Here is a 55,641-nt window from a genome sequence, read left to right on the forward strand (position 1 = left end):
GTGGTCGGGCTCGTGCCAGCGCCGCTGCACCGCCGAGACCATGGCGTGCACCAGCTCCCAGTCCTGATCCGGCAGCGCGATCCGCGTCCGGGGAACACAGATCACACGGATTCGGTTCGTATCCGCAGAAACGCCCTGATAAAGTAAAACGGAAACGATTTCCATTAAGCTTTCCGGGAGCCCGCGTGAGAACCAGATCTGCCACCACCTTCGCAACCGTCGCGGTGGGTCTGGCGACCGCGCTGAGCCTCACGGCCTGCGGCACCGGCTCCGACGACGCGTCGGGTAAGCCGTCGGTGGTCGCCTCGACCAATGTCTGGGGCAATATCGCGGCTACCGTCGCCGGGCCCGACGCCGAAGTCGAATCGATCATCACCGACCCCGCCGCCGACCCGCACTCGCATGAGACCTCGGCCATCGAATCGGCCGCGATCACCGACGCCGATCTGGTGGTCTACAACGGCGGCGGCTACGACGAATTCATCGAGAAGGCCATCGAGGGCACCGGCAAGCGCACCGTCGACGCCTTCGCCTCGCGCGCCGAGGACATCCGCGACGACGAGAACGAGCACGTCTGGTACGACATCGACACCGTCGCGGTGGTCGCCGACCAGATCGCGAATGCCCTCGGGGAGATCGACCCCGACCATGCCTCCGGATACACCGACCGCGCGGCAGCCTTCAAGGACAGCCTCAACGGCGTGCGTTCCTACACCACGCCGGCGCGCACGTCGGACCCCGGCGCCCCGATCGTGCAGACCGAACCGCTCGCGCACTACCTGCTGCTCGACGCCGGCGCCAAGGACGTGACACCACACGAGTACCAGGAAGCGATCGAGCAGGAAACCGATCCGGCCCCGGCCGCCGTCGCCGCCACTCGCGATCTGATCACCGGCAAGCAGGTGCGCGCCATGGTCTACAACGTGCAGACCGAGGACAACACCAGCAAGGAACTACGCGCCCAGGCCGAGGCGGCCGGTATCCCGGTGATCGAGGTGACCGAAACGCTGCCCGCCGGGGTCGACTACGTCACCTGGCAGACCGACAACGCCCGCGCCATCGCCTCGGCACTGGACTGATATGCGCGCCGAACGTCGGGTCGAGCGGGCCGAGCTGGTGGACACCGGCGAACCGGAAGTGGCCGGTTCGCCGGTCGAGACCGCGGTACCGGGCGGGACCACGGCGCCGGTCGACCGGTCCGCGCCCGTGGCCGCACCGCCGGAACGCACCGCCCCGGCCACGCCGGCGATCAAGCTCGATTCGGCACGGCTGTCGTTCGGCGATCGGACACTGTGGCAGGGGCTCGATCTGGAGGTGGCGCCCGGCGAATTCATCGCGATCCTCGGGCCGAACGGATCGGGTAAGACCTCGCTGCTGAAAGTGCTGCTCGGACAACTCGGCTTGAGCTCCGGCAGCGCCGAGATCGCCGGGGTTCCCGCGCGGGCAGGGCATCCGGATATCGGCTACATCCCGCAGCAGAAGACCATCGATGCCGGGGTGCAGTTGCGTGGCACCGATCTGGTCGGGCTCGGGGTGGACGGGCATCGGTGGGGGTTGGGCTGGCGCACGCGCCGCGAACGTAAGCGCAAGGTCGCCGCGGCCGTGGCCGATGTGGGCGCGCAGGCGTTCGCGGACGCGCCGTTGGAGAGCATGTCCGGCGGCGAGCAGCAGCGGCTGCGAGTGGCGCAGGCCCTGGTCGGCGATCCGCGCGTATTGCTGTGCGACGAACCGCTGCTGAGCCTGGACCTGGCGAACCAGCGGCTGGTGTCGGAGCTGATCGACCGGCGCCGCCGCACCCACGACACCGCCGTGCTGTTCGTGACCCACGAGATCAACCCGATCCTGCCGCTGGTGGACCGGGTGCTCTACCTGGTGGACGGCAAGTTCCGGATCGGCACCCCGGACGAGGTGATGACCTCCGAGGTGCTGTCCGAGCTGTATCAGACCGAGGTGGATGTGCTGCGGGTGCGCGGCAGGCTGGTGGTCGTCGGTACCGGCGACACCATGGACGCGCTCGGCGCCGCGGGCGCGCACTGCCACGGCGATCCCGGCACGCCGCACCCGGCCCCGCGCGATAGTGAGGCGCGTGCGTGAACGACAAGCTCGCCGACGTGCTGGCGAAGATGTTCGACTTCTCCACCACCGCGCATCTGCTGTCCTACGACTTCGTGCAGCAGGCGGTGATCGCCGCCGCGCTGCTCGGACTGCTGGCCGGGGTGATCGGGCCGTTGATCATCAGCAGGCAGATGTCGTTCGCCGTGCACGGCACCAGCGAGCTGTCGCTGACCGGTGCGGCGGCGGCGCTGCTGGCCGGTATCGGTGTCGGGCTCGGCGCCATCGCCGGGTCAGTGGTGGCGGCCGTGCTGTTCGGGGTATTGGGAACGAAAGCGCGCGAACGTGATTCGGTGATCGCGGTGGTGCTCTCGTTCGGCCTCGGGCTCTCGGTGCTGTTCCTCTGGCTGGGCCCCGACCGTGCCGGTTCGAAGTTCTCGCTGCTGACCGGGCAGGTGGTCAGTGTCGGCAACAGCGGGCTCGGGCTGCTCGCGTTCTGCACCGTCGGCGTGCTCGCTGTCCTGGCGTTCGTCTACCGGCCCTTGCTGTTCGCCAGCTCCGACCCCGAAGTCGCGGTGGCGCGCGGAGTGCCGGTGCGTGCGCTGTCGATCGTGTTCGCGGTGCTACTCGGCATCACGGCGGCCTTCGGCGTCCAGATCGTCGGGGCGCTGCTGGTTCTGGCCCTGCTGATCACTCCAGCGGCCGCCGCCGCGCAACTCACCGCGAGTCCGGCTCGCGCCACCCTGCTGACGGTGGTGTTCGCCGAAATCGCGGCCGTCGGCGGCATCCTGCTCTCGCTGGCGCCCGGCGTCCCGGTGTCCACCTTCGTGACGGGACTGTCGTTCCTGATCTACCTGGTGGCCCGACTGGTGGGCACCCGGCGACGCCGAGCCGCCAGGGCGGCCTGAGGGCTCGTCAGCGCCGGTGGTCGCCCGGCGATCCGTACGACTCGTGGAACACATTGCGTTCCCGAGCCCGACGGCCAGGATGGCGCCGCTCCTCCGCCGGATAACCGATGGACATCAGCAGGGCGATGGCCAGATCGTCACGGTCGTCGATGCCGATCACCTTCTTCACCGCGGCCTCGTCCCAGCCGTTCATCGGTGACGTGGCGAATCCCATCTCCGTCGCCGCGAGCATCACATAGCTGGCCGCGATCATCGCGTCCTTGATCGCGTACTCGCGCAGCAGGCCACGCTCCTCGAGGTCGGCCTGGAAGGCTTGCGATGCCGCGGAGAACATCGTGACGAACTCGTCGTTCCACGCTCCATTGCGGCGAGCCTGCTCATAGACGTCGCTGTGGTCCTCGCGCCAGGACAGCGGCTCGGCGACGAAGACCAGCATGAGCGGGGCCTCCTGTGGCTGTGGTTGACCACCGGTGGCCCAGGTCAGGCCGGCCCGGCCTTCGGCACTGGTGACGGCGACGATGGACCGGTCCTGGAGATTCCAGCTGGTGGGTGCCTCGATCGCGAGAGCGAGGAGTGCGTCGAGCGCGGCCGCGGGGACTGCCTCGGGACGGTAGTGGCGAACGGTACGGCGGGTGCGGATGGCTTCGGCAACAGACATGGTGTGCATGCCACTCACTATTGGAGAGTGACTCGCCATTGGGAAGAGGGCACTAATTGGTGCGTTACTCTCCTTTCATGGAGACCATTGTGGAGTCCTCCGGGCTGCCGGCCGACGTCTTCTCGGCGAAATGCCCCACCCGCCAGGTGCTGGATCACATCGCAGGCAAGTGGACGATCCTCGTCGTGGACGCCCTCCTCGAGGGCACCATGCGCTACACCGACCTGAGCCGACGCATCGAGGGCGTCTCCCAGAAGATGCTCACCCAGACCCTGCGCAGCCTCGAAGGCGACGGTTTCATCACGCGCACCGTCCACCCCACCATCCCGCCCCGAGTCGAGTACGACCTCACGCCGCTCGGGCGCAGCCTGGCCGAACCCATCACGGCGCTGCGTCGATGGACGGAGAACCACATCAACGAGATCGAGCAGGCACGCAGCCGAGCGCAGGACCGAGCGGTATCGGTACTCGAACCGGCGCCTCCATCGTCTGCCGAGTGATCGGCACCCGCCGCCGGAGCTGCCGCTTCCGCGCCCGCCACCGAAGCTGCCCAGGGCGCGTTCGGCGATCTGAGCGGCGCTCGTCGGCCGGGCGCCGGTCTGTGCGCGGAACGTGGGCCGGCCGGTGTCAATCGCTGCCGGCCCGGGAGCCCGGGGGCCGCCGCGTCATGCGTGATCGAGCTGCCGGGTGCGCCGGGCAGAATTCGGCCTGCCCGGATCGCGTCAACCCAATTGCGCGGCGGCTTCATCGCGCGACATCTCGGCGCCTCGCCGGTAGGCCTGGTGGAAGGCGCTCTCGCCGAGTTCGGCGATCAAGCCGGCGATGAGGGTGGCCAGGAGGGGCTCGCCCGCGTCGAATGCGCCTCGGATGGATTCGCTCATGCCGAGCGCGGTGGCGGCGGATTCGGGCGCGTTCTCGGCGGCGCGCAAGTGCGCGAGTAGTTCGGCGGCCTCGGCTGCGGCGGCGGTGGTTCCCCAAGCCAGGCAGGCCGACAGGGCCTGCGACCAGAAGCCCCGGGCGCCGGCCGCGTCGCCGGCCACGAGCCGGTTGGCCATGCGGGCTCGGGCCACAAGGCCTGCCGCGACGGCTGTGGGGAGCTGGAGGCGATCGGTCAGGGGCGCCAGGCGATCCACAGCGGCGTCGGCGGCGGCCGGATCACCGCAGCGGCGATGCCATTCCGCGACGCTGAACAGGATTTCGGCCGCGGCGCGGCGGTCGCCCAGCTCATCGGCCTGCCTGCGGGCCACCTCGAGATCGCGCCAGGCGCCGGGTAGATCGCCGGAGCGCATGCGTTCGGTGATGAGGGCGGCCCGGCAGTGGAAGAGGTCGGCGGCATTCAGTTCCGCGCTCAGCGCCACACCGCGTTCGAAGGCGGAGATGGCCTCGGCGCTGCGTCCGCGCAGGGAATGCTCCTGGCCGATGGCGAGCAGGGCCATGCCCAGGCCCCAGCGGTCACCGACCGATGCGAATTCCGCCAGCGCCGCCGCGCGTGACTCGGCAGCGGTGAGCCCGTCGCGCACGTGGCCATGAACATCGCCGGCCTGGACCGTACGCCGGTCCGGATGAAGTTCTGCCCGGGCCGAATGGGCATTCGCGCGCACCCATGGATCCGGCGCGGACGAAGCCCGCGCCAGCAGCCGGTCACCGAGGGCCGGGTCGCCCGCCGCGTACGCCAACCGCGGCGCGAGCAGCAGCACCGCGGGATGGAACTCGAGTGCTCCGGCCGCTTCGGCTTTCGCGATCAGGTCCAGGACCGGCAGGTCGCGGTGGACCGGGGTGCCCGCGAACAGCCGGATCAGCGCGAATGCGGCAGCGGTGCGCTCGGGCAGTTCCGGTTCTCGCTGCCGCAGCCTTTCCAGATGGGAATCGAAATGGGTGCTCATCCCGCGAATTCCCCAGTACCAGAACATCACTGCGACGAAATCGGCCGCCCGCTCGGCATCGGCGCCGTCGAGAGCGTTGCGTAGCGCCGCGAGCAGGTTGTCGTGCTCGGCGTCGAAGCGGGCGATGGCTTCGAGCTGACCGCGGGAGCGGAGCACGGGTTCGTGCGTTGCGGCCAGTTCGAGGTGGTACGCGACGAACGCGTCGGCGATATCGTCGCCGGAGCGGTCGAACTGCTCGATCGCGTACGCGCGGATCGTCTCCAGCATGCGATAGCGCGGATCGCTGTCATCGGACAGCTGCACCATCGACTTCTCCACGAGCGCACGCACGGTGCCGAAGATCTTCGCAGCAGGCAACCGCGCGTCGGCGCATACCGCCTCCAACGCCGCCAGCGTGGCACCGCCGGGGAACACGGCCAGCCTGCGGGCCAGGATTCGCTCGGGTTCGCTCAGCAATTCCCAGCTCCACTCCACCAGCGCGAGTAGGGTGCGCTGATGCGGCAGCGCGGTCCGGCTGCCCGCTTCGAGCACGCGGAACCGGTCGTCGAGACGATGCGCGAGCTGCTGGATATTCATCGAGCGCAAGGTGGCGGCCGCCAGCTCCAGGGCCAGCGGGAGCCCGTCGAGGCGGCGACAGATCTCGGCGACCGCACCGGCGGTGGTCGCATCCAGGGCGAATTCGCTGCGCACCGCGACAGCGCGATCGACGAACAGCCGCACCGACGGCACCGCAGCCAGCGCGGCGGGATCCAGCACGTCCACCGCGTCTCCCGGCACACCCAGCGGCCCGAGATAGAGCAGCGATTCACCGGTGAGGGCGAGTGCTTCGCGGCTGGTGGCGACGATCCGCAGATCCGGCAGGGCGGCCAGCAGCCGGTCGACGAGCTCGGCGACGGCGTCGAGCACGTGTTCGCAATTGTCCAGCACCACAATCGCTTCGCCCACGTCGAGCGATGCGATCACCCGCGCCGTCGGCGTGGACGGGCCGCCCTCGGGCGGGCGCACCTCATGGGGTCCGAGCGCGCCGAGCAGCGCCTCGATCACCTGATCGGCGTCGGCGGCACCGGCCAGCGACACGAACCACACCCGACCGCGTTCGCCCGCGCGGTGTCGCGCCACTCCCTCGACCGCCAGCCGGGTCTTGCCCGCACCGCCCGGCCCGACCAGCGTGATCAGCCGGGCATCGGCCAGGCGCAGCGCGAGCCGTTCCAGGTCTCGGTCCCGGCCGACAAAGCTGGTGAGCCGCAACGGCATCCGGCTCGCCGCGCGCCCCGATCCGGTGACAGGCCTGGGTAATTCACCGCGCAGCAGCGCCAGATGGGTCTGCTGCAATTCGGCCGAAGGATCGACACCCAATTCCGCGGCGAGCGATTCCCGAGTCCGCTCGTAGACCGCCAGCGCGTCGGATTGCCGCCCACTCGCGGCCAAGGCGCGGATCCGCAAGGCGGCCAGCCGTTCACTCAATGGCCTTCGCGCACCGGCGGATTCGAGATCGGCGAGAATCTCGCCTACCCTGCCTGCCCGCAACTGCGCGTCGAAGTGTTCCTCCTCGGCGGCGGCGCGCAGCTCGTGCAGCCTGCTCGCGGCGAGCTCGGCGAACGGTGCGGCGGACAGGTCGGCCAGGGCCGGACCGCGCCACAGTGCGAGCGCGGCGGCCAGCGTGTCGGCGGCGGCCTCGGGTTTGCCCGTCGCCAGTTCGCGCCTGCCCCGGCCGAGCGATTCCTCGAAGCGGAACGCATCGACGTCCTCGGCCCGCACGCGCAACCGGTATCCACCCGCCGCCAACTCGACCACCCCCGGATCCGGCATGGCCCTGCGCAACCGGGAGACCAACGCCTGCAACGCACCCGCCGCATCGACCGGCGGCTCGGCGCCCCACAGTCCGTCGATCAGGCCATCGACGGACACCGTGCGCCCACCCTCCAGCGCCAACCGCGCCAACAGCATGCGCAACCGCAGACCACCAATAGCGATCGGCTCCCCGTCATCGGTGTGTGCGGTGAGGGGGCCGAGTACTGCGATACGCACGCGCTCAGCATTCCAGACGCCGGCGCGGGCCTTCAGCGCATCGCGCGTCGGCTCCGGCCGAATGCGGCGTGGATATCGCTGGAACGAAGGCCCGCGCAGTATGCGGGCAACCCTTCGACGCCGATCAGCCCGGCCCGCACAGCGGACCGGGCTCTCCGGCGACCCTCTACGAGACGCGGCCGAACAACCGTCCCGCGAGGTCGACACCGATCACCGCACCGTCGGCGTCCCTGCTGAAATACCCGCGCTGACCCTCGAACGCCCCCGCCGTCACGATGTACTCGTCGCCGGGCAGCAGGCCGAACGGGAACGGCTCATGGTCGGCAGGCATCTCCTCCTCCGACGCCGCGCGCAATTCCGGCTTGATCAGCACCTCGAGGGTCAGGCCGGCGCCGTCGGTGGTGATGTCGAAGGTCATCGCCTCGCTCTCGTAATGGCCCACGACCTCGGCGGCGCGCTCGCCGTCATAGGGCAGCGGCTCCGGATCGCGGTCGATGATGCCGAGGTAGTGCTCGAGCGCCCAGCGCATGATCGCGCGATTGCACGGGATGCCGTCGGGGTTCGCATTGCTCATCACGACCAGCGCGAAATTGCGTTCCGGGACCAGCAAGAGTTCGGAGAACTGCCCGAACCCGGAACCGCCGTGCCCGGCGGTCTGCACACCGTCGACCTCGCGCAGGAACCAGCAGATCCCCATGGCGTCACCGAGCGAGGTGCCGCGCAGGGTGACGGTCGGTCGGCGCATCGAGCGCAACACCTGCTCGGGCACGATCACGGTGCCGTCCGCGGCCCGGCCGTCGCCGAGGTGGAAGCGCGCCCATCGCAACAGGTCGACCGCCGGGGCCGCCAACCCGCCGCCCGGGTTGTTGGCCCGGCCGGGCTTCCACCGCGAGACGACGGCGAGCGCGCCGTCGGCGTCGAATTCGTGGCCGACGGCGAATCGGCGCAGCATCGCCTCACCGGTGCTGAGCACACTGTTCGTCATACCGAGTGGAGCAAGCACCAGTTCGGTGACGGCCTGTTCGTAGCTCTGGCCGGTGACCTGCTCGATCACCCGGCCGAGCATGTTGTACCCACCCTGGCTGTACGAGGACCGCTCCCCCGGCTCCCCGATCAGCGGCAGCTCGGCCATGGCGGCGGTGAATACGGCCAGCGCGTCGTCGCCCTCACCCGGCTCGATCAGATGATTCCAATCCAGGCCCGCGGTGTGGTTGAGCACCTGGGCCACGGTGATGCGGGCCGCGGCCGAATCCTCGGCGACGGTGAGTTCCGGCAGGTAGCGGCGCAGCGGCGCGTCGAGTTCGACCTTGCCGTCGGCGACCAGGCGCATGAGCGTGGTCGCGGTCAGGGTCTTGCTCACCGAACCCAGTTGGAACAGGGTGTGCTCGTCGACCGGCAGCGGGTTGTCGAGGCTGGTGACGCCGTACGCGGCGAAGATCTCGGTGCCGTTGACCCATACCCCGGCGCTCACACCGGGCATGCCGAACTGCTCCGCGATGGTGGCGACGGCTGTGGAGAACGCGTGGTCGGACATTGTCGATCCCTTTCGTTGGCTGCGGCTCGCGGCTCGAGGTCTGGTGCCTCGCCCGCTGTGCCGATGACGTTGCCCGCCGCCGCTGACAGCGCACCGACAGAACGCCGACAGCCACTGACAGCCCGGTCCATCCCCCATTTGATGGCGCCCGCCTTCAGTCTGGGTGCCGCCGTTTCGTATGCTCATCGCATCTGCCGCCGACCGAATGGTGACCACTGATGATCGACTTCAGCATTCCCGCCGACCTCGCCGCCGAACGCGATCGGATCCGCCGGTTCGTCATCGACAAGATCGTGCCGTTCGAGCGGGATCCACGGCTCACCGCGCACGGCCCGACCGATGAGCTGCGGCAGGAACTGGTCGAATTGGCCCGCGCGGAGAAGCTGCTGACCATCCAGGCTCCCGAGGCACTCGGCGGGCGCGGGCTCACTCACGTCGAGCAGGCGGTGCTCTACGAGGCGGCGGGCTGGTCCACCCTCGGCCCCATCGCGATGAACTGCGCCGCCCCCGACGAGGGCAATATGTTCCTGCTGTCCAAGATCGCGAACCCGGAGCAGACCGAGCGCTACCTGATGCCGGTGATCAACGGCCAGCAGCGTTCGGTGTTCGCCATGACCGAACCCGGCGGCGCGGGCTCGGACCCGAACCAGCTGGCCACCACCGCCACCTTCGACGGCGAGAACTTCACCATCAACGGCCGCAAATGGCTGATCACCGGTGCGAACGGCGCCAAGACCTGGATCATCATGGCCCGCCTCGCGGAGAACCCGCACCTGCCCGCCGGGCCGACGCTGTTCCTCACCGACGGCGATCAGCCGGGCATCGTCATCGAACGCACCATGAACACCATGGACCGCAACTACGTCGCCGGGCACGGCGTGGTGCGCTTCGACCAGCTGACCCTGCCCAAGGACGCGCTGCTCGGTGAGGCCGGACAGGCGTTGCGCTACGCCCAGCTGCGGCTGGCCCCGGCCCGCCTCACCCACTGCATGCGCTGGCTGGGGGCGGCCGAGCGGGCGCACAGCATCGCGGTCGACCACGCCAAGACCAGGACCGCGTTCGGCAAGACCATCGGCGAACACCAGGGCGTGTCGTTCATGCTGGCCGACAACGAGATCGCGCTGCACCAGTGCCGGTTGACGATCTGGCATGCCTGCTGGCTGATGGATCAGGGCGAGAAGGCACGGCATGAGAGCTCGGTGGCCAAGGCCTTCGTCTCCGAGGAACTGTTCAAGGTCACCGATCGCTGTGTGCAGGTGCTCGGCGGCATCGGCATCAGCGACGAGACCGTGGTGGAGATGATCTTCCGCGATATGCGCGCGTTCCGGCTCTACGACGGCCCGACCGAGGTGCACAAGTACGCCATCGGCCGCAAGATCCTGCGCCCCTGAGCACCCCGGCCGAGCGCCCACCGGGCGGGGCGCGGTCGTCTACGATCCAAGACATGAGTTCGGAACTGCTCGTCGATGTCTCCGCGGGCATCGCCGTCCTCACCCTGAATCGCCCCGCCCAGCAGAACGCCTTCACCCCGGCGATGATCGCCGAACTCAGCGCGGCCTTGCAGCGCTGCGATATCGAGGACGCCATCCGCGTCGTCGTCATCACCGGCACGCCACCCGCGTTCTGCGCGGGCGCCGATCTGTCCGACCGGGTCGGCGAGGTGACCGGCACCATCGACCCGCCGCCGTTCCGGGTGCGCAAACCGGTGATCGCCGCCGTCAACGGGCACGCCGTCGGCATCGGGCTGGCGCTGGCGCTGCAATGCGATCTGCGCTACCTGGCCGACGACGCGGTGTACGGGCTGAGCCAGGTGCGTCGCGGCGTCCTCGCCGACGGTTACGCGCACTGGACGTTGCCGCGGCTGGCCGGCCTGGCCAATGCCGCCGACATCCTGCTCACCGGCCGCACCTTCGACGGCGCGGAGGCCAAGGCGATGGGCCTGGCCAATGCCTGCCTGCCGGGCGGTGAGGTGCTGCCGACGGCGTTGGCGGTGGCGCACGATATCGCCAATGGTTCGGCCCCGCTGACGGCCGCGCTGTCCAAGCGGCTGCTGTGGGAGAGCATGGATATGGCGCCATCGGTGGTCGGGCGACTGGAGTCCGAGCTGAATCAGCACGTCGCCAAGAGCATCGACGGTGGCGAGGCGATGACGGCGTTCCGGGAGCGGCGCCAACCGGAGTGGTCCGGTTCGATCTCCGAGGAATGGCCCGCGTGGGATAACCCCGACGAACCGGAACGGCCGAGCCTGCGCTGACCGGATCGGGCGGTGGGCCAGGGCCCGCCGCGCGCCGCTCGGGTCGATGATCTTGCCCGCGCCTCGCTCCGGCCGCGGCTAGGCGTTGCCGCCGAGCAGGATGAGCAGGAACAGCAGCGCCCAGATGATCATCATGATGGTGCCGATGACGCCGAGGATGTAGCCGACCATCACCTGCGCGCGGCCGCTCAGCGCGCCGTGGGAATCGTTGATCTGGTCGAGCGCCTGTTTGCCCAGCGCCCAGGCCACCGGCCCGAGGACCCCACAGCACATCAAACTCACGGCGCCGAGCACCAGCACCATGGTCGCCCGCGGGTGCTCGATCGTCTGACCGATGGGCTGATTGGGTATCACCACGAGCCGAATTGTACGGGGGTAAGGCGCCTTTGCGCGTTCTTTACCGGGTGTCGCGGCCGCGCGGCGTTTCGTGCACGCGCCCGGACGAGCGTGTCCGCCCGGGCACGGTCGGTCTCAGACCCGGCGCTGACGGGCCACTTCGGCGAGCACCACACCCGCTGCGACGGAGGCGTTGAGCGACTCCACCGGACCCGCCATCGGGATGCTCAGAATCGCGTCACAGCTCTCGCGAACCAGTCGCGACAGGCCCTTGCCTTCGGAACCGACCACGATCACCGTCGGCGCGGTGCCGTCGAACTCGTCGAGGGTGGTGTCGCCGCCGGCGTCCAGGCCGACGATCTGATAGCCCTTGGCGGCGAAATCCTTCAGCGTGCGAGTCAGATTGGTGGCCCGGGCGACGGGCAGCCGGGCCGCGGCACCGGCGCTGGTACGCCAGGCCACCGCGGTGACGCTGGCACTGCGCCGCTGCGGGATCACCACACCCTGACCGCCGAAGGCGGCGACCGAGCGGATCACCGCGCCGAGATTGCGCGGATCGGAGATATTGTCCAGCGCCACGATCAGCGCGGGCTGCCCCGAATCGCGGACCCGTTCGGCCAGATCGTCGGGGTGGGCGTAGCGGTAGGGCGGCACCTGCAGGGCCAGGCCCTGGTGCAATCCATTGGCGCTGAGCCGATCCAGATCGGTGCGCGGAACTTCCAGAATGGAAATGCCGGTGTCGGCGGCGATCCGGACGCTCTCGGTCAGCCGCTCATCGTTCTCGGTGCCGACCGCCACATACAGCGCGGTCGCGGGTACCCCGGCGCGCAGGCATTCGACGACCGGGTTGCGCCCGAGCACCATTTCCGGCCCGTCATCGCTCTTGCGACCGGCCGTGCGGGTCTGGCGGCCACCCGAAGCCGCTTGCGCCGCTTTGGCTTTCGCCGCGGCGCGCTTGGCCGCCGGATGGTACTTGCGCGCCTCGGCGGGCGGGGTCGCGCCCCGGCCCTCGAGCCCGCGCCTGCGCTTGCCGCCGGATCCGACAACCTGGCCCTTCTTGGTTCCGCCCTTGCGGACAGCGCCTCGGCGCTGCGAATTGCCTGCCATCAGTCGGCCTTTCCTGGCTGTGGGGTGACCAGCGACCATTCCGGGCCGTTGGGGGTATCGGTGACTTCGACACCCGCGGCGTGCAACCGGTCGCGCACCGCATCGGCGGTCGCCCAGTCCTTGTCGGCACGCGCCTGCTGACGCCGTTCGAGTTCGGCGGTCACCAGCACATCGAGCGCGGCGGTCGCGGCGGAGGAATCACCGGGGGTGTACCACTGCGGATCCAGCGGATCGACCCCGAGAATGGCCAGCATGCCGCGCACCTGGCTCGCATGCTCACGCGCCGTCTCCAGCACACCGGCGTCGAGCGCCTTATTGCCTTCGTGCACCACGTGGTGGATCTCGGCCAGCGCCTTCGGCACCGCGAGATCCTCGTCGAGCGCTGCGGCGAAGGCGTCGGTCCATTTGCCGACCGGCACGTCACCGCCGCGTTCGACCACCCGCTGCACGAAAGCCTCGATGCGCTGGTAGGTCTGGGCGGCGTCGTGCAGGGCCTTCTCGGAGTACTCCAGCATCGACCGGTAGTGCGCACCACCGAGGTAGAACCGCAGCTCCACGGCCCTGACCTGCTTGAGCACATTCGGCACCGAGAGCGTATTGCCCAGCGACTTGGCCATCTTCTCGCCGCCGAGGGTGACCCAGCCGTTGTGCAGCCAGTACTGGGCGAAACCGTCACCGGCCGCCTTGGACTGGGCGATCTCGTTCTCGTGATGCGGGAAGACCAGATCCATTCCGCCGCAATGGATATCGAACGAAGAACCGAGATAGAACTCGGCCATCGCCGAGCATTCCAGATGCCAGCCGGGACGGCCGGGCCCCCACGGCGACGGCCAGGTGGGCTCGCCCGGCTTGGCGGCCTTCCACAGGGTGAAATCGCGCGGATCGCGCTTGCCCTCGCCCGCGCTTTCGCCCTGGTGCACGTCATCGAGGCGGTGCCCGGACAGCGCGCCGTACTCGGGGAAGCTGACCACATCGAAGTAGACGTTGCCCGCCGAGGCATAGGCGTGCCCGCGGTCGATCAGCCGCTGCATGAGCTCGACCATCTGGGTGATGTGGCCGGTGGCGCGGGGCTCCGCCGAGGGCGGCAGCACACCGAGCTGCCGATACGCCTCGTCGAAGGCGCGTTCGTGGGTCGCGGCCCACTCCCACCACGGACGGCCCGCGGCGGCGGCCTTGTTCAGGATCTTGTCGTCGATATCGGTGACATTGCGGATGAACGCGACATCGTGGCCGTTGGCGGTGAGCCAGCGACGCAGCACGTCGAAGGCGACGCCGCTGCGCACATGTCCGATGTGGGGTTCGCCCTGCACGGTGGCGCCACACAGGTACACCGAGGCATGGCCGGGGACCAGTGGCGTGAAATCACGCATGGTCCGCGTCTCGGTGTCGAATAGGCGCAGAGTCACGGCAGTCGATCCTAGCTGGTATATGGGGTTGCGCTGCGGGCGGAGTATCGAAGTTCCGACAGGTCCCGGCCGGTACGGCGGGCGGTCGGCGAGGCTGGACTAACGACAGTGCAGCAGTGCGGTCGCCATGGCGGCGACGCCTTCACCGCGTCCGGTGAGCCCGAGACCGTCGGTGGTGGTGCCCGATACCGAGACCGGGGCGCCCAGCAGATCGCCGAGCACCTGCTGCGCTTCGGCCCGGCGCGGACCGATCTTTGGGCGATTGCCGATCACCTGGACCGCCGCGTTGACCACGTCGTATCCGGCCTCGTCGAGGAGTCGGCGCACTTCTTTCAGCATGGCGGCGCCGGAGACGCCCGCCCATTCCGGGCGGCCGGTGCCGAAGACGGCGCCGACATCGCCGAGCCCCGCGGCCGAGAGCAGGGCGTCGCAGAGGGCGTGCGCGGCGACGTCACCGTCGGAGTGGCCGGCGCAGCCATCATCGCCGTCGAAGAGCAGCCCGGCCATCCAGCACGGGCGGCCGGGTTCGATGGGATGGACATCGCTGCCGATGCCGACGCGCATGGTCATCGGACCCCCGCCGTGGGTAGTTCGGCGCCGGCAAGTACGGCCTCGGCCAGGCGCAGGTCGAGCGGGGTGGTGATCTTGAAAGCGAGCGGATCGCCCGGCACCGTGCGGACCGGATGGCCGAGCCGTTCGACCAGCCCGGCGTCATCGGTGGCGGCGACGTCGGCGGCGTAGGCGGCGCGCAGCAAATCGGCCGCGAATCCCTGCGGGGTCTGGATGGCGCGAAGGCCCGATCGGTCGGGCGTCCCGGTCACGATGCCGTGCTCGTCCACCGATTTGACCGTGTCGACGACCGGTAGCGCCGGCACCACGGCCGTATGCCCGGCGCGCAGCTCAGCGGCCACCCTGGCGATCAGCTCGGGCGGGGTGAGCGCGCGGGCGGCGTCGTGAACGAGGTAGTAGGCGGCCTGCGGAGCGGCGGCGATTCCGGCGCGGACCGAATCGGTGCGTTCGGCCCCGCCGACGACGACGCGGACCGGCGCGGAGGACGGCAGGAGGGCAACTGCGGTCTGCACCAGTTCGGCCGGAACCATGACAATTATCTCGTCCACGGCATTCGAGGCGAGCAGCCCATCGACGGCGGATCTGAGCATAGGTGTACCGCCGACCGCGACGAACGCCTTGGGTGTCGATTCACCCAAGCGCACGCCACGGCCGGCGGCAGGCACCAACGCGACCACGCGGCCGCGGCCGTCAGAGCTGTTCACGGTCAGGAAGCCGCTGCGAGAACCTCGTCGAGCAGCGTCTCGGCCTTGCCGTCGTCGGTTCCCTCGGCGAGCGCGAGCTCACCGACGAGGATCTGCCGGGCCTTCGCCAGCATCCGCTTCTCGCCCGCGGACAAACCGCGGTCCTGCTCCCGACGCCACAGATCGCGGACGACCTCGGCCACCTTGTTCACATCGCCGGAGGCGAGTTTCTCCAGGTTGGCCTTGTAGCGGCGGGACCAGTTGGTCGGCTCTTCCGTATGTGGCGCACGTAGCACCTGGAAAACCCGATCGAGACCTTCCTGCCCGACGACGTCGCGGACGCCGACGTATTCCGCATTCTCTGCGGGAACCCGAACAGTCAGGTCACCCTGGGCGACCTTCAGGACCAGATACTCTTTCTGCTCACCCTTGATGGTGCGAGTCTCGATAGCTTCGATCAGCGCCGCTCCGTGGTGGGGGTAAACGACGGTGTCTCCGACCTTAAAAATCATGTGTCCCGTGCCCCTTTCGATGTTCACAGTTTAACATGCGGCTCGATAACGGCGCGATCAACTGTGCAGGTCAGGGCCACAACGGGCCGACCTCGGGGCTTGACAGAATCTGCGCGATGTGCATTGCGTTGCGCCAGAACGAGTTACCTCCTGGCACTTCCAGCGCCGGGAAACCCAGCGGGACAGTAGCACTGCGCACAGCCGCGCGCACAACCGCGAATCGTGATCACCCCGAGACAACGCTTCCGCGCGTCGCCCGTGGCGCCCCGCGGGCGGGCGCGCCGCGACGGGCGAGCTTCCGCTTTCAGGCGGAACTCGCGCACGCGCGCTGCCGGGCGCACCACCGCACGCACCTACGCGCGGCCCGGCGCACCCGCCTCCGCGCCCAGGCGATCCGGACCCGACACATACTCCCCGCGCGCCCGGTACTCCCGGCCAACTACTACAGTCCCTAGTTGGAGTGAGCCCGCTCGACATGGAGGACAACCCGTGACTGCCCTGAAAGCTGTGACCGCCCCGGCGGCAGGTACGACCCCGCGGCGTCGCATGGCGATGGTTGCCGCCCTCGCGGCCGGCGCGGCGCTCGCCCTGACCGGCTGCAGCGCCGGCCAGATCTCGCAGACCGCCGACCAGGTGGCCGCGATCAACGGCAACCATGCCGACGTCGGCAAGATCTCGCTGCGCAACGTGCACATCGTCTACCCGCCCAGCGGCGAGCACACCAATGCCACGGGCGGCAAGGCCGTGCTGGCGCTGTCGTTCGTCAACACCAGCGAGACCACCGCCGACGAGCTCACCAAGATCAGCACCGATCTGGGCGAAGTGAAGATCACCGCCCCCGGTGGCGGTTCGACGCTGAAGCTGAAGCCGCAGCAGACCGTCGTGGCCGCGGGCGCCGACGCCACCGCCGCCGCGGGTGAGCACGGTTCCTCCGACGAGCACGGCAGCTCCGGCGAGCAGCACGGCACCGAGACCACCACCGCCGCGCCGACCACCACCACCGCTGCTCCGGCCGCCGCCGAGGGCGAGGACCCCGAGGCCGATCCGGCGCGCATCGAGATCACCGGTCTGACCAAGGACATCACCCCCGGTCTCACCTACACCGTGACCTTCGACTTCAAGGAGAACGGCACCGTGCAGATGCAGGTGCCGGTCGACGCGGGCACCGTGGCCGAGCGCCACGAGTCCGACCTGTCGCGCGCCAGCGAAGGCGGCGCCAAGGGCGGGCACTGAGCCCCGATCCACAGCGCAACGGCCGTCGCATCCTCGGATGCGGCGGCCGTTCGCCGTTGCGGGGCGGCGGTGTCGGTGCGGATGCGTAGGGTGCGCGTGTGGCGAAGAGTAAGCAGGTGTTCCAGTGCTCCGCGTGCGGGCACGAGGTCGCCAAATGGGTGGGCAAGTGCCCCGACTGCGGCGCCTGGGGCACCGTGGAGGAGATCGCTCCCTCGGTGGCGGCGCCCGCCGGGCGGCGGGCCATGCTGCCGAGTACGGCCGCCTCGCCGATCTCGCAGGTCGATTCCCAGCTCACCGCGGCTCGGTCGACCGGTGTGGCGGAGCTGGACCGGGTGCTCGGCGGTGGCGTCGTCGCCGGGTCGGTGGTGCTGCTGTCGGGCGAGCCGGGGGTCGGTAAGTCGACGCTGTTGCTCGAGGTGGCGCATCGGTGGGCCGCCGCTCGGGACGAGCGCGCCCTGTACGTGACCGCCGAGGAGTCGGCGGGGCAGGTGCGGTTGCGGGCCGACCGCACCGGGGCGGTGCACGAGCGGGTGTATCTGGCGGCGGAATCGGATCTGTCGATCGTGCTCGGACATGTCGAGCAGGTGCGCCCGACGCTGCTGGTTGTCGACTCGGTGCAGACCATGCTCGCGCCGGACACCGATGGCGTGATCGGCGGCGTCACCCAGGTGCGCGCGGTGACGGCGGCGCTCACCTCGCTGGCGAAATCCAGTGGAATCGCCGTGCTACTGGTCGGGCACGTCACCAAGGACGGCGCAGTCGCCGGCCCGCGCACCCTCGAACACCTGGTGGATGTGGTGTTGCAGTTCGAGGGCGACAAGAACTCCACCCTGCGAATGGTGCGCGGCATCAAGAACCGCTTCGGCAGCGCCGACGAGGTTGGCTGTTTCGAACTGCACGACGATGGCATCACCGGGGTGGCCGACCCGTCGGGGCTGTTCCTGCACCACCGCACCGATTCGGTGCCGGGTACCGCGGTCACGGTCGCGCTCGACGGTAAGCGCCCGCTGGTGGGCGAGGTCCAGGGCCTGACCGTGGACACCCAGGTGCCCGCGCCGCGGCGCGCGGTGAGCGGACTGGACTACAACCGGGTCGCGATGATTCTGGCGGTCTTGCAGAGCCGTTGCGGGTTCTATGTCGGCAAGCAGGACATCTATGCCGCGACCGTCGGCGGTATGCGATTGGTCGAACCCGCCGCCGATCTGGCGGTGGCGCTGGCCATCGCCAGTTCCGCGCGCGATACCGCCATCGAACCCGGCTGGGTGATCCTCGGCGAGGTGGGCCTGGCCGGCGAGGTGCGCCGGGTCACCGCGACAGCCCGGCGCCTCGCCGAAGCCGAGCGGCTCGGATTCACCACCGCGATCGTGCCGCCGGGAACCGATGCGAAATCGACGCCGATGAAGTTGATCGAGGCGACGTCATTGCGCGGCGCGATCCGGATGGCCGGCCTCGGCAAGGGCAAAGGCTGACCGGTGGTGCCGAGGGCCTAGGCGATGTTGAACGGCTCCGGCGCACTGCGGATCGCGCCCAGTTGCGCCACCACGGTGTACGCGCCCGCAGGAACCTGCACCCGCTCCCCCGCGCATTCCGGCTGCGAGGTCGCGCCGGTCCAGGTGACGGTGAAGGCGGCCTGCTCGCCCGGCTGCAAGGTGCGGACATCGGGCTCGCCGTCCGGATAGCAATCGGTGCTTGCCCACAGCCGCCGCTGGCCGTCGAGGGTGTGCACGGAGACCTGCTGGAGGCCCGAACCCGTATCGCGGGTGCAGGGATCGGCGGAAATATTGGTGATGACGATGCCGAAGACCGGCTGCTCACCCACCCGATAGGTGGGCTGGGCGACCGTCACCTTCACCGCGAGCGACTGATCCGAGCATTGACCGGCCGCTACCGGCGCGCCGCTGCTGGGGGTGCCGGAGCCGGACGGCGTGGACGATTCGGCCGCGGCTTCCTTCTTCGTCGAAGCCTGCCCCGCCGGCTTGTTCGTCTCGGTCGACGACGTCGCCGCCGCCTGGGTATCGCCGGGCGAATCCCCGCCCCGCGATACCGCGACCACCAGCCAGATCACCAGCACGAGCGCGACGACCAGTACGCCGATGGCAAAAACACGTCGCCGCCAATAGATCTCCGGAGGCAGCGGTCCATTCGGTTCCAGCACGAGTCAACGGTAAGCGCACCGCTCGGCACAGCAACTCAGGGGCACGGCGTGTCGGGGCGTCAACCGTGTCGACGACGCCCCGTGCACCCACCGAGAGCTGGGCGTATGTGAGCGTTCGCGGCTCAGGCGACCTCGCCGATGTCACCGAGCGAGCTGTGCAGCTTGGCCCTGCCGTCGGCCAGGGTGTAGGTGACGCACGCGATCGCGAGCTGCCCGCTGGCGACCCGGTCGGCGATGATCGACGAACGCTGACGCAGCAGTTCGGCGGTCTCCTGGACGTGGCGCGCTTCGAACTCGTCGACGGTGGACAGTCCTTCGCGGCGACCGAGCAGCACCGACGGGGTGACGCGCTCGACCAGACTCCGGATGAACCCGCCGGGGACCTCACCGCCGTCGAGGGCGTCGAGGGTGGCCTTCACCGCACCGCAGCTGTCGTGGCCGAACACCACGATCAGCGGCACGTTGAGGATCTGCACGCCGTATTCGATGGAGCCGAGCACCGACGAGTCGACGACGTGGCCTGCCGTGCGCACCACGAACATGTCGCCGAGGCCCTGGTCGAAGATGAGCTCGGCGGCCACCCGGGAATCACCGCAACCGAAGAGGATGGCGGTCGGATGCTGACCGCCGACGAGCTTGGCTCGATCCGCGGCGCCCTGATTAGGATGCAACAACGTGCCGTTGACGAAACGGTCGTTGCCGTCGCGAAGGGATTTCCAGGCGCTGATCGGGTTCGACTGAGGCATGTGTCCATTTTGCACAGATCGTGTGTTACCGACGAGTCGGTTCCCGTTACGGGGCCGCTAACACCGTCTGGCCAGGCCCGAACGAACGCGGTGAGCAGCAGGTGAGGACGACGCCCGAGACAGCGACGGTGGACCCGGACGCCCTACTGGACTGGTACCGGGCCACCGCGCGAGATCTGCCCTGGCGCCGGCCGGGCGTGAGTGCCTGGCAGATCCTGATGAGCGAGATCATGCTCCAGCAGACACCGGTGGCGCGAGTCGAGCCGATCTGGCGGGAATGGGTGGCGCGCTGGCCGGTGCCCTCGGCCATGGCGGCGTCCTCGCAGGCGGAGGTGCTGCGGGCCTGGGGCAAGCTCGGCTATCCGCGCCGTGCGCTGCGGCTGCACGAATGCGCGCGGGTGCTGGCGAGCGAGCACGGTGATCGGGTGCCCGAGGACGTCGAGGTGCTGCTCGGCCTGCCCGGCATCGGCGATTACACCGCCCGCGCCGTCGCGTGTTTCGCCTATGGGCAGCGAGTTCCGGTGGTGGACACCAACGTTCGCCGGGTCGTTGCCCGCGCGGTACACGGGCGCGCCGATGCGGGTAATCCTTCGGCGAGGGATCTGCGCGAGACCGAGGCGCTGCTGCCCGCGTCGGTGCCGAGGGCCGCGACCTTCTCCGCCGCTCTGATGGAACTGGGCGCGCTGATCTGCACCGCCCGCTCCCCCGGCTGCGACAACTGCCCACTGCCGCGGTGCGCGTGGAACGAGGCGGGCAGGCCCGCTTCGCAGGTGGTGCGGCGCACGCAGAAGTACGAGGGCACCGACCGGCAGGCCCGCGGCCGGCTCATGGACGTGCTGCGTGATGCGGCCGGGCCGGTGGAACGGGTGCGGCTCGACATGGCATGGACCCGGGACCCGGGCCAGCGTGACCGTGCCCTGGATTCGCTGCTGGTGGACGGGCTGATCGAGCAGACCGCCGACGGGCTGTTCGCGCTGGCGGGCGAGGCCGGGCACCGCGAGCCCGGGAGCTGAGTTCGCGCACGAACCCGAGAACCGGGGCCGGCCGACGCCGAGCCAAGAGCCTGACTTGCGTTCGCCGACGCAAACCCCTGAGCCGGGCTCGAGCTCGCCGATACGAATCGGGGCCGAGCCGGCCGAGTGGAGCCCGGTCCGAGTTGACGCTCAGCACGTCTCGGTATCGGTCGCCGCTCTCGAATTCCCTGGGCCGACCGCCCGTTCGCCCGCATTGTGCGCATCATCGACGCGACCATGCGCGGCAGTCCGAGTCCTCGCGGTGCAGTCGACGGTACCGTTCGATCCCTCGGTCCCGAGCACCCCGCCGAGGAACCGGGTCACCTCCGCCCGATAACGCTCGGGCTGATCGTCGTGCACCAGGTGGCCCGCGTCGGGGACCAGCACGTATTCGGCCCCCGGATGGACCTCCGCCATGGCGCGCATCTGGCCCGGCGGGGTGATGGTGTGTTCGCCCTCGATCAGCAGCGCGGGCACGCGGATCGTGCGCCACTGGGCCCAGAAATCGCGCGTGCCCCATTCCTCGGAGATGTCGCGGAAGGTGGAGACCGAACCGTGCAGCCGGTAGCCGTCGGGGCCGTGGTCGAAGGAGGCGAGGAAGTAGCGTCCGGCGACGGGGCCGAAGAAGTCGAGCACCGCCCGCTCGTCCGGGAACGGCTGCGGCCAGGCCTCGATCATGGCCGCCCAGTGCGCGGCCGTTCGACCGGTGAAATCCGGGGCCATATCCTCGACCACCAGCGCTTTCACCCGTTCGGGGAACTGCGCGGTGAACATCCAGGCGTGCAGCCCGCCCATCGAGTGCCCGATCACCACCATCGGCTCGGCGATGGGCGCGGTCGCGGCGGCCAGATCGGCGACGAACGCCTCGGTGCTCAGTTCGGCGGGGGCCGGCCTGCCGTGCCCGGCGGCGTCGAAGGTGTAGACGTGGCCGAAGCCGCGCAGCCAGTCCAGGTGATCGCGCCAGGTGCGGGCGCTGCCCATCAGGCCGTGCAACAGCAGCAGCGGCGTGCCCGTCCCGCCTTCGTCGTACAACACGTCCGCGATTGTGCCGCACCCATCGGTGATACCGGTCGCACCCGGCCGCGGTCGCGGGACAAGGGGGCACAATCGTGGCATGTCTGTTGTGAAGATCAATGCGATCGAGGTTCCCGAGGGCGCGGGCCCCGAGCTGGAGAAGCGGTTCGCCCACCGGGCACACGCGGTGGAGAACTCGCCCGGCTTCCTAGGTTTCCAGCTGCTGCGTCCGACCGCGGGCGAGAACCGGTACTTCGTGGTGACGCAATGGGATTCGGAAGAGTCCTTCGCCGCCTGGCGCGACGGCCCGGCCCGCGAGGCGCATGCGGGCCAGCAGCAGAAGCCGGTCGCCACCGGTGCCTCGCTGCTCGAATTCGAGGTCGTGCTCGACGTCGCGGGCAAGGCCGCCTCCGCGAGCTGACGCCCTATTCGCCACGGCAGCCGTCGCCATCCGATATTGACGACGGCCGCCGCGGGGTGTCACAGTTCGAGGGACAAACGCGTAGGTGACGCGGGAATCCGGTGCAAATCCGGAGCGGTCGCGCCACTGTGTTCCAGCCACCGGGTTCGGTGCCGGAAAGCCAGACACCGGCACCTTCGCGACCACTTCGACGGGACGCGTTTATCCCAAGGAGGACTGCAATGGCCTTCGTGCACACCCCTGGCGTATCCGCCCGGGTCACCGATTCCCTGGCCACCGTGCTCATCACGGTCGGTGTCGTTCTGCTCGCTCTGCTCACCCTCTACCTGGTCGGATTCGATCAGGGCGCCATCTCGCGCAGCGGGATGTTCATGCATGAGCTGATGCACGACGGACGCCACCTGCTGGGTCTTCCGTGCCACTGATCGGAACTCTGCGCACCCTCTTGCTTCGTGGTCTGCTGGCCGGCCTGATCGCCGGCCTGCTGGCGGGCACCGTCGGCTATTTCGTCGGCGAGCCCAAGGTGGAGGCGGCCATCGCCATCGAGGAAGCCGGCGCGGCCGCCGAATCCGGCGGACATTCGCACGGCGAACAGCCCTCCGCCGGTCACTCCCATGGCGACGAGGAAGAACCGCTGGTCAGCCGTAGCGGCCAGAAGGCGGGCCAGTTCCTCGCGCTCGGGCTGGCCGGGATGGCGTTCGGTGCGATCTTCGGTGCCGTCGCCCACGTCGCGCGGCGCTACACCGCGCTGTCGGGGCCGAAGCTGGCCCTCGGGCTCGGCATCGGCGGCTGGGCCGCGATCATCGCCGTGCCGTTCTTCAAGTACCCGGCCAACCCGCCTGCGGTCGGCGATCCGGAGACGATCAACGACCGGACGCTGCTGTGGCTGGCGGCGGTGCTGCTCGGCCTGGCCGCCGTCGGGGCGGGCGTATACGTCTGGAAGCTGCTGGCCGGCCGCCCGGATACCCTCCGGCTCACCGCGGGTGTGGCCGCCTTCGTGCTGCTCACCACCATCGGCTACATCGTTCTGCCGGGCGTGAACGAGGTGGGCGCCGACTTCCCGGCGAGCCTGCTGTGGGAGTTCCGGATCTCCTCACTCGCGGTCTCGACGACGCTGTGGGCCTGCCTCGGCCTCGGCTACGCCATGCTCACCGAGTTCGCCGGCCGCACCGATGCCCCGGTGCGAGAGGCGGCTACCGCCGCGGGCTGATCCCGCATCGAGAAGCACACAGGACAGTGTCGGTATCCGTGACCGGCACTGCCTTTTCGCCGGAGGTTCCGGGCTTCCCGATTCGGGGGTGCGGCCTTCGCGCCGATGGCCGCCCAGGCTTTCCGTTGCGGAATGGACCCGGGCGGTGCCGACTCACGACTCCAGTGCGGCGTCCAGGGTGATGTTGTCGACCCCGGCGAGGGCCTTGCTGACCGGGCAACCGGCCTTGGCGGCTTCGGCGGCGGTGCGGAAGCCGGCCTCGTCGAGACCGTCGACGCGGCCGCGGACGGTGATCTTGATTCCGCTGATGCGGAAGCCGCCCGCCGGATCCGGCCCGAGGGTGACATCGGCGGTGACGTCGAGGCTGCGCGGGGTGGCGCCGGCATTGCCGATCTCGGCCGACAACGCCATCGCGTAGCAGGACGAATGCGCGGCCGCGATCAGTTCCTCCGGGCTTGTGGTGCCCTCGGCGTTGTCGGCGGCCCGCTTCGGGAACGACACGTCGTACTTGCCTGCGCCCGAGCTGGCCAGCTCGACCTGTCCGGTGCCGTCCTGCAGGCCGCCGGTCCATGCGGTGCGCGCGGTACGTGTGGGCATCACAGTCCTTTCCACGATCGGTTTGTCGGTAGGTTCTCCGCTCGAACCTACCCGCACCGCTCAGACCGCGGCGGAAGTTCGTTTGTCCAGCTGCTCGAGGACGGCGGGCCACGCGGCGCGATGCCGATCGCAGGCTTCCTGGTTCGGGAACCCGCTGTGCCGCAGCTTGATTCGAATGCCGCGTGGCTGTTTCACGAATTCCACCCGGACCACGGTCTCCGCACCCTCGGTGCCGCCCGCGCCGGTGACCCAGGTCAGCTCGATGCGGCGGTCCGGCTCGAGCCGAAGGAAGCGACCGTAATGCGGGACGGGCGTGCCCTGATTGTCGGCTTCGAAGTAGAAGGGTTCACCCACCTGCGGGCGCATGCGAACCGATTCGGGGATCGCGAACCAGATATCGAAGCCCTGGGTCCAGGCCAGGTACAACAATGTCGGTGACGCGGTCATGACCCGTTCGACGGTGAGCTCGTGAGGCCGTGCCGACAGGTCCGGATAACGCACATGCTGATCGACCATCAGACCGACCTTACCCGCGCGCCCGGGCCCGTCCGACCGTTTGCGGCAGCGGTGATCCGATCATCCGTGATCGGTCATCTTGGCCAGCACGATCCCGCCGACGATCAGCGACAATGCCACAAATCTTCCCGCGCTCAACGGATCACGATGCACGGCCACGCCGAGCACGACGGCCCCGACCGCGCCGATTCCGGTGAAGACCGCGTACGCGGTGCCGACCGGCAGCGTTTGCATGGCCCGCGACAACAGGTAGACCGCGAAGGTCCCGAGCGCGAAGCACAGCAGGGTCGGCAGCGGGCGGGTGAAATTCTCCGTCGGCTTGATGGACTGCGACCACGCGATTTCCACCAGCCCCGCGAGGCCGAGGATCAACCAGCTCATCAGTACCGCCCGGCCAGCTCACGCACCGTTTTCAGGGCCAGGTCATAGGAGCGCTCATGATCGGCGCGCAGGTGCGCAAGGCCCGGATCGAGCCGGGAATTGGCCAGCTCGGCATTCACGAACACCGCATCGCGCACGGCGAAATGACCGGCGAAGAAATCGCGCAGAAAGCGTTCCTGATGGTCGTAGCCGGCCTTCGGTGAACCGGGCGAGTAGGCCCCACCACGCGCGCTGGTCACCACGAACCGCCTGTGGCCCAGTGACATTCGCGGGAACGCCACCTGATCGATCCAGGCCTTCAGGACGGCCGGGATCGAATAGTTGTACATGGGCGTGCCGATCAGCACGACGTCGGCGGCGAGTAATTCCTCGAGCAGTGGCCCGGTGACGGACCAGGCCGCGCGCTGGGCCGGCGTGTGCGCCAATTCGCCGATGCGCTCCAGCTCGGTACTGCCGTTGGCCAGCACGAGATCGCACAGTTCGGTCCAGCCCTGGTCGATGAACGGCACCGGATCCAGTGCGAGATCGCGGTAGCGGTAATCGCCGTCCGGGTTGCCCGCGCGCCACTCGGCGGCGAAGGCAGCGCTCAGGCTGCGGCTTATCGATGGGTGGCGAGCGCTCGCATCGAGGTGCAACAGGGTGGTCATCGACATCCTTCCGATCAAGCGGACATTGTGTCCACTTACCTACGACGCGACTGTAGGGCAAAAGTGGACAGCTTGTCCACATAATCCTGGATCGGCTACAGTCGCGGGCATGGATTCCCCTGCCGACCTGCTGGCCGGCGGTGCGGGCAGCGCTCCCGTCGAGCGCGCCGACGCCGCCCGCAATCGGGCCAAGGTGCTCACGGCGGCGGCCGAGCTCTTCGCCGCGCGCGATCCGCGCACGGTGACCATGGACGACATCGCCAAGGCCGCGGGCGTCGGCCGCGGCACCCTGTACCGCCGCTATCCGGATACGCATTCGATCGCCGTCGCACTGCTCGACGAACACGAACGGGCCCTGCAAGAACAGCTGGTGCGTGGCGCCCCACCGCTCGGCCCCGGCGCACCGCCGGCCGAACGGCTTGCCGCCTTCTACGCGGCCATGGTGGAACTGCTCGACACCCATTCCGGGCTGGTGCTCGGCGCCGAAACCGGCGGCGCCCGCTTCACCACCGGCGCGTACGGGTTCTGGTTCGCGCATGTCCGTGCGCTACTGCGGGCTGCGGACGTGCCCGACCCCGACGCCATGGTCGACCCGCTGCTCGCACCGCTGGCGGCCGAGGTCTACCAGCAGCAACGCGCACGCGGCTTGGCCCCGGCACAGATCGCCGGGGCCTTGCGGCAGCTCGCGCACGCCCTGCTCGGGCGCTGAGATTCAGACCAGATCGCGGCGGCGGATCAGCCAGATCGTGGCCAGTACGAAGACGACGGTGTAGATCGTCAGCGCGAGCACGGATTCGGCTCGGGTCAGGATGTCGAGCACGCCGGGCGTCGGCGGGGCATCGGTGCTGCGCATGGCCCCCGCCAATGAACCGGCGGCGGTGCCTGGCAGCCGATCGGTGACCACCTCGATCGGGTCGAAAATGCCCGCGACGCCGCGCAGCAGATTCTCCACCACCAGCACCCAGACCAGCCCGAGACCGACGGCCAGCGCCGGACCACGCGCGATCGCGCCGATCAGCGCGCCCGCCAACGTCCACATGCCCAGGATCAGGCTGCCGCTGACGATCCCGTCCAGCGAATGCCGCACCGAAGGCATCGCCACCGGCTGCGATTCACTACTCGCGATCAGCGAGGCAACGCCGAGATCCACCGCGAAGGCGACGACCACCAGGCCCACCACCACGACCGCGAGGCAGAGCAGCGTCGCCGCGATCGCCACGATGCGCGAGGGCCCCTGAGTGAGCACGGTTTTCCAGGTTCCCCAGCCATAGCCGCTGCCGATTGCCAGCGCACCGAGAATCAGCATCAACGCCCCACCGAACATGGCCATGCCCTGCGTGAACACCTCCGGCACCGCGGCGGGCAGCAACTGCTGGAGCAGTTGGTCTTTCGGCAGTCCGTCCGACATCGAGGTCTGTTCGCCGGACCGGTAGGCCAGGTAGTTGAACAGGTAGGCGAAGGTCAGGTTCAGCAGGATCCAGGTGCCGAGAATGATCCAGAACGCGGGCCATTTCGTCAGCCGCAGCCGCTCGGCTCGCATACTGGCGATCAGATCCGATACCGCCGTGGTGCGCACACTCATCTCACTGCCTCCAGACCGGTCATCTCGAAGAACACTTCCTCGAGGGATTTCTCATCGACGCGAAGTTCGAGCAGATCGGCGCCCGATTCGAGCACGGCGCGAGCGATTTTCGGCGCCGCGTCCGCGCCCGCCTCGATCCGGATGCCAGCCGCGGTGAGCGTCACCGGCTCGCCGAGCACCGCACGGATGGCCGGCACAGCGATGTCGGCGGGCGCGGCGCGAACCAACAAGGTCGCGGCGCCGCGCAATTCGGCCACAGTCGACTCGGCCAGCAGCCTGCCGCCGGAGATGACGCCGACCCGATCACAGATCTCCTGCACCTCGCTGAGCATGTGACTCGACAACAACACGGTGTGCCCGTCGGCGGCCAGATCCGTGATCAGCGAACGCATTTCCGCCATGCCCGCCGGATCGAGGCCGTTGGTCGGCTCGTCCAGGATCAGCAGATCCGGGCGCCCGAGCAGCGCGGCGCCGACACCGAGGCGCTGCTTCATGCCAAGGGAATAGGTGCGGTAGCGGTCGTCGGCGCGTCCGGCCAGGCCCACCCGCTGCAAGGCCTCGGCCACCTGCGCCCGGCCGAGGCCCCGGTAACGCGCCATGACCAGCAGGTTGTCCCGGCCCGAAAGGTACGGGTAGAAACCCGGCCCCTCGATCAGTACGCCGACGCGGCGCACCACCGTGGGATCGCCCGGTGCCTGACCGAGCACCGTCGCCGAACCGGAGCTCGGTGCGATCAGCCCGACGAGCATCCGCAACGTCGTCGTCTTGCCCGCACCGTTGGGCCCGAGAAATCCGTAGATCTCGCCCGGCCGCACCCGCATATCCACCCGATCCACCGCGAGATGGGTGCCGTACCGCTTGGTCAGCTTTGTGGTCACCACAATCGAATCCGTCATGACCGAAACCCTCCTCGTCGTGGGCTGCGGCCACATCCGTCGCCGGACGCGGCTTCGGGTACGCCCGTTGACGTAGCGAGCCGGGCGGATGCGAGGGTGTGCACGGCGCGTATCCGGGAAATACGCGTCGGTACGGATGGATTCCGGCTACTGGGCGAATAGGGTGCATAAGGTGCGGGAGTTCGGGATGGCGGGTCGTGGCCTGGTCGGATGGGACTGGGGGGTGGCGCTTGTCGTCGCCGCGGTGCAGGTGTTCGGCGGGCGCGGAGCCAACTTCGGCCAGACCGGGGTGCGTTCCCTCGACGCCCTCGGCTACGCGCTGCTGCTGGTCGGGCCGGTCGCGCTGATCTTCCGCAGATATGAGCCGCTGCCGGTCCTGTTCGTCACGCTCGCGGCATGCGTGAGCTATCTGTCGCTGGACTACGGCTACGGGCCGATCTTCATCTCGCTGGTGATCGCCTTCCTCACCGCGGCCACCCGCGGATCACGGTGGTGGACCTATCCCCTGGTGCCGCTCGGCTACCTGGTGATCGTGTGGCCGCTACCCGCCCTGCTGGGCCGCCCCACCGAGGTGTGGCAGATCTTCGGGTTGATGGCGTGGCTCGCGGTGCTGGTCGGCATCGCCGAGGGGATCCGCCAGCGCCAGGCGGTGCTCGAGGCGCGCAGGCAGCGAGCCGAAGCGGCGCGGCGCGACGAGGAAGCCCAGCGCAGGCGCCAGGCCAGCGAGGAGCGGCTGGCCATCGCCCGGGAGCTGCACGACGTGCTGGCCCACAGTCTGTCGCTGATCAATGTGCAGGCGTCGGTGGCGCTGGAACTGTTCGACAAGAAACCGGAACAGGCCGCCTCCGCGTTGGCCGCCATCAAGGGCGCGAGCAAGGATGCGCTCGCCGAGGTACACACGCTGCTGCACACCATCCGCACCGGGAGCCCGGTCGGCGGCGAGGGCTCCGCGGCCGAGCCCGAGGCGATCCCGGACCCCGATCAGCGCGCCAGCCGAAGCCGCCGGCGGCGCGCGCGGGCCAGGCGGCGGCGCACCGAGATGCCGGGACCCGCACGGCGAGCCGATGCCCTCGGCGCCGATACCGGCACCATGGCCGAGGGCCAGGACCACTCCACGACCGAGCCAGAGCCGGCCGATCAGACCGCAGTACCGGCCGCGCCGCGCAGCCCCGCGCCGAGCATCGCCGATCTGGACGAACTGCTGCATCGCATCCGCGAAGCCGGGCTGACCGTGCACACCAGGGTGCTCGGCACCGTCGCGCCGCTGCCGAGCGTCATCGACGTGGCCGCCGCCAGGATCATCCAGGAGTCGCTGACCAATGTCGTGCGGCACGCGCCCGGCGCGGACGCCACCGTCACCGTGCGCTACACCCCCGACTCGGTCGATTTCACCATCGACAACACCCGCCCCACCAGCGCGCCCGTCCGCACCGGGAGCACCGGCGGCAACGGGATCATCGGGATGCGGGAACGGGCCCATGCGCTCGGCGGGGCGCTGACGGCAGGGCCGCGGCCGAGCGGAGGTTTCCGGGTCGCGGCGCGGTTGCCGGTGCGGCCCGCGACGTCGAGTGAGCGGGCGAACTCGACCTCGCCCGGTGCGAAAGCCGAGCGGGCCGGCGCAGCTGGGCAGGCGGCCGGCGACACGACCTCGGTGGGCGACGCCTCCGGTCCGGCGCAGGACCGCCCGCCCGCGACGGGAACATCGCGTGCGCAACCACCCGCCGACCCGCCCGGCCGGAACGGCCGAGACCAGCCGCAGGGTTCGGCTCAGGACGAGGCCGACCCGGCGGCAGCCGCACGCGCGACCACGCAGCCGGGTCGGCCCTCCGGCCCCACCGCGGGCTCGAACTCAGCCATCCACCGGCAGCCCGCGCGCACCACAGCACCCTCGGGAGCCAACGGCCGGGCACACCCGGACCCGTCCGACGGCCACTGCGGAACGGAGCCGCGATGACCATTCGGGTGCTGGTCGCCGACGATCAGGCGCTGGTGCGGGGAGGTTTCGTCGCCCTGCTCGACGCGCAGGACGGCATCGAGGTGGTCGGCGAGGCCGACAACGGCGAACAGGCCGTGCGGATGACGCGCGCGCTCACCCCCGACGTGGTGCTGATGGATATCCGGATGCCGATCCTCGACGGCCTCGCCGCCACCCGCATGATCGCCGACGATCCCAAACTGGCGGAGGTGAAGGTGGTCGTGCTGACCACCTTCGAACTGGACGAATACGTTTTCGAGGCGATGCGCTCGGGCGCCACCGGTTTCCTGGTCAAGCACACCGAGCCCGCCGACCTGGTGCGCGCGGTCCGCGTCGTCGCCGCCGGAGACGCGCTGCTGTCCCCCGGCGTCACCCGCCGCCTGATCGCCGAATTCTCCGAACACGCCAAACAGCCCCCGCCCGCGACGTTTTCCGAGCTCACCGACCGTGAACGCGAGGTGCTCACCCTGGTCGCCGAGGGCCTCACCAACGCCGAAATAGGCGAACGCCTCTACATGAGCCCGGCCACCGCCCGCACCCACGTCAGCCGCATCCTCACCAAGCTGAACGCCCGCGACCGCACCCAACTGGTGGTCCTGGCCTACGAATCCGGCCTGGTGCGCCCGGGCTGGCAGTAAAACCGGGTTGTCGGCGGGTGATGCTGGCCCGGCTACGGCCTCTGGCTCCGGTCTGCCGGATAGCCGACGCGACGCAGCCGGGGTGATCGTGCGGATCTGCCGTTCCCGTACGCCCGCAGACGTAGTGGAAGCAGGAACGCGCGACCGATGTGGTCACGGTGCTCGCGGGCGCACTCTCGTGGCATGACCACTTACCTGACACCTGAAACCGCCACGCTGCTCGCCGACCATTACGACGGCGGTTGGCATCCCTGGCCGTTCTTCTGGATCTTCCCGCTGCTGTTCTGGATCACCGTGATCGTGATCGCCGTGGTGCTGACGCGGACCAGGTTCCGGCGCGACAGCGGAGTCGGTGCGTTGCGGAATTCGTTCGCTCGCGGCGAGATCACCGAGGCGCAATACCGCGAACGACTGGCGGTGCTACGCGAAACCCGAAGGTGACCTGCCCGCACCCACAACCCGCCGGCGCGCACGGAACATCGTCCACCCGCAGACGAGCACGGGCCCGCTCCCATCAGGAAGCGGGCCCGTGTCGACTCGGTTGTTACTCGCCGGAGGCGGCCTCGGTGGTGCCTTCGGCGGCGCCGGTCAGCACGACCTCGGGCTTCTCCTCGGCGGCGGCCTTGGTCAGCTTCGCCTTGGGGGTGAAGGTGAACTTGGCGTCCTCGCCGGAGCCTTCGCCGTCCCAGCCCTCGACGTCGACCGTGACGACCTGGCCGGGGCCGATCTCGCCGAACAGGATCTTCTCCGAGAGCTGATCCTCGATCTCGCGCTGGATGGTGCGGCGCAGCGGCCGGGCACCGAGCACGGGATCGAAGCCGCGCTTGGCCAGCAGGCTCTTGGCGGAATCGGTGAGCTCCATCGCCATGTCCTTGTTCTTCAACTGGACACCGACGCGGTTGATCATCAGATCCACCATCTCCACGATCTGCTCGGTGGTGAGCTGGTGGAAGACGATGACGTCGTCGATGCGGTTGAGGAACTCGGGCCGGAAGTGCTTCTTCAGCTCGTCGTTGACCTTGAGCTTCATCCGCTCGTAGTTCGAGCCCTCGGCGTTGGACTGCGAGAAGCCCAGGCCCACGGCCTTCGAGATGTCGGAGGTACCCAGGTTCGAGGTGAAGATCAGCACCGTGTTCTTGAAGTCGACGGTGCGTCCCTGGCCGTCGGTGAGACGGCCGTCCTCGAGCACCTGCAACAGGGTGTTGTAGATCTCCTGGTGCGCCTTCTCGATCTCGTCGAACAGCACCACCGAGAACGGCTTGCGGCGCACCTTCTCGGTGAGCTGGCCGCCCTCCTCGTAGCCCACGTAGCCCGGAGGGGCACCGAAGAGCCGCGAGGCGGTGAAGCGGTCGTGGAACTCGCCCATGTCGATCTGGATGAGCGCGTCGTCGTCGCCGAACAGGAAGTTCGCCAGCGCCTTGGACAGCTCGGTCTTACCGACACCGGACGGGCCGGCGAAGATGAACGAACCGGACGGACGCTTCGGATCCTTCAGGCCGGCGCGGGTGCGGCGGATGGCCTTGGATACGGCCTTGACCGCATCCTCCTGGCCGATGATCCGCTTGTGCAGCTCGTCCTCCATGCGGAGCAGACGGGTGGTCTCCTCCTCGGTGAGCTTGAAGACGGGGATACCGGTCCAGTTGGCCAGCACCTCGGCGATCTGCTCGTCGTCGACCTCGGCCACGACGTCCAGATCACCGGAGCGCCACTGCTTCTCCCGCTCGGCACGCTTGGCGACGAGCTGCTTCTCCTTGTCGCGCAGACGCGCGGCCTTCTCGAAGTCCTGCGCGTCGATCGCGCTTTCCTTCTCGCGACGGGCGTCGGCGATCTTGTCGTCGAACTCGCGCAGGTCCGGCGGTGCGGTCATGCGGCGGATGCGCATGCGGGCGCCGGCCTCGTCGATCAGGTCGATGGCCTTGTCCGGCAGGAACCGGTCGTTGATGTAGCGGTCGGCCAGCGTGGCGGCCGCGACCAGGGCACCGTCGGTGATGGAGACCCGGTGGTGCGCCTCGTAGCGGTCGCGCAGACCCTTGAGGATGTTGATGGTGTGCTCGACGGTCGGCTCGCCCACCTGGACCGGCTGGAACCGGCGCTCCAGGGCGGCGTCCTTCTCGATGTACTTGCGGTACTCGTCGAGGGTGGTGGCGCCGATGGTCTGGAGCTCGCCGCGGGCCAGCTTCGGCTTCAGGATCGAGGCGGCGTCGATCGCGCCCTCGGCGGCACCCGCGCCGACGAGCGTGTGCAGCTCGTCGATGAACAGGATGATGTCGCCGCGGGTGTTGATCTCCTTGAGCACCTTCTTCAGGCGCTCTTCGAAATCACCGCGGTAGCGGCTGCCCGCGACCAGGGAACCCAGGTCGAGGGTGTAGAGCTGCTTGTCCTTGAGCGTCTCGGGAACCTCGCCGTTGACGATGGCCTGGGCCAGGCCCTCCACCACGGCGGTCTTACCGACACCGGGCTCACCGATCAGCACCGGGTTGTTCTTGGTGCGGCGGCTGAGCACCTGCATGACCCGCTCGATTTCCTTCGAGCGGCCGATGACCGGGTCGAGCTTGCCCTCGAGCGCGGCCTGGGTGAGATTGCGGCCGAACTGGTCGAGCACCAGCGAGGTGGACGGGGTACCGGTCTCACCACGGGCACCGGACTCGACCGGCTCCTTGCCCTGGTAACCGGACAGCAGCTGGATGACCTGCTGACGCACCCGGTTGAGATCGGCGCCTAGCTTGACCAGCACCTGGGCCGCCACGCCCTCACCCTCGCGGATGAGGCCGAGCAGGATGTGCTCGGTGCCGATGTAGTTGTGGCCGAGTTGCAGGGCCTCGCGCAGGCTCAGCTCCAGCACCTTCTTGGGGCGCGGGGTGAACGGGATGTGCCCGGACGGGGCCTGCTGGCCCTGCCCGATGATCTCCTCCACCTGGCTGCGCACGCCTTCCAGCGAAATGCCGAGCGACTCCAGCGACTTGGCCGCGACGCCCTCACCCTCGTGGATCAGCCCCAGCAGGATGTGCTCGGTGCCGATGTAGTTGTGGTTGAGCATCCGGGCCTCTTCTTGGGCCAGGACAACGACGCGCCTCGCGCGGTCGGTGAACCTCTCGAACATCGCTCCCTCACTCTCCTGCTCCGACATTCTGGCAACAGACGCCGCAGTGTGCTGTCGAACAAACCTGGGCGCCAAACCCGACGAACCTAGCCGTCAGCCTGCCATGAAGCCCGGGGGTTGCGGCCCCCGCCTCCACTCTAGTTGGCGGAGGATTCCGCCGCCGCCGGTCCACCCTATTGCCGACCGGCGACAGCACGGTCATTCACTCATAACGTGGCTGTTCCCGGTTTCGTTTCCGATGCGGTTTTGCCCTCAGCGAACATCGCCGATCGGGCGCTCAGCCGGTGAACGGCGCCACGAAATGGCACGGAACTTCCCGGGGATGGGCAGGGTCGAGGGCGTTGAGCACGTGCGCCGCGGCCCGCGGGCTGCCCGCGATACCGAGATGTTCGGAGTAATCCTGCGCGCAACCGTGCTGGACGACGATGTTGGTGACGTTCGGCCCCGGCGGCACCGCCGAGGTGTAGGGCACCACGATCTCCTCCATATTGCCCACGATATTGGTGTAGGTCACGCCGGGGTGGTAGATACCGTCGGCATTGAGTTCGGCCAGGAACGGCCCGCCTGCGGGCATCTGCGCACAGGCCAGGCACGGGATCGAGTTCCAGGCCTCGCCCAGCCCGACCGCGCGGGCGAAGGCGGCCACATCGGCCATGCCGAAGGCGGTGGTGCCGAGCCATGGCACCGCGAGCGAGACGATCTTGTCCACCTTGTCCGCCCCACCGAGCCGTTTGACCAGGTAATTGGCGACCAGCCCGCCCTGCGAATGGGCGACGACATCGACCTGCTCGGCGCCGGTGGCGGCGAGCACCCGGTCGACGAAGGCGCCGAACTCGGCGGCGTTGTCCTGGATCGGCATCATGCCGCCGAGCGCCGACAGCGGCCAGGGCAGGTCGTATGCGCCGTAGGTGAGCGCGTAGACGCAGTAGCCCTCGTTGGCCAGCAGTGCGACGTAGGTGCCCCAGTTGGTCTGCGCGCCGCCGCCGGTGCCGTGCGCCAGCACCACCGGGTTGGGATGTTCGGCGGTGGGACGGCAGGACCAATCGTTGGAGCCGGGCAGCGAGCCGCCGGGGTTGGTCAGTTCGCCGGGGATGCCGGCGAAGAAGTTGTAGACGACCGGATATCGCTCGGCCTGCGCCGCCCCCGCCGAGCTGACCCACAGCGCGGCGAGGACGGCGACGATGACGGCGGTGACGGGTGCTCGGCGCATGACCCCTCCCAATTTCTGTAACGCGTTCCAGAACGCTACGTAGTGACCAGCGCCGATGGGGCCGTTACTGACGGGTAGGTTCTGAAACGAGTTCCGCTCGGGCCGGGGCCTGCGCGACCGCGACACCCGGCTGCGCGGGCAGCGCCGCGGCATCGTCGCGGCCCTGCTGCAGACCCGCGCTGAACAGCGCGCCCGTCAGCACCAGGAACGCCAGCGTGTGCAGCACCGCGCGCACGATATTCCAACGCACCCAAGCGGATTCGAACTCCGCGCGCACCGCCGCCGGATCCGCGACGGCCCCTGGATCGCCCGCCGCCATCAACTGATCATTGAGCGGGACGTTGAGCGCGATGGTCACCGCGAACGCGATCACGTTGAGTACCAACGCGACTGCGATCCACAGCAGCGTCATCCTGCGGTCCGCGCCCAGATGCAGCAGCGCCGCGAGCACGGTGAACCCGACCGTGCCGAGGAACCCGATCATGAAGGCGGGGTTGATGATCACGACATTGATCTTCTGCATGGTCTCGATCAACGCGCGATCGTCCATCCGGGCCAGCGCGGGCATCACCGAGATCGCGTACGCGTAGAAAACCCCCGCGATCAATCCGGTCGCCAGTGTTGCCGCCACCAGCGCGACGATTCGCCCTACCGACATGATCTGCTCCGTTACCGTCCGGCCGCCGACGCGGCGTGTTCGTGTCCCTTCGGCTCCCGAACGGAGATCCGCATGGTCGCCCCTTCGCGGTTGCGCGGGGCGCCTGCGAACCTGTGCGTTCCGGCCGAGCGGGTGGAGCCTCGCGAGCTCCGATGACACCTATGAGTCAACAGAGTCCGGAGCCGCGCGACCATCGCCGAGACGCTCGCACCCATCAGCGAGCGTCTACGGCCGGCTACAGGTCGCGGTCGGAGATGAGTCCGCTCTGCATGGCGAGGGCTGCCAGGCGCACCCGTTTCTGGTTCTGCGGCAGATCCTCGACGCCGAATTTGGCGAACAGCGCGCGCAGGTGGGTCTTGATGGCGTCGACGCTGAGGAACAATTCCTCGGCGATCTGCTGATTGGAGGCCGGAGTGGCGAAACCGGCGCCGTGTTTGTAGGGCCTGCACAGCGCGACCAGCACCGCGCGCTGGGTGTCGGTCAGTGAGCGGGCAGTGGGGATGGTGCCGGTGGAGGCGCGGGTGGCGTCGTCGGCCACGGCACCGAATTCGTGAAACGACACCAGCGAGGTGCCGACCCGGATCCGGTCGCCCGCCATCAGCCTGCGCCTGCCGACCAGGCGCTCACCGTTGACGAAGGTGCCGTTGCGGGACAGGCCGTCATCGACGATGGTCCACTGGGCGCCCAGATATTCGACGGCCGCGTGCAGCCGCGAGACCTCGGCGTCCCAGCGCAGGGACAGATCGGCATGAGTGGAACGTCCGATGGTGACGCGCGGGTGGTCGGGATTCAGCAGGTACTCGTGCCGATGCCCGTCCGCGTCGGTGTAGCGCAGGATTGATCCGACGAAAGCTGTCACGACCTCATGACCCCAGCTCGACGGGATGACACGACTCTGCTGGATACGGTGCTGCGCACAGATCCATGGTGCCGTGCCTCGGCCACTACGAACAAGGCTGCCGCCGGGGCGTCGCACGATTCGCCCGGCGGCAGCCGCGAATTACGACTAGCTCTTGGCGGCCTTGTTGTAAGCCTCGGTGATGTCGGCCGAGATACGCCCCCTGGCATGCACCTTGTGACCATTCCGGCGCGCCCACTCACGAATTGCCGCGGTTTGTTCACGGTCCATCGGAACGCGGCTCTTGGTGGTGCTACCGGTGGTGGACGCGGCCTTCACCCGACGCCGGCCGCTCACCCGCCGAGCGTTGGCAACCCACTGCTCCATCTCTTCCCGCAGCTTGGCCGCATTTGCCGCCGACAGGTCGATCTCGTACGACACACCATCGATACCGAACTCGATGGTCTCGTCCGCGATGGACTCACCGTCGACATCGTCGATCAAGCTTACGGTGACCTTCTTTGCCATGAGATGAACGTCCTCTCGAAATCGTGCGACCCGCATACTAGGCCGATTGCCCGAGGCAAGAATACCTCTAATTCGAAAAATGCCAAGACGAGCTTCAGACGTGCAAACCGTTCGCTCAGCGAGCGGCCGGTCGCACAATTGGGAACAGTATCGTTTCCCGGATTCCCAAACCAGTGAGGGCCATCAACAAGCGGTCGATTCCCATACCGGTTCCGGTGGTCGGCGGCATACCGTGTTCCATCGCGGCGAGGAAGTCCTCGTCGAGCACCATGGCCTCGTCGTCACCGGCGGCGGCCAGCCGAGCCTGATCGACAAACCGTTCGCGCTGAATCACCGGATCGACCAACTCCGAATAGCCGGTGGCCAACTCGAACCCGCGCACATACAGGTCCCACTTCTCGGTGACACCGGCCTTGTCGCGATGCTGACGGGTCAGCGGAGAAGTCTCGACCGGGAAGTCACGCACGAATGTGGGCGCGTACAACTTGTCGCCGTACTGGTGCTCCCATAGTTCCTCGACGAGTTTGCCGTGGCCGTAGCCCTTGCCTTCCGGAATTTCCAAACCGACCCGTTCGGCCAGCGCGAGTAATTCCGGAATCGTTGTTTCCGGGGTGACCTCCACGCCGAGTGAGTCCGACAGCGACGGATACATCTCGACGGTCGCCCACTCACCGCGAAGGTCATATTCGGTGCCGTCGGCGAGGGTCACCACCTGGGTGCCGAAGGCTTCCTCGGCCACTTCTTGGATCAATTCCCGGATCATGCGCGCCGAGTCGTCATAGGTGCCGTAAGCCTGATACGTCTCCAGCATCGCGAACTCCGGCGAATGCGTGGAGTCGGCGCCCTCGTTGCGGAAGTTGCGATTGATCTCGAACACCCGCTCGAGGCCACCGACCACGCAGCGCTTCAGGAACAGCTCCGGCGCAATACGCAGGAACAGATCCATATCGAGCGCATTGGAATGGGTGACGAACGGCCTGGCCGCCGCGCCGCCGTGCAGGGTCTGCAACATCGGCGTCTCGACCTCGAGGAATCCGCGCCGCTCCAGCGCGTTGCGCAGCGCACGCACCACCGCGACCCTGGTGCGGGCCATCTGCCTGGCCTCGGGGCGCACGATCAGGTCGACGTAGCGCTGCCGGACCCGCGATTCCTCGTTCATCTCCTTGTGCGCGACCGGCAGCGGGCGCAGCGACTTGGCCGCCATGCTCCACTCGTCGGCCATCACGCTCAATTCGCCGGTTCGCGAGGAGATGACCTCACCGTGCACGAAGACGAAATCACCGAGGTCCACATCGGACTTCCAGGCCGCGAGCGCCTCGGCCCCGACCCCGTTGAGGCTGATCATGGCCTGCAATTTGGTGCCGTCACCCTCCTGGAGGGTGGCAAAGCACAACTTGCCGGTATTGCGCATGAAAATGACGCGCCCGGCCACACCGACGATGGTGCCGGTCTGGGTGTCGGGCGCCAGATCCGGATATTCGGCGCGGATCTCGGCCAGCGAATGAGTGCGCGGCACGACGACCGGATACGCCTGCCCGCCCTCGGCGAGCAGGCGCTCCCGCTTCTCCCGGCGAATCCGCATCTGCTCCGGCACGTCATCGACGTCGACGGGGCGGTTGGCGCGGCCCGCGGGAGCCGAGGCCGCGGAGCTACCGGAGGAAGGGGAGTTGGGGGTGCTCACGTTGAACTACCCTAGCGTGCACCGGAAACCGTTTTGCGTCCCGCCCGCCCCTGCTGACCGGCTGCTCCCGGCCCGGCTGAGGTGGGTATTTCTACAGCGAGGCGAGGGCGGCGACCTCACGGGCGAAATGCGGCGCCCGCGACGCCACGGTGAGTAGTCCGGCCGCCTTCAGCGCCTGGTAGCCGCCGACCAGGTCGGTGGCGCGATGCAGCCCCAATTGCTGTAGCGAGGCGGCGGCCAGGCTGGAGGTGTAGCCCTCCGAGCACAGCACGATCCATTCCACGTCGTGATCGGTGGCCAGCGCCAGCCGAGCCGAGCTGGTGGGATCGAGCCGCCATTCCAGGACATTGCGTTCGATCACCAGGGCGCCGGGCATCGTGCCCTCACGAATTCGCTGCGCCTGCGGTCGGATGTCGACCAGAATCGCGCCACGTTCGAGCGCCTGCGGCAATTCAAAGGCGTACAGCCTGCGCAATTGCGAGCGCGCGGCGTCGAGCATCTGGTCGATGGTCTGCGGGCTCATCACATATCACCTTCGGGCTGGTCGGTGAGGACGGTGCGGGTACGGCGCAGGCCGCCGTGCCCGGTGAGTTCGTAATAGGACATGGCGGTCAACGGTGGGGAGTAGGCGTGCACGCTCAGCGTCGGATCCAGCGGACCGACCGATTCGGCGACCGACGCCGGCACGTCGAGGCCGGCGACGGGCGGCTCGGGCGCGCGCACGACGTCGTGCACCCAGCCGATCGGGAACGAGGCCTGATCACCGGCCACCAAAGTGCGATGACGCAATTCGGTTCCGTTCCAACGGTATTCCGACAGCGCGCCGCTGAGCACGGTGAGCGCGCCGATGGAGCCGGCGTGATCGTGCAGCTCGGTGTGGCGGTCCGGGGTCCAGCTGATCAGCCACACATCGACCTCGTCGTCGGACAGCAGGCGGGTGGCCCAGCGTTCCTCGGTCGGCCAGCGGCCGTCGGCGGGTAGTAGGTGGTCGTAGCGGCCGGCCAGTACGTCCTCGGCGCCTTCGTCGGTCAACCGGAGCAGGTCGGCCGGGCGCAGCCGGGTGGGCAAGGCGGGGGCGACCGAACGGGTCGGGACGGGATTGGCGGCCCGTGCGCTCAGCGTGCGGGTGTCACGGGCGGACGGAAGGGAAAGAACAGAAGAACGCATGAGCGAATCTCCAGGAGGTGTGCGACGGTCGAGGACTTTACGAATGCCTCGAACGGTCGAGGCAGGTCAGCCTCGACAACACTCCTGGGTGCTCACGCGGAAATACACGTCGATGAGTGTAGCAGCCACCTCGGCGCACTGCCGATGACCTGCCCCACAGTCGCTGCTCACGCGCGCCGGTTGCGTTGGTTGCGCTCGTAGACCAGGCGCAGACCGGTCAGCGTCAGCCGGGGTTCGTGATGTTCGATGGTCTCCGATTCCGGCACGATCAGCGGTGCGCCCGCTCCCGTGGCCACCACCGCGACGTCATCGCCCGCGAAGGCCTCCACGTCATCGCGGATCCGGTCGACCAGGCCGTCCACCAGGCCGGCGAAGCCGAACACCGCACCGGACTGAATGCACTCCACGGTGTTCTTGCCGACCACCGACCGCGGCCGTGCCAGCTCGACCCGGCGCAGCGCCGCCCGTTCGATGAGTGCCTCGGTGGAGATCTCCACCCCGGGGGCGAGCACCCCACCGAGGAACTCACCCTTGGCCGAGACCAGATCGACGCAGGTCGACACCCCGAAATCGATGACGATGGCCGCGGTGGCGAACTTGTCGTAGGCGGCGAGACTGTTCACGATACGGTCCGCGCCGACCTCCTTCGGATTGTCGACCAGCAATGGAATGCCGGTCCGCACACCGGGTTCCACCACCACATGCGGTACGTGATTCCAGTACCGGTCCAGCATCAGCCGCAGTTCCCGCAGCACCGGCGGCACGGTGGACAACGCCGCGACGCCGACCACCTCGTCCAGATGCGCACCGACCAGCCCGCGCACCTGCATGGCGAATTCGTCGGCGGTCAGCAACGGGTTGGTGTGGATGCGCCAGTGCCGCGCCAGTTTCGCGTGCGCGCCGCTGCCGGAGAACAGCCCGAGCTCGATGCTGGTGGTGCGGACGTCGATGGTCAGCAGCATGTGCCGATCCTCTGCTCCCCCGCGCCCGTCAGACGAACGACAGGTCGCGCGGTGTGAGCAGGCCCGAGCCCTCGGGGGCGTGCGCCGGGTCGGAACCGAGATCGACCGGGCGGTTGCGGTCGTCGACGAAGACCACCTTCGGCGAGTACTCCTTCAGCTCCTGCTCGTCCATCATCCCGTAGGCGATCAGGATGACCAGATCGCCGGGGTGCACGAGATGGGCTGCGGCGCCGTTGATTCCGATGACACCCGAACCGCGCTCACCGGCGATCACATAGGTCTCGAGGCGGGCGCCGTTGTCGATGTCGACGATGCAGACCTGCTCGCCTTCGAGCAGATCGGCGGCGTCGAGCAGATCCTGGTCCACCGTCACCGAGCCGACGTAGTGCAGATCGGCGTGGGTCACCGTGGCGCGGTGGATCTTCGACTTCATCATGGTGCGCAACATCGTCGTCGCCTTCCTATACCGATACCTGGGCGGGCGGGGTGCTTGGATTGGGGTGGCCGTCGATCGTCGCGCCGAGAACCACCGGCATGTTGTCGATGAGCCGGGTGGCGCCGACCTTGGCCGCGATCAGCAACCGGGCATTCCCGGAGGCGGGGGCGACATCGAGGTTCGACGAACGAAGTTCGAGATAGTCCAGGTCGAGGCCGGGCACGGCGTCGAGGACGGCGCGGGCCGCGGCGAGCACCGATTCGGGACCGGCCCCGCCGGCGCGGGCGCCCGCCACCAGGGCAGCCGACAGCGCCGTCGCGGTGTCGCGCTGCTGCGGATCGAGGTAGCGGTTGCGCGAGGACAGCGCCAATCCGTCCGCCTCGCGCACGGTCGGCACGGCGACGATGGAGACATCGAAATTCAGGTCGCGCACCATCTGGCGGATCAGCGTGAGCTGCTGATAATCCTTCTCGCCGAAGAACGCCTCGTTCGGCTTGGCGATCTGCAGCAGCTTGGCCACCACGGTCAGCATGCCGGCGAAATGCGTGGGACGGGTGCCGCCCTCGAGTTCGGCGCCGAGCGGACCGGGATGAACAGTGGTGCGCGGGCCGTCCGGATACATCTCCGCCACACTCGGCGCGAAGACGATGTCGACGCCCTCGGCGCGCAGCAATTCCACGTCGGCGTCGAGGGTGCGCGGGTATTTGTCCAGATCCTCGCCCGCACCGAATTGCAGCGGGTTGACGAAGATCGAGACGATCACGACCGTGTTGGTCCGCTTGGCGCGACGCACCAGCTCGAGATGCCCTTCGTGCAGCGCGCCCATCGTCGGCACGAGACCGACCGTGCGGCCGACGCCACGCAGCGCCTTCGACACCGCCGCGACCACCGACGGGTCGTGCAGCACATTCACTTCGCCGGGCCTATAAGCGTCACGAAGTTTCGGATCCATCATCGACGCTCCTCCAGCAGTTCGATCAGGGCGGCATCGGAATCGACCCGCTCGGCGGTGCGCAACGACAGCGCACGGTAGCTCGCGGCCAGCCGCGCGTCGAGCGCGTCGAGCGCTCGCAGGTGCGCGCCGACCGCGTCGGCGTCGCCCCTGGCCACCGGGCCGGTCAGCGCGGACTGGCCGCGGCGCAGGGCATTGTCGAGGGCGGCCGAGGCCAGCGGGGCGAGCAGCCGTTCGGCCAGGCCACCGGGCGCGTCGTCGACCACCTGCTGGCCGAGCAGACCGGGGCCGTCCAGCGCGGCGCGCAACGCGGCGACCGCGTCGACGATGACCGTGACCAGGTGATTGCTACCGTGCGCGAGCGCGGCGTGATAGAGCGTGCGGTGTTCCTCGGCGACCCGCACCGGTTCCCCGCCCATCTCGATCACCAAAGACTGCGCGATGGCGTAACCGATCTCGTCCGCGGCGGTGATGCCGAAACACGCATTGGCCAGCCGGGCCAGATCCTCGTCGTGGCCGGTGAAGGTCATGGCCGGATGAATGGCCAGCGGACGAGCGCCGAGTTCGGTCAGCGGAGCGAGCACGCCGACGCCGTTCGCGCCGGAGGTGTGCGCCACGAGCGTGCCGGGACGCACCACGCCGGCGGAAGCGAGTCCGCGGATCAGGCCGGCGAGTTCGCTGTCGGGCACGGCGAGGATCAGCAGCTCGCTGCTGGCGGCGACCTCTTCCACCGGCAGAATCCTGGATTCGGGCAGCCGGGTGCGCGCACGATGCACCGAGGCGTCGGAGATCGCGGACACACCGAACACCACATGTCCGGCGCGTTCCAACGCGACGCCGAAGGCCGAACCCACGCGTCCCGCCGAGACGATTCCTACCGTCAGTCGTGCGGGCGCGGGATCGGGTCCCGACGCGGCGTTGCCAGAATTCACGCTTGGCGAGGTCAACAGTGTCCTCTCGGATGTCGTTCCAGTCCCGCTCGGCGGGTACCAGACGTTACGTCACGAGAATATGGGCAAGCCCCGCCATGCGCCATGGCCGGGCCCCGTGATCTACACCGCAGTCAGCTCGACCGGTTGCTCTGCTCGGATTGCAGATTCGCCATGATCTCGGCCACCGACAGCCGCTTGGACGACGCGTCGCCCGACTCCGATTCGGCCCGCCTGCGCCGCCGTGAACTGGCCGAACCGAAGGTCGGGCCGGATTGCGCGGTGCGCGTGGGCGCTGCTGCCGGGGTGGCCGAGCCGTTGGTCGGCGCCGGATCGTCCTTCGATGCGGACGTGGCGGCCGTGGAGCTCTCCGCGGCACTGGAGCCCGCGGCCCGCGTGGCGGGGTCGGCCGTTTCCGGCTCCGGCGATGTGTCCGATGATGCCGACCATGCCGGAAGCCGCTGGGCTGACGAACCCGAGGTGTCCGGTGCGGGCGGTCCGACGATGTCCTGACCGTGGAACTCGGCGGGAGCGGGCGGTCCCACCAATGTCGACTCGCCGGATGCCTGCGCGGCCGTCCACGGCGCGGCGCTGTCGTCGGGCTCGGCCGGGGTCTCGGCGAACGCATCGGCCCAGCCGGTTGTCGCGCCGAACGGGTCGGCAGCGGTGCCGTTCGCCGTGGTAGCGGGGCCGTCCTCGTGGTCGAGGGTGATGATCGAGGTCTCGGCGGTCACCGGATCGTCGAAGGGGCTGGCGAAGACCGGCGGCTGCGGATGATCGGTGTCGTAGACGGGGGTCACCGAATCGCGGGGCAGCTGCGGCCCGGCCCAGCCGTCGGCATTCGACGAGTTAACGTTCGCCGAACCGGCCGGTCGGCCGGTGAGTTCTTGGACGCGCACGGCGTCGGCGTGCAGCGCGGGGCGATCCATCGGGAGATCACCGTCGAACAGCCGCTGCAGACTCTGCCGCAGCACCGTCAGCTCGGCCCGCAGCGCGGCCATCTCGGCGGCGTCGGCACCCACTTCCTGGCGCACCCGCGCCTCCACGCCGAGCTCGTATTCGCGCCGCGCCGAGATCTCGCGATCGAGCTGCAGTTCATAGACCTTCTGCAGGTCACGAACCTTCGCCTTGTCGACGGTCGACTCCTTGCGGTACTTGGTCGCCGCGAGGGCGCCGAGCACCGCCGCCCAGAGCGCCGCGACCAAGCCGATCCGAATAAATTGCACGCTATCGCTGAAAATCAGGAAAATACTGGCAACCAGGCCGAGCAGAATCAGTGCACCGATGAACAATTTTCCCGCATAGTCCCGCCGTCGGGGGGAGCTGCTGGTACGGGAGGGTGAAACCATGCCCGCCAGGGTAGCTCGGATGACCGCGGCGGCCCAGGTTCCGGGGTGGTGATTCACCCGACCATGTTAGCTAGGTGGTAGCTGGATCGTCGGTCGGATCGTCGGGCGCGCGGCAGCAATATTCGAGCCACAGCGCCGCCGCCACCAACGCCGCCGCCGCACCGAGCCCGATCAACGCCCCCGGCACATCGGCGTCGGCCGCGCGCAGATCGCCGCGCTGCGGAAACACCCAGACGAGGAAGCCAAGCCATACCCCGGCCGCCAGCGAGCCCACCTGCGCCGAAGCCTTGGCCAGCGCCACCGCCCTGGCCGCGGTGATCGGATGCAGTTGATGCGGCCCGTCACCGATGCGATGCTCGTTGACCCTGGCGCGGATGATGAACCCGAGTGCCACCTCGATCGCGGCCACCGGATACAACGAGGCTCCGGCGAAGCTGGAGATCGGCGGGAAGCTGCCGTAGGCGATGCGGGTGGCCGCCCAGGCCAGCGCCGCGGCGATCAGCAGGTTCGCGGTGAGATCAAGGGCGCGCGTGGGTTTCAGCTGCTGCACTGGCCTGCTCCCCCGCGCGTCAAGGTCAGGTCGGTGCGGTGCACGCCGTCACGTTCGGCGGCCTCGAGCCCGGCCAGCAGATCGCGCACCCGGCACATCCGGCCGTCCACGTCGAGTTCGGCGTCCGGCTCCACCGCGAGCCACGGCACCAGCACGAACGCCCGGCGGTGAGCCTGCGGATGCGGCAGCGTGAGCTCGGGATCGTCGCTGCGACAGGGCCGCCCGGCTTCGGCGCACCACACCACGTCGACGTCCAGCGTCCGCGCACCCCACCGGATTTCGCGCACGCGATCGGCCGCCTGCTCCAATTCCTGCCCGCGGCGCAACCAATCGATGCAGCCGAAGGCCGGATCCTCCACCACCACAACGGCATTGAGGTAATCGTCTTGTTCGACCCCGCCCCACGGCGCGGTCGAATACACCGGTGACACCGCGACCACCCGGGGACCGAGCCCGTCGATCACGCTGCGCAGATAGCCGAGCCGGTCACCGAGGTTGGAACCGATGGACAGGACCGCGCGACTCATCCGGCCGCCCTTTCCCGGCTGGTGACCACCCGGACGTCGGCGAAGGCGTGCGGGATCGGCGCGGACGGTTTGTGCACGACCACTTCGACCGCGTCGATCCGCGGATCGCCCGCCAGCACCGCATCGGCGATCTCGGCGACCACGGTCTCGATCAGATCGCGTGGCGGGCCGGCGACGATGCTCACCGCCAGATCGGCCAGCGCGCCGTAGTCGACGGTGTCGACCAGATCATCGGAGGCCGCCGCGGCGGTGAAATCGACCCATACCGTCAGGTCGACCACGAACTCCTGGCCGTCGCGTTTCTCATGGTCGAACACGCCGTGATGGCCGAAGACGCGCAGCCCGCGCAGCTCGATGCGATCACGCGCACGCCGCGACGGCGCCCCGCCTGCGGGCTCGTTCACCGCACCACTCCCGTCGCGGCCGCCGCGCGCTGCCAGGCATCGGTGACCGCGATGGCGTCGAGGGAGGCGCGCACATCGTGCACCCGCACACCCCAGGCGCCGTGCAGGGCGGCCAGCGCCGAGATGGTGGCCGTCGCGGTCTCGCGGCCGTCGGGCGGGCGCGGGCCGGACTCGTCGGCGAGCAGCGAGCCCAGAAAACGCTTACGCGAGGCGCCGATCAGCACGGGGAATCCATCGGCCACGAACTGCGGCAGCGCACCGAGCAGGGCCCAATTGTGTGCGGCGTTCTTGGCGAAACCGAGGCCGGGATCCAGGATCAGCCGGGCGGGATCCACCCCGGCGGCAACGGCGCGGCGCACCTGGGTGTCCAGTTCGGCGCGCACCTCGGCGACCACGTCGTCGTAGTGGTCGGCGGGACCGGTGTGCCGGTAGTCGGCGTCGGCCCGCCAATGCATGAGGATCCACGGAACATCCGCACCGGCCACGAACTTCACCATGTCGGCGTCGGCGCGGCCACCGGAGACATCGTTGACCACCGAGGCCCCCGCCGCGATGGCCGCCTCGGCGACCCGGGCACGCATGGTGTCGACGCTGACCGGCACACCGGCGGCGACGAGGCCGCGGATCACCGGGACCACCCGCCCCGATTCGGTCTCGGCGTCGACCCGGATCGCCCCCGGCCTGGTCGACTCGCCACCGACGTCGATGATGTCGGCGCCGGCTTCGAACAGTTCGATACCGTGCCGCACGGCCAGTTCGGGATCGAGGTAGCGGCCGCCGTCGGAGAACGAATCGGCGGTCACGTTCACCACGCCCATCACCACGCAGGAACGTCCGGCGCGCGGCCGGACCCCTGGCTGCGGTGCGTGGCTCACTTGCGCAGAATCAGATCGAGCGCCTCGGCGCGCGAGGCGGCGTTGGTCTGCAACAGCCCGCGCACCGCCGACGTGGTGGTGCTCGCGCCCGGTTTGCGGATGCCGCGCATGGCCATGCACAGATGCTCGGCCTCCACCACCACGATCGCACCGCGCGGATCCAGCTTGCGCATGACGGCGTCGGCGATCTGGCTGGTCAGCCGCTCCTGCACCTGCGGACGCTTGGCGTACAGGTCGACCAGCCGGGCCAGCTTGGACAGGCCGGTCACCCGGCCGTGCGTGCCGGGGATGTAGCCGACGTGCGCCACACCGTGGAACGAGACCAGGTGGTGTTCGCAGGTGGAGTACAGCGGAATGTCGCGCACCAGCACCAGCTCCTGGTGCTCCTCGTCGAAGGTCGTATTGAGCACGGCGTCCGGCTCGAGGTAGAGCCCGGCGAACATCTCCCGGTACGCCCTGGCCACGCGGGCCGGGGTGTCGATCAGGCCGGGCCGGTCCGGGTCCTCGCCGACGGCGATCAGCAGCTCCCGGATCGCGGCCTCGGCGCGCGGCTGATCGAAGGGCTTGCCCGTGTGCAGCGCGATGAGCTCGGAATCGCTCAATTCCGGGCCCGGGTCATCGAGCACCGGCCGAGCGGACACGGTGGGAGCTTGGCCGTTGCTGTGATCGTTGGCCGACAATCGAGGACACCTCCAAATCTCAGGGTGCGGGCGCAGCGCCCGGCCCCGAGGATCGAGCGTAATCGGCGCTGGTCAACCCCTGCCGTTCGGTCCGTCCCAGTCCCGATTGCCGCCCTCGGGACCGGGGTTGTCGGGGTACGTGCCCCGATCGTCGTAACCGCCGCGGTCGTCGTAACCGCGTTCGGGCTGGTAGCCGTGCCTGGGCCGGCCCTCGCCGGGCTCGGGCCAGGCACCGAAACCACGGTCGCCGGACTGCTCCTGCGGCTCGTCACGCGGTGGCCAGCCGGGCGCCGACCAGCCGGCGGGAGCGCCGTAATCGGGACGCGAACCGTGCGTGGGGCCGGGGCGCTGATAGCCGGGGTGCTGCGGCATCGGATAGCCGGCCGGCGGCTGGGCCGGGCGGCCGTGCTGCGGTTGCGGCTGGTAGCCGCCCGCGGGCGGGTACCCGTTGGCCGGCGCGGGCTCGCGGGCAGCGGTCGCCGCGGCGGGCAGCGACGGCGCCACCGGCTCCGGCGGCCACGGCTCGCCGCGCTCGGCGGCCAGCTCGCCCGGGGTCTTGACCGGCGGCTTGTCCGAGGGCACGCGATCGCCGAAATCGTTGAACGCGGTGATCCGCGGCCGCTTCTCGACCGCGGCGAGGATCTGCTCGAGATCCTTGCGGTGCAGCGTCTCGCGTTCGAGCAGCGCGGTGGCCAGATCGTCGAGGACATCGCGGTAATCGTTGAGGATCGACCACGCCTCGGTGTGCGCGGCCTCGATCAGGTTGCGCACCTCCTCGTCGATGGCGCCCGCGACCTCGTGCGAGTAATCCGAGGCCTGGCCCATCGAGCGGCCGAGGAACGGATCGCCCGCCTCCTGGCCGTAGCGCACCGCGCCGAGGCGCGCGCTCATGCCGTATTCGGTGACCATCGCGCGGGCGATCTTGGTGGCCTGATCGATATCGGAGGACGCGCCCGTGGTCGGCTCGTGGAACACCAGCTCCTCGGCCGCACGGCCGCCCATCGCCATCACCAGGCGGGCGATCATCTCCGAGCGGGTCATCAGGCCCTTGTCGTCCTCCGGCACCGTCATCGCGTGACCGCCGGTGCGGCCGCGGGCCAGGATGGTGACCTTGTAGACCGGCTCGATATCGGGCATCGCCCAGGCCGCGAGGGTATGGCCGCCCTCGTGGTAGGCGGTGATCTTCTTCTCGTGCTCGCTGATGATGCGGCTCTTGCGGCGCGGACCGCCGATCACCCGGTCGACCGATTCCTCGAGCGATTCACCGGTGATCATCGAGCCGTTCTCGCGGGCGGTGAGCAGCGCGGCCTCGTTGATGACGTTGGCCAGATCGGCGCCGGACATACCGACGGTGCGCTTGGCCAGCCCGTCCAGATCGGCATCCGGGGAGATCGGCTTGCCCTGCGAATGCACCCGCAGGATGGCGCGACGGCCGGCCAGGTCGGGGTTGCCGACCGGGATCTGGCGGTCGAAGCGGCCCGGGCGCAGCAGCGCCGGGTCGAGGATGTCGGGCCGGTTGGTGGCCGCGATCAGGATGATGCCGGTGCGATCGCCGAAGCCGTCCATCTCGACCAGCAGCTGGTTGAGGGTCTGCTCGCGCTCGTCGTGGCCACCGCCGAGGCCCGCGCCGCGCTGACGGCCGACCGCGTCGATCTCGTCGACGAAGATGATGCACGGGCTGTTCTGCTTGGCCTGCTCGAACAGGTCGCGCACGCGGGAGGCGCCGACACCGACGAACATCTCGACGAAGTCGGAACCGGAGATGGTGAAGAACGGCACCCCGGCCTCGCCCGCGACCGCGCGCGCCAGCAGCGTCTTACCGGTGCCGGGCGGGCCGTAGAGCAGCACGCCCTTGGGGATCTTCGCGCCGAGCGCCTGGTAGCGCACCGGGTTCTGCAGGAAGTCTTTGATCTCGTAGAGCTCTTCGACGGCCTCGTCGGCGCCGGCCACATCGGCGAAGGTGGTCTTCGGCATGTCCTTGGACAGCTGTTTGGCCTTCGATTTCCCGAAGCCCATCATGCCGCCGCGACCACCGCCCTGCATCCGCGACATCACGAAGATGAACAGGCCGAGCAGAATGATCATCGGCAGCACGAACAGCAGGATCTGGGTGAGCCAGCTGTCCTGTTTGACCACCGTGTTGTACGGGGCGCCGGACTTCTGCACCGCGTCGAAGATCTGCGCGGCGGTCTGGCTGCCACCCGGGTACTTGGCGATGATCTTGGTCTCGCCGCTGGTGGCCTCGTTGCCGTTGTTCAGCTCGATCCGCAGCTGCTGCTCACGGTCGTCGATCTGAACGTTCTTGACGTTGCCCTGTTCCTGGAGCTGGCTCAACGCCACCGAGGTGTCGACGTTCTTCCAGCCGCGCGTGTCGTTGCCGAAATAGCTGAACAGATAGATCACGAGCAGAATGCCCGAGACTATCGCCAGGGTGCGAAACACAGTCTTGCGGTTCATAGAGCGTCGGCCGGGCGGCCAGTCCTTTCCGGTGTCTCCGGTTTTTGCCTAGCGATGCGAACGGATGCGGACATGCCACGTTACCGCGTACGGTCTATCCGATACATCGCGCAGTTCGGCCGGTGATGGGAGTTCAACAGGTAAACGGCCGGACAACGCCCGTGGTTCCCGATCTCTCCGGCCTGGTTTGTGCCGAGTGGTCACAATCATGGCATGTTCGGCCTATCGTGAGCGACGGCACAGTGCGGTGCCCCGCCGAGAGCACCCCAACCACATTGAGCGCAGGGGGTATGGACATAGTCGAGCTACGGACACCCACAGCGATAGTGCGCCACGGCCGGGGGCGGCTGATCGTCCTACGACCCGGCACCGACGGCGAGCGCGTGCTCGACGTCCCGGTGACCGACCTGCTCAAGGTCCGCCTGAACCGGCGCGCCGACGACGCGGTCGTCATCGAGATCTACCTCCGATATCCCACCCCCGTCCTCACCGGTGTGCCCGCGGACCGCACGCCGCTGCCGGTGTTGATCGCCGAGCACGACGTGCCCGCCGCGGTCGAGATCGTCGACCGGATCAACGATCAGATCCTGGATTTCCAGCGCATCGATGTCGCGGCGCCGGATCTGACCCCGCCGGCTCCGGAATGGAATTCCGGCGGCCCCGTCCGCGCCGATGTGGAGCGCGCGGTGCGCCGGATGGCGCCGCGCAAGGAAGCGAAATCCGCGATCAACGCCCTGCACCGGCTGGCCTCGGCCGATGAATACGTGCTGGAAACGGCGCTGGCCGTCGCCCATCCCCCGGCCGGGCACGGTCAGGGGCTACTGGCCGCCACCACCCAGCGATTGCTGTTCATCTCCCTCGGCAACGGCGAGCGGTACGCCCACGAACTGGCCATCGCCGCCATCATGTGGGCGCGCAGCACCGACGGCACGGCGAGCGCGCCGGGCGAGATCGGTACCCTGCGCACCGATACCGGCATCGACGTGCACGACGGCAATCAGACGCTGCATTTCACCGGGCTCGATCGGGCCGACACCCAACGCGTCACCTGCGCGGTGAACTTCGCGATCCGGCTGGAATCGGCCGACGGCGTGGCCGGGCCCGCCGATCCCGGCACCGCCCAGCTGTACGCGGAGTGGGAGCTGCTGGTGGAGCGGCATTCGCTCGGCATGGTCGACGACACGCAATTCCAGCGGTACGGGCGCGGCATCCTGCGGTCGCTGCCCGGGGTGTAGCCAGCCGATCGCACGCGGGCCCGAATGCGATCGGGCCCGCGGCGATGCCTCAGTTCAGGCCGATGCGCCGCCACGGGCTCGTCGGGCGGGTCCACAACCGCAGCAGCTCCATCCTGCGGTCGACGCCGCCGTCCTTGAGCACGGCCAGATCCTCGGTGGCCTGCCAGTAGGTCCAGCCGGTCAGGTAGGCATCGCCGAATTGCCGCCAGTTGCGGTAGCGCCGCCGCGCCAGCGGCAGGGCCCGCGCCAGGTAGCTCCAGGCGATATCGGCGTCCAGATAGCCCGCGGTGAACGCCATCCGCGCGACCGCGACCACCCGCGCCAGATCCCAGGCGTAGATATCGCCGGGCAGCGGGCGCGAAAGATGCTCGGTGAAACCGATCTTGATGGCCTGGGACCAGATGTCGTAATCGCGGACCAGCGCCTCCGGATTGTCCATCCCCCGAAACGATCCGACCTGACGCAGGAAGGCGCGGTGCCGGTCGGCGCGCTCCCCGAAACGGTCGCGTTCACTGGCATTGATGGATGCCATCACCAGTGGATGCACCAGCGCGTACAGCGGCGCGTGCATGCCGTCGAGCAGCTGTTCCATCGATGCGCGCGCCTCGGTGCCGTCGGTGATGCCCCAGGCGCCGGTGAGGGTGTCGATGGCCAGTTCGCGGCGATCGCCGAGTGGGTGCTCGCGCTCGGGGCCGAGCAGCAGCTCGTCGTGGAAGGCGTCCCAGCGGGCGGAATAGAACGCACCGAGGGCCAGCGCGCGCAGTTGATCGTCGGTGATCTGCGCACCGGACCAGTGGTCGTCCTCGCGCTGATCGAGCTCCTCGTACGGGAATGTTGTCAACGTCGGTAGACCGCGGGCAGGCATAGGGCGAGTCTAGGTGCCCGGGACCTCTCGGTGGCCGGTTCACCGAGCGCGTTCAAAGGTTTTTCACATCTTCGAATTCTTGGCCTGCCGAGCGCGGCGCCGGAGGGCTAATGTGCATTCATGTGTAGAAACATCACCGTCTTGCGTGGTCTGGAGCCTGCCGCTACCGAGCAGGAAATCTATGCCGCCGCATTGCAATACGTGCGCAAGGTCGGTGGCTTGACCGGCCTGAGCTCCACCACCAAACCGGCGGTCGACAAGGCCGTCGCCGCGATCGCCGCCGCGACCACCCAATTACTCGCCGAACTACCCGACCGCCGGGTGCCGCCGAGCACCGAACCGCCGCTGCGCCGCATCGCCGCCCGCGAAGCCCAGGCGTAGTGGTTCAGGCGTAGTGGCTCAGGCGTTGTCGCCGGGTAGTACGTCCTGACCGTAGGCGGCGACGCAGGCGAGGGCGGTCTGCAACGGCAGCGCGCGCTCGTCGATGCGATGGCCGAGTAGTTCCTCGATCCGCTGGATCCGATAGCGGACGGTGTTCTTGTGTACACCGAGTAGTTTCGCCGCGGCCTCCGGGCTGTGCTGGCTGCGCAGGTACGCGCGCAGCGTCTCGCGCAGCCGGGCCGAGCCCGCGTCGCGGCGGGCCAGTGCCCGCAACTCGCGCGCGATCAGCGCGCGCATGGCCGTCTCGTCGACGCCGGCCAGATACGCGATCTCCACCTCGCGGTAGGCCGTGATCCTCGGCCCGTTCGCCGGGCCGCGTTCGGCGACGTGGCGGGCCGCCATCGCCTCGTCATGGCTGCGCCGGAAACCGGCCACTCGCTCGCCCGGGACCCCGAGCGCGATCCGCACCGGCGCCTCGACCAGGTGCGCGAGCCCGTCCACTTCCGTGATCCGGTCCGGCGCACCGTCCAGCCCGATCCAGGCCCACATCCCGCTCGCGCCCGAGGCGACAGTGAGCACGCGGTTGCTGCCGAGCTCGGCGGCCAGCCTGGCACAGACCCGATCGAGCACACCGCTCATCTCGCTGTCGGCGCCGGCTTCGGCGGGCTCGTCGGCCCACAGCACCACACCGAGATGCTGCTGGTTGAGCCGGTAGCCGAGCCGGGTCGAGGCCTGCTCGAGATCGACGTCGTCGCCGGCCAGCAGGGCCCGCACGGTTTCGGTGCGGCGATTGAGGGCAGCGCGCAGGACGCGTTCGCGCTCCTCGAGATAGGTCTCGGTCAGCGTCTCCACCGATGCGCCCACCCATTGCGTGGCCCGCTCGAACATCCGCATCATCACCACGCGTTCGATCGGATAGGGCGTGCGCCGCTGGTCCAGCGCCTCGGTGAAGTAATCGAGCACCGCGGCCAGTCCCGCGTGGTAGGTGCGCAGCAGCATCTTCAGCTCGAATCCGCGGCGGGCGAGCGTTTTGGCGAAGGCGTGCGCCTCGTGCGGCAGCACCGGCTCGATCGTGTCGCTGGTGAGCCCGCTCAGCACCACCCTGGCATGGGCGCGGGTGCTGGCCGCGAGATCGCGGCGCATATCCCGGTCGGCGAGTTCGGGGATGCGGGCGACGATGGCGTTGTCGAGCCGGGCGACCACCTGATCCAGGGTTTCGCTGCGCAACGTCTCGTAGACGAATTCGGCCAGCCAGTACCGGACCTGCTCATTGGTCGGAGCCGGACCACCGGCGGCGGGCTGTTCGAGCGGGACCGGGCCAGCGGGCGGAACCGGGTTCGTCATCGGCCACCTCATGAACTTCGAGTTGTATCGAGAGCACAAAACCCTCTCGCCTCGCTTGACAAACGAAGCCAAGAATGTCGGCGTCGATTGTGCCACGATCATAGTTCGTGAGCTGCTTCACAGCAGCTGAGCACAGCCAGAGCCACGACGTAGTGGGAGAGACCGTGACCGACACCGAATCCGCCCGACCGACGAAACGAACGACGACGCGCAAGAAACCGGCCGCGCCCGGCGTGATCGAGGTGCGCAATCCGGCCACCGGCGAGGTCGTCGGCACAGTGCCCGAGGTCTCGGCCGACGATGTCGCCGCCAAGGTCCGTGAGCTGCGCCTGTACCAGCCGGAGTGGGAGGCCATCGGCCCCGAGGGCCGCAAGGAATGGTTGCTGAAGCTGCAGGACTGGCTCATCGACAACACCGAGCACCTGGCCGACGTACTGCAATCGGAGACCGGCAAGCCGCGGGTGGACGCGCTCATCGACCCCGCCTTCTCGGTCGATCTGACCGGCTACTACGCCCGGCGCGCGGCGAAGTTCCTCGCCGATGAGAACCCGTCACCGCACAGCCCGCTGGCGCGCACCAAGAAGCTGACGGTCGCGTTCAAGCCGTATCCGGTGGTCGGCGTGATCACGCCGTGGAACTTCCCGCTGGCCATGCCGGTGGTCGACGTCATCCCCGCGCTCGCCGCCGGCGCCGCGGTGATCCTCAAGCCCTCCGAGGTGACCCCGCTTTCGGCGGTCGAGCTGGCACGCGGCTGGGCCGAGATCGGCGCGCCGCCCGTCCTCGCAGTGGTGACCGGAGCGGGCGCGACCGGTGCCGCGGTGGTGGACAACGCCGACTACATCCAGTTCACCGGTTCCACGGCCACCGGCCGCAAGATCGCCGCGGCCTGCGTCGAGCGGCTGATCCCCTACAGCCTCGAACTCGGCGGGAAGGATCCGGCCATCGTGCTGGCCGACGCCGATATCGATCGGGCCGCGCACGGCATCGCCTTCGGCGGCATGTTCAACGCGGGCCAGGTGTGCATCTCGGTGGAGCGGGTCTACGTCGAGGCGCCGGTCTACGACGAATTCGTCGCCAAACTCACCGCCGATGTCGCCGCACTGCGCCAGGGCATCGATGGCCGCACGCCGAATCACGACGTGGGCGCGCTGGCCAACGAGAACCAGGTGAACATCGTGCAGCGGCATGTGGACGAGGCCGTCGCGGCCGGCGCGAAGGTGACCACGGGCGGCAAACGCACCGGGGTCGGCACCTTCTTCGAGCCCACGGTGCTCGTCGACGTCGACCACTCGATGTCGTGCGTCGCCGAGGAGACCTTCGGCCCGACGCTGCCGGTCATGAAGGTGGCCGACGAAGCCGAAGCGATCCGGCTGGCCAACGACTCCATCTACGGCCTGTCCGCCTCGGTGTGGACCGGCGACAAAGATCGTGGTGAGCGGGTGGCGCGGCAACTGTCGGCAGGCGCAGTGAACATCAACGATGTCTTCTCCAACATGTTCAGCTTCGCGCTGCCGATGGGCGGCTGGGAGAAGTCGGGCGTCGGCGCACGCTGGGGCGG

58 protein-coding genes and 1 riboswitch (1 of these 59 cut by a window edge) are annotated in these 55,641 nt (G+C 68.9%); of the genes, 19 read left to right on the forward strand and 39 right to left on the reverse strand.

The genetic code is table 11. The features are described from left to right. Positions 1 to 185 precede the first annotated feature (185 nt). The 3 genes from GV790_RS12970 to GV790_RS12980 are packed head-to-tail and all read left to right on the forward strand — an operon-like array spanning position 186 to position 2,960. On the forward strand, positions 186 to 1,079 hold the full coding sequence (locus GV790_RS12970) for a metal ABC transporter solute-binding protein, Zn/Mn family (RefSeq protein ID WP_280213794.1): 894 nt from the start codon (positions 186 to 188) through the stop codon (positions 1,077 to 1,079). A gap of 1 nt (position 1,080) precedes the next feature. Beyond that, positions 1,081 to 2,094 carry a metal ABC transporter ATP-binding protein gene (locus GV790_RS12975; protein WP_228815234.1) on the forward strand — a complete coding sequence of 338 codons (1,014 nt, stop codon included), beginning with the start codon at positions 1,081 to 1,083 and terminating at the stop codon, positions 2,092 to 2,094. A gap of 29 nt (positions 2,095 to 2,123) precedes the next feature. Then, positions 2,124 to 2,960 carry a metal ABC transporter permease gene (locus GV790_RS12980; RefSeq protein ID WP_178127857.1) on the forward strand — a complete coding sequence of 279 codons (837 nt, stop codon included), beginning with the start codon at positions 2,124 to 2,126 and terminating at the stop codon, positions 2,958 to 2,960. Between the two features lie 7 nt (positions 2,961 to 2,967). On the opposite strand, the gene GV790_RS12985 is transcribed toward GV790_RS12980, so the two are convergent. Then, complete coding sequence (locus tag GV790_RS12985) at positions 2,968 to 3,627, reverse strand: nitroreductase family protein (RefSeq protein ID WP_228815232.1); 660 nt, start codon at positions 3,625 to 3,627, stop codon at positions 2,968 to 2,970. 68 nt (positions 3,628 to 3,695) lie between these two features. Here GV790_RS12985 and GV790_RS12990 point away from each other — a divergent pair, with 68 nt between their 5' ends. After that, on the forward strand, positions 3,696 to 4,118 hold the full coding sequence (locus tag GV790_RS12990; RefSeq protein WP_163813612.1) for a winged helix-turn-helix transcriptional regulator: 423 nt from the start codon (positions 3,696 to 3,698) through the stop codon (positions 4,116 to 4,118). 222 nt (positions 4,119 to 4,340) lie between these two features. On the opposite strand, the gene GV790_RS12995 is transcribed toward GV790_RS12990, so the two are convergent. Both GV790_RS12995 and GV790_RS13000 read right to left on the reverse strand, forming a co-directional pair. Next, entirely contained in the window at positions 4,341 to 7,529 is a 3,189-nt protein-coding gene (locus GV790_RS12995) for an AfsR/SARP family transcriptional regulator (protein WP_163813613.1), read from the reverse strand. A 166-nt stretch (positions 7,530 to 7,695) separates the two neighbouring features. Next, entirely contained in the window at positions 7,696 to 9,063 is a 1,368-nt protein-coding gene (locus GV790_RS13000) for a serine hydrolase domain-containing protein (protein ID WP_163813614.1), read from the reverse strand. A gap of 218 nt (positions 9,064 to 9,281) precedes the next feature. On the opposite strand from GV790_RS13000, the gene GV790_RS13005 reads away from it, so the two are divergent. Both GV790_RS13005 and GV790_RS13010 read left to right on the forward strand, forming a co-directional pair. Beyond that, the gene (locus GV790_RS13005; RefSeq protein ID WP_163813615.1) at positions 9,282 to 10,454 is read left to right on the forward strand and encodes an acyl-CoA dehydrogenase family protein; all 1,173 of its coding nucleotides are present in this window, start codon (positions 9,282 to 9,284) and stop codon (positions 10,452 to 10,454) included. Positions 10,455 to 10,507: 53 nt separating this feature from the next. Further along, complete coding sequence (locus GV790_RS13010; RefSeq protein ID WP_163813616.1) at positions 10,508 to 11,317, forward strand: enoyl-CoA hydratase/isomerase family protein; 810 nt, start codon at positions 10,508 to 10,510, stop codon at positions 11,315 to 11,317. A 78-nt stretch (positions 11,318 to 11,395) separates the two neighbouring features. Here the strand turns inward: GV790_RS13010 and GV790_RS13015 are convergent, their stop codons facing one another. The 6 genes from GV790_RS13015 to carD form a co-directional block, all read right to left on the reverse strand. Then, complete coding sequence (locus tag GV790_RS13015) at positions 11,396 to 11,674, reverse strand: DUF4190 domain-containing protein (protein ID WP_163813617.1); 279 nt, start codon at positions 11,672 to 11,674, stop codon at positions 11,396 to 11,398. A gap of 114 nt (positions 11,675 to 11,788) precedes the next feature. Next, on the reverse strand, positions 11,789 to 12,760 hold the full coding sequence (gene rlmB / locus GV790_RS13020; RefSeq protein ID WP_163813618.1) for a 23S rRNA (guanosine(2251)-2'-O)-methyltransferase RlmB: 972 nt from the start codon (positions 12,758 to 12,760) through the stop codon (positions 11,789 to 11,791). After that, positions 12,760 to 14,166: a cysteine--tRNA ligase gene (gene cysS / locus GV790_RS13025; RefSeq protein WP_163813619.1), complete on the reverse strand. Its 1,407-nt coding sequence runs from the start codon at positions 14,164 to 14,166 to the stop codon at positions 12,760 to 12,762. The genes rlmB and cysS overlap by 1 nt, the downstream gene beginning before the upstream one ends. 99 nt (positions 14,167 to 14,265) lie before the next feature. Beyond that, positions 14,266 to 14,730: a 2-C-methyl-D-erythritol 2,4-cyclodiphosphate synthase gene (gene ispF / locus GV790_RS13030; RefSeq protein ID WP_036532498.1), complete on the reverse strand. Its 465-nt coding sequence runs from the start codon at positions 14,728 to 14,730 to the stop codon at positions 14,266 to 14,268. Positions 14,731 to 14,732: 2 nt separating this feature from the next. Continuing rightward, positions 14,733 to 15,440 carry a 2-C-methyl-D-erythritol 4-phosphate cytidylyltransferase gene (gene ispD, locus GV790_RS13035; RefSeq protein ID WP_163813620.1) on the reverse strand — a complete coding sequence of 236 codons (708 nt, stop codon included), beginning with the start codon at positions 15,438 to 15,440 and terminating at the stop codon, positions 14,733 to 14,735. A gap of 2 nt (positions 15,441 to 15,442) precedes the next feature. Further along, positions 15,443 to 15,931 carry an RNA polymerase-binding transcription factor CarD gene (gene carD, locus GV790_RS13040; protein ID WP_011206964.1) on the reverse strand — a complete coding sequence of 163 codons (489 nt, stop codon included), beginning with the start codon at positions 15,929 to 15,931 and terminating at the stop codon, positions 15,443 to 15,445. A 489-nt stretch (positions 15,932 to 16,420) separates the two neighbouring features. Between carD and GV790_RS13045 the strand changes: the two genes are divergently transcribed. Together GV790_RS13045 and radA are read left to right on the forward strand one after the other, a co-directional pair. After that, positions 16,421 to 17,164: a hypothetical protein gene (locus GV790_RS13045; RefSeq protein ID WP_416381995.1), complete on the forward strand. Its 744-nt coding sequence runs from the start codon at positions 16,421 to 16,423 to the stop codon at positions 17,162 to 17,164. Positions 17,165 to 17,262: 98 nt separating this feature from the next. Next, positions 17,263 to 18,633 (forward strand): DNA repair protein RadA, encoded by a 1,371-nt coding sequence (gene radA / locus GV790_RS13050; protein WP_163813621.1) that lies wholly within the window; start codon positions 17,263 to 17,265, stop codon positions 18,631 to 18,633. 17 nt (positions 18,634 to 18,650) lie between these two features. Here the strand turns inward: radA and GV790_RS13055 are convergent, their stop codons facing one another. Beyond that, positions 18,651 to 19,319 (reverse strand): DUF4232 domain-containing protein, encoded by a 669-nt coding sequence (locus GV790_RS13055; RefSeq protein ID WP_163813622.1) that lies wholly within the window; start codon positions 19,317 to 19,319, stop codon positions 18,651 to 18,653. A gap of 122 nt (positions 19,320 to 19,441) precedes the next feature. After that, a complete protein-coding gene (locus tag GV790_RS13060) occupies positions 19,442 to 20,065 on the reverse strand; it encodes a carbonic anhydrase (RefSeq protein WP_163813623.1) in 624 nt (207 codons plus the stop codon). A gap of 101 nt (positions 20,066 to 20,166) precedes the next feature. On the opposite strand from GV790_RS13060, the gene GV790_RS13065 reads away from it, so the two are divergent. Continuing rightward, complete coding sequence (locus tag GV790_RS13065; RefSeq protein ID WP_280213575.1) at positions 20,167 to 21,078, forward strand: A/G-specific adenine glycosylase; 912 nt, start codon at positions 20,167 to 20,169, stop codon at positions 21,076 to 21,078. 150 nt (positions 21,079 to 21,228) lie between these two features. Here GV790_RS13065 and GV790_RS13070 read toward each other — a convergent pair whose 3' ends face one another. Beyond that, the gene (locus tag GV790_RS13070) at positions 21,229 to 22,113 is read right to left on the reverse strand and encodes an alpha/beta fold hydrolase (protein ID WP_280213576.1); all 885 of its coding nucleotides are present in this window, start codon (positions 22,111 to 22,113) and stop codon (positions 21,229 to 21,231) included. Positions 22,114 to 22,192: 79 nt separating this feature from the next. Here GV790_RS13070 and GV790_RS13075 point away from each other — a divergent pair, with 79 nt between their 5' ends. The 3 genes from GV790_RS13075 to GV790_RS13085 all read left to right on the forward strand — a co-directional run bounded on the left by GV790_RS13075 (position 22,193) and on the right by GV790_RS13085 (position 23,723). Next, a complete protein-coding gene (locus GV790_RS13075) occupies positions 22,193 to 22,513 on the forward strand; it encodes an antibiotic biosynthesis monooxygenase family protein (protein WP_163813624.1) in 321 nt (106 codons plus the stop codon). Positions 22,514 to 22,550: 37 nt separating this feature from the next. Then, a riboswitch (cobalamin riboswitch) is annotated at positions 22,551 to 22,703 on the forward strand. Between the two features lie 31 nt (positions 22,704 to 22,734). Then, positions 22,735 to 22,938, forward strand: coding sequence for a CbtB domain-containing protein (locus GV790_RS13080; RefSeq protein WP_014348729.1), 204 nt, complete (start codon positions 22,735 to 22,737; stop codon positions 22,936 to 22,938). Beyond that, positions 22,929 to 23,723 (forward strand): CbtA family protein, encoded by a 795-nt coding sequence (locus GV790_RS13085; RefSeq protein WP_163813625.1) that lies wholly within the window; start codon positions 22,929 to 22,931, stop codon positions 23,721 to 23,723. The genes GV790_RS13080 and GV790_RS13085 overlap by 10 nt, the downstream gene beginning before the upstream one ends. Before the next feature lie 153 nt (positions 23,724 to 23,876). Here GV790_RS13085 and GV790_RS13090 read toward each other — a convergent pair whose 3' ends face one another. The 4 genes from GV790_RS13090 to GV790_RS13105 are packed head-to-tail and all read right to left on the reverse strand — an operon-like array spanning position 23,877 to position 25,864. After that, complete coding sequence (locus tag GV790_RS13090) at positions 23,877 to 24,320, reverse strand: OsmC family peroxiredoxin (protein ID WP_163813626.1); 444 nt, start codon at positions 24,318 to 24,320, stop codon at positions 23,877 to 23,879. A 60-nt stretch (positions 24,321 to 24,380) separates the two neighbouring features. After that, entirely contained in the window at positions 24,381 to 24,836 is a 456-nt protein-coding gene (locus GV790_RS13095) for an SRPBCC family protein (RefSeq protein ID WP_163813627.1), read from the reverse strand. A gap of 60 nt (positions 24,837 to 24,896) precedes the next feature. Further along, complete coding sequence (locus GV790_RS13100; protein WP_163813628.1) at positions 24,897 to 25,217, reverse strand: DMT family transporter; 321 nt, start codon at positions 25,215 to 25,217, stop codon at positions 24,897 to 24,899. Further along, complete coding sequence (locus tag GV790_RS13105; protein WP_163813629.1) at positions 25,217 to 25,864, reverse strand: FMN-dependent NADH-azoreductase; 648 nt, start codon at positions 25,862 to 25,864, stop codon at positions 25,217 to 25,219. The genes GV790_RS13100 and GV790_RS13105 overlap by 1 nt, the downstream gene beginning before the upstream one ends. Positions 25,865 to 25,973: 109 nt before the next feature. Here GV790_RS13105 and GV790_RS13110 point away from each other — a divergent pair, with 109 nt between their 5' ends. Continuing rightward, positions 25,974 to 26,573, forward strand: coding sequence for a TetR/AcrR family transcriptional regulator (locus GV790_RS13110; RefSeq protein ID WP_163813630.1), 600 nt, complete (start codon positions 25,974 to 25,976; stop codon positions 26,571 to 26,573). A gap of 3 nt (positions 26,574 to 26,576) precedes the next feature. Here the strand turns inward: GV790_RS13110 and GV790_RS13115 are convergent, their stop codons facing one another. Both GV790_RS13115 and GV790_RS13120 read right to left on the reverse strand, forming a co-directional pair. Further along, positions 26,577 to 27,446: an ABC transporter permease subunit gene (locus tag GV790_RS13115; RefSeq protein ID WP_163813631.1), complete on the reverse strand. Its 870-nt coding sequence runs from the start codon at positions 27,444 to 27,446 to the stop codon at positions 26,577 to 26,579. Then, positions 27,443 to 28,342 (reverse strand): ABC transporter ATP-binding protein, encoded by a 900-nt coding sequence (locus tag GV790_RS13120; RefSeq protein ID WP_163813632.1) that lies wholly within the window; start codon positions 28,340 to 28,342, stop codon positions 27,443 to 27,445. The genes GV790_RS13115 and GV790_RS13120 overlap by 4 nt, the downstream gene beginning before the upstream one ends. 172 nt (positions 28,343 to 28,514) lie before the next feature. On the opposite strand from GV790_RS13120, the gene GV790_RS13125 reads away from it, so the two are divergent. The 3 genes from GV790_RS13125 (at position 28,515) to GV790_RS13135 (ending at position 31,396) form a co-directional block, all read left to right on the forward strand. Then, a complete protein-coding gene (locus GV790_RS13125) occupies positions 28,515 to 30,296 on the forward strand; it encodes a histidine kinase (RefSeq protein ID WP_280213578.1) in 1,782 nt (593 codons plus the stop codon). Beyond that, a complete protein-coding gene (locus GV790_RS13130) occupies positions 30,293 to 30,955 on the forward strand; it encodes a response regulator transcription factor (protein ID WP_163813633.1) in 663 nt (220 codons plus the stop codon). Before GV790_RS13125 ends, GV790_RS13130 begins: the two co-directional genes overlap by 4 nt. 183 nt (positions 30,956 to 31,138) lie before the next feature. Beyond that, a complete protein-coding gene (locus GV790_RS13135; protein WP_163813634.1) occupies positions 31,139 to 31,396 on the forward strand; it encodes a hypothetical protein in 258 nt (85 codons plus the stop codon). Between the two features lie 103 nt (positions 31,397 to 31,499). Here GV790_RS13135 and GV790_RS13140 read toward each other — a convergent pair whose 3' ends face one another. The 19 genes from GV790_RS13140 to ftsH form a co-directional block, all read right to left on the reverse strand. Further along, complete coding sequence (locus tag GV790_RS13140) at positions 31,500 to 34,055, reverse strand: ATP-dependent Clp protease ATP-binding subunit (RefSeq protein ID WP_163813635.1); 2,556 nt, start codon at positions 34,053 to 34,055, stop codon at positions 31,500 to 31,502. Positions 34,056 to 34,332: 277 nt separating this feature from the next. After that, complete coding sequence (locus tag GV790_RS13145) at positions 34,333 to 35,265, reverse strand: esterase/lipase family protein (RefSeq protein ID WP_163813636.1); 933 nt, start codon at positions 35,263 to 35,265, stop codon at positions 34,333 to 34,335. A gap of 64 nt (positions 35,266 to 35,329) precedes the next feature. Next, positions 35,330 to 35,923 (reverse strand): anthrone oxygenase family protein, encoded by a 594-nt coding sequence (locus GV790_RS13150; RefSeq protein WP_163813637.1) that lies wholly within the window; start codon positions 35,921 to 35,923, stop codon positions 35,330 to 35,332. Between the two features lie 235 nt (positions 35,924 to 36,158). Beyond that, on the reverse strand, positions 36,159 to 36,782 hold the full coding sequence (locus GV790_RS13155) for an FHA domain-containing protein (RefSeq protein WP_163813638.1): 624 nt from the start codon (positions 36,780 to 36,782) through the stop codon (positions 36,159 to 36,161). Positions 36,783 to 36,929: 147 nt separating this feature from the next. Then, entirely contained in the window at positions 36,930 to 37,289 is a 360-nt protein-coding gene (locus tag GV790_RS13160; RefSeq protein ID WP_036532452.1) for a histone-like nucleoid-structuring protein Lsr2, read from the reverse strand. Between the two features lie 115 nt (positions 37,290 to 37,404). Further along, a complete protein-coding gene (lysS, locus tag GV790_RS13165; RefSeq protein ID WP_163813708.1) occupies positions 37,405 to 38,871 on the reverse strand; it encodes a lysine--tRNA ligase in 1,467 nt (488 codons plus the stop codon). A gap of 190 nt (positions 38,872 to 39,061) precedes the next feature. Continuing rightward, positions 39,062 to 39,493 carry a rhodanese-like domain-containing protein gene (locus GV790_RS13170; protein ID WP_163813639.1) on the reverse strand — a complete coding sequence of 144 codons (432 nt, stop codon included), beginning with the start codon at positions 39,491 to 39,493 and terminating at the stop codon, positions 39,062 to 39,064. Then, a complete protein-coding gene (locus GV790_RS13175; RefSeq protein ID WP_256673256.1) occupies positions 39,493 to 40,137 on the reverse strand; it encodes a cysteine dioxygenase in 645 nt (214 codons plus the stop codon). Before GV790_RS13175 ends, GV790_RS13170 begins: the two co-directional genes overlap by 1 nt. Before the next feature lie 167 nt (positions 40,138 to 40,304). Continuing rightward, complete coding sequence (locus tag GV790_RS13180; protein WP_163813640.1) at positions 40,305 to 41,099, reverse strand: type III pantothenate kinase; 795 nt, start codon at positions 41,097 to 41,099, stop codon at positions 40,305 to 40,307. Positions 41,100 to 41,127: 28 nt separating this feature from the next. Beyond that, entirely contained in the window at positions 41,128 to 41,547 is a 420-nt protein-coding gene (gene panD / locus GV790_RS13185) for an aspartate 1-decarboxylase (protein WP_014348711.1), read from the reverse strand. Between the two features lie 13 nt (positions 41,548 to 41,560). Next, the gene (gene panC / locus GV790_RS13190) at positions 41,561 to 42,490 is read right to left on the reverse strand and encodes a pantoate--beta-alanine ligase (RefSeq protein ID WP_163813641.1); all 930 of its coding nucleotides are present in this window, start codon (positions 42,488 to 42,490) and stop codon (positions 41,561 to 41,563) included. After that, positions 42,487 to 43,419: a Rossmann-like and DUF2520 domain-containing protein gene (locus tag GV790_RS13195; protein ID WP_163813642.1), complete on the reverse strand. Its 933-nt coding sequence runs from the start codon at positions 43,417 to 43,419 to the stop codon at positions 42,487 to 42,489. Before GV790_RS13195 ends, panC begins: the two co-directional genes overlap by 4 nt. A gap of 131 nt (positions 43,420 to 43,550) precedes the next feature. Next, a complete protein-coding gene (locus tag GV790_RS13200) occupies positions 43,551 to 44,765 on the reverse strand; it encodes a DUF6779 domain-containing protein (RefSeq protein WP_163813643.1) in 1,215 nt (404 codons plus the stop codon). Between the two features lie 70 nt (positions 44,766 to 44,835). After that, positions 44,836 to 45,306, reverse strand: a complete 471-nt coding sequence (locus tag GV790_RS13205) for a DUF3180 domain-containing protein (RefSeq protein WP_163813710.1) — start codon at positions 45,304 to 45,306, stop codon at positions 44,836 to 44,838. After that, on the reverse strand, positions 45,303 to 45,842 hold the full coding sequence (gene folK, locus GV790_RS13210) for a 2-amino-4-hydroxy-6-hydroxymethyldihydropteridine diphosphokinase (protein ID WP_163813644.1): 540 nt from the start codon (positions 45,840 to 45,842) through the stop codon (positions 45,303 to 45,305). Before folK ends, GV790_RS13205 begins: the two co-directional genes overlap by 4 nt. Further along, positions 45,839 to 46,246, reverse strand: coding sequence for a dihydroneopterin aldolase (gene folB, locus GV790_RS13215; RefSeq protein ID WP_163813645.1), 408 nt, complete (start codon positions 46,244 to 46,246; stop codon positions 45,839 to 45,841). The genes folK and folB overlap by 4 nt, the downstream gene beginning before the upstream one ends. Beyond that, a complete protein-coding gene (gene folP / locus GV790_RS13220; RefSeq protein WP_163813711.1) occupies positions 46,243 to 47,064 on the reverse strand; it encodes a dihydropteroate synthase in 822 nt (273 codons plus the stop codon). The genes folB and folP overlap by 4 nt, the downstream gene beginning before the upstream one ends. 53 nt (positions 47,065 to 47,117) lie before the next feature. After that, positions 47,118 to 47,762 (reverse strand): GTP cyclohydrolase I FolE, encoded by a 645-nt coding sequence (gene folE / locus GV790_RS13225; RefSeq protein WP_280210473.1) that lies wholly within the window; start codon positions 47,760 to 47,762, stop codon positions 47,118 to 47,120. Between the two features lie 111 nt (positions 47,763 to 47,873). Continuing rightward, entirely contained in the window at positions 47,874 to 50,258 is a 2,385-nt protein-coding gene (gene ftsH, locus GV790_RS13230) for an ATP-dependent zinc metalloprotease FtsH (RefSeq protein WP_163813646.1), read from the reverse strand. Positions 50,259 to 50,548: 290 nt separating this feature from the next. Between ftsH and GV790_RS13235 the strand changes: the two genes are divergently transcribed. Then, positions 50,549 to 51,493 (forward strand): hypothetical protein, encoded by a 945-nt coding sequence (locus GV790_RS13235; protein ID WP_163813647.1) that lies wholly within the window; start codon positions 50,549 to 50,551, stop codon positions 51,491 to 51,493. 49 nt (positions 51,494 to 51,542) lie between these two features. On the opposite strand, the gene GV790_RS13240 is transcribed toward GV790_RS13235, so the two are convergent. Then, complete coding sequence (locus GV790_RS13240) at positions 51,543 to 52,358, reverse strand: DUF1266 domain-containing protein (RefSeq protein WP_163813648.1); 816 nt, start codon at positions 52,356 to 52,358, stop codon at positions 51,543 to 51,545. 120 nt (positions 52,359 to 52,478) lie between these two features. Between GV790_RS13240 and GV790_RS13245 the strand changes: the two genes are divergently transcribed. Continuing rightward, on the forward strand, positions 52,479 to 52,739 hold the full coding sequence (locus GV790_RS13245; RefSeq protein ID WP_163813649.1) for a DUF2277 domain-containing protein: 261 nt from the start codon (positions 52,479 to 52,481) through the stop codon (positions 52,737 to 52,739). Positions 52,740 to 52,757: 18 nt separating this feature from the next. On the opposite strand, the gene GV790_RS13250 is transcribed toward GV790_RS13245, so the two are convergent. Next, positions 52,758 to 54,083: a PucR family transcriptional regulator gene (locus tag GV790_RS13250; protein ID WP_163813650.1), complete on the reverse strand. Its 1,326-nt coding sequence runs from the start codon at positions 54,081 to 54,083 to the stop codon at positions 52,758 to 52,760. A gap of 164 nt (positions 54,084 to 54,247) precedes the next feature. Between GV790_RS13250 and GV790_RS13255 the strand changes: the two genes are divergently transcribed. Continuing rightward, positions 54,248 to 55,641 carry the 5' portion of an aldehyde dehydrogenase family protein gene (locus tag GV790_RS13255; RefSeq protein ID WP_163813651.1) on the forward strand. Its footprint extends 211 nt past the window's final position, so the window shows 1,394 of its 1,605 coding nt (coding positions 1-1,394); it begins with the start codon at positions 54,248 to 54,250; its stop codon lies beyond the right edge, outside the window.

The sequence above is a fragment of the Nocardia cyriacigeorgica genome (genome assembly GCF_010858045.1).
GTDB classification, from domain to species: Bacteria; Actinomycetota; Actinomycetes; order Mycobacteriales; family Mycobacteriaceae; genus Nocardia; species Nocardia cyriacigeorgica_E.

Excerpts from the sequence above, each read along its gene's own strand:
- GV790_RS13170 (WP_163813639.1), bottom strand. The coding sequence starts at position 39,493 with ATGAGCCCGCAGACCATCGACCAGATGCTCGACGCCGCGCGCTCGCAA.
- GV790_RS13235 (WP_163813647.1), top strand. The coding sequence starts at position 50,549 with ATGGACATAGTCGAGCTACGGACACCCACAGCGATAGTGCGCCACGGC.
- GV790_RS13110 (WP_163813630.1), top strand. The coding sequence starts at position 25,974 with ATGGATTCCCCTGCCGACCTGCTGGCCGGCGGTGCGGGCAGCGCTCCC.
- GV790_RS13000 (WP_163813614.1), bottom strand. The coding sequence starts at position 9,063 with ATGTCCGACCACGCGTTCTCCACAGCCGTCGCCACCATCGCGGAGCAG.
- panD (WP_014348711.1), bottom strand. The coding sequence starts at position 41,547 with ATGTTGCGCACCATGATGAAGTCGAAGATCCACCGCGCCACGGTGACC.
- carD (WP_011206964.1), bottom strand. The coding sequence starts at position 15,931 with ATGATTTTTAAGGTCGGAGACACCGTCGTTTACCCCCACCACGGAGCG.
- GV790_RS13160 (WP_036532452.1), bottom strand. The coding sequence starts at position 37,289 with ATGGCAAAGAAGGTCACCGTAAGCTTGATCGACGATGTCGACGGTGAG.
- GV790_RS13060 (WP_163813623.1), bottom strand. The coding sequence starts at position 20,065 with ATGCCTCAGTCGAACCCGATCAGCGCCTGGAAATCCCTTCGCGACGGC.
- GV790_RS13250 (WP_163813650.1), bottom strand. The coding sequence starts at position 54,083 with ATGACGAACCCGGTTCCGCCCGCTGGCCCGGTCCCGCTCGAACAGCCC.
- GV790_RS13150 (WP_163813637.1), bottom strand. The coding sequence starts at position 35,923 with ATGTCGGTAGGGCGAATCGTCGCGCTGGTGGCGGCAACACTGGCGACC.
- ftsH (WP_163813646.1), bottom strand. The coding sequence starts at position 50,258 with ATGAACCGCAAGACTGTGTTTCGCACCCTGGCGATAGTCTCGGGCATT.
- GV790_RS13080 (WP_014348729.1), top strand. The coding sequence starts at position 22,735 with ATGGCCTTCGTGCACACCCCTGGCGTATCCGCCCGGGTCACCGATTCC.
- GV790_RS12980 (WP_178127857.1), top strand. The coding sequence starts at position 2,124 with ATGTTCGACTTCTCCACCACCGCGCATCTGCTGTCCTACGACTTCGTG.
- GV790_RS13090 (WP_163813626.1), bottom strand. The coding sequence starts at position 24,320 with ATGCCCACACGTACCGCGCGCACCGCATGGACCGGCGGCCTGCAGGAC.
- GV790_RS13005 (WP_163813615.1), top strand. The coding sequence starts at position 9,282 with ATGATCGACTTCAGCATTCCCGCCGACCTCGCCGCCGAACGCGATCGG.
- GV790_RS13240 (WP_163813648.1), bottom strand. The coding sequence starts at position 52,358 with ATGCCTGCCCGCGGTCTACCGACGTTGACAACATTCCCGTACGAGGAG.
- panC (WP_163813641.1), bottom strand. The coding sequence starts at position 42,490 with ATGATGGATCCGAAACTTCGTGACGCTTATAGGCCCGGCGAAGTGAAT.
- GV790_RS13105 (WP_163813629.1), bottom strand. The coding sequence starts at position 25,864 with ATGACCACCCTGTTGCACCTCGATGCGAGCGCTCGCCACCCATCGATA.
- GV790_RS13075 (WP_163813624.1), top strand. The coding sequence starts at position 22,193 with ATGTCTGTTGTGAAGATCAATGCGATCGAGGTTCCCGAGGGCGCGGGC.
- GV790_RS13145 (WP_163813636.1), bottom strand. The coding sequence starts at position 35,265 with ATGCGCCGAGCACCCGTCACCGCCGTCATCGTCGCCGTCCTCGCCGCG.
- folK (WP_163813644.1), bottom strand. The coding sequence starts at position 45,842 with ATGAGTCGCGCGGTCCTGTCCATCGGTTCCAACCTCGGTGACCGGCTC.
- folP (WP_163813711.1), bottom strand. The coding sequence starts at position 47,064 with ATGGGCGTGGTGAACGTGACCGCCGATTCGTTCTCCGACGGCGGCCGC.
- GV790_RS12990 (WP_163813612.1), top strand. The coding sequence starts at position 3,696 with ATGGAGACCATTGTGGAGTCCTCCGGGCTGCCGGCCGACGTCTTCTCG.
- GV790_RS13200 (WP_163813643.1), bottom strand. The coding sequence starts at position 44,765 with ATGGTTTCACCCTCCCGTACCAGCAGCTCCCCCCGACGGCGGGACTAT.
- lysS (WP_163813708.1), bottom strand. The coding sequence starts at position 38,871 with ATGCGGATTCGCCGGGAGAAGCGGGAGCGCCTGCTCGCCGAGGGCGGG.
- GV790_RS13175 (WP_256673256.1), bottom strand. The coding sequence starts at position 40,137 with ATGCGTTCTTCTGTTCTTTCCCTTCCGTCCGCCCGTGACACCCGCACG.
- GV790_RS12985 (WP_228815232.1), bottom strand. The coding sequence starts at position 3,627 with ATGCACACCATGTCTGTTGCCGAAGCCATCCGCACCCGCCGTACCGTT.
- GV790_RS13245 (WP_163813649.1), top strand. The coding sequence starts at position 52,479 with ATGTGTAGAAACATCACCGTCTTGCGTGGTCTGGAGCCTGCCGCTACC.
- GV790_RS13140 (WP_163813635.1), bottom strand. The coding sequence starts at position 34,055 with ATGTTCGAGAGGTTCACCGACCGCGCGAGGCGCGTCGTTGTCCTGGCC.
- GV790_RS13095 (WP_163813627.1), bottom strand. The coding sequence starts at position 24,836 with ATGGTCGATCAGCATGTGCGTTATCCGGACCTGTCGGCACGGCCTCAC.
- rlmB (WP_163813618.1), bottom strand. The coding sequence starts at position 12,760 with ATGGCAGGCAATTCGCAGCGCCGAGGCGCTGTCCGCAAGGGCGGAACC.
- GV790_RS13010 (WP_163813616.1), top strand. The coding sequence starts at position 10,508 with ATGAGTTCGGAACTGCTCGTCGATGTCTCCGCGGGCATCGCCGTCCTC.
- GV790_RS13135 (WP_163813634.1), top strand. The coding sequence starts at position 31,139 with ATGACCACTTACCTGACACCTGAAACCGCCACGCTGCTCGCCGACCAT.
- GV790_RS13180 (WP_163813640.1), bottom strand. The coding sequence starts at position 41,099 with ATGCTGCTGACCATCGACGTCCGCACCACCAGCATCGAGCTCGGGCTG.
- GV790_RS13130 (WP_163813633.1), top strand. The coding sequence starts at position 30,293 with ATGACCATTCGGGTGCTGGTCGCCGACGATCAGGCGCTGGTGCGGGGA.
- GV790_RS13120 (WP_163813632.1), bottom strand. The coding sequence starts at position 28,342 with ATGACGGATTCGATTGTGGTGACCACAAAGCTGACCAAGCGGTACGGC.
- GV790_RS13100 (WP_163813628.1), bottom strand. The coding sequence starts at position 25,217 with ATGAGCTGGTTGATCCTCGGCCTCGCGGGGCTGGTGGAAATCGCGTGG.
- GV790_RS13115 (WP_163813631.1), bottom strand. The coding sequence starts at position 27,446 with ATGAGTGTGCGCACCACGGCGGTATCGGATCTGATCGCCAGTATGCGA.
- GV790_RS12975 (WP_228815234.1), top strand. The coding sequence starts at position 1,081 with ATGCGCGCCGAACGTCGGGTCGAGCGGGCCGAGCTGGTGGACACCGGC.
- ispF (WP_036532498.1), bottom strand. The coding sequence starts at position 14,730 with ATGCGCGTCGGCATCGGCAGCGATGTCCATCCCATCGAACCCGGCCGC.